Genomic DNA, 55389 nt, shown 5'->3' on the forward strand with positions numbered 1-55389 from the left:
GGCCGTCCTGGCCCTCCCGGACCAGAGCGAGTACCGCAACCACGTCGGCGGACCGCACGCCGGAGCCATGTTCACGCTGGGCGAGTCGGCCAGCGGCGCGATCGTCCTCGCCGCCTTCGGCGACCAGCTCTCCCGGGCGGTGCCGCTGCCGGTCACCGCGGAGATCGCCTTCAAGAAGATCGCGCTCGGCCCGGTGACCGCCACCGCGACGCTCGGCCGTCCCGCCGCGGAGGTCGTCGCCGAACTGGACGCCGGCAGCCGGCCCGAGTTCCCGGTGAGCGTCGCCATCCGGCGAGAGGACGGCGCCGTCACCGGTGAGATGACCGTCATATGGACCCTGCGCCCCAACGGCTGACCTCCGCCGACCGGGTAGGCTTCCCGGTGCGCCTCGAACGAGGAGCACCGGGAACAGGCATCCGAAGCGGAGGGTGGGGCGTTGCACGTCCAGGAATGGCTCGACACGGTGCCCGCGGCGGCCGTCTACGCCGTCGTCGCGCTGGTCATCGGTCTGGAGAGTCTGGGCATCCCGCTGCCCGGCGAGATCATCCTGGTGTCGGCGGCCCTGCTGTCGTCACAGCACGGCGGGATCGACCCGCTCGTCCTCGGCGTGTGCGCCAGCGCGGGTGCGGTGATCGGCGACTCCATCGGGTACGCCATCGGCCGCAAGGGAGGCCGGCCCCTGCTCGCCTGGCTGGGCGGGAAGTTCCCCAAGCACTTCAGCGAGGGGCACGTCGCCACCGCCGAGCGGTCCTTCCAGAAGTGGGGCATGTGGGCCGTGTTCTTCGGCCGCTTCGTCGCCCTGCTCCGCATCTTCGCCGGCCCGCTGGCCGGCGTGCTGCGGATGCCGTACTGGAAGTTCCTGATCGCCAACGTCCTCGGCGGCATCCTCTGGGCGGGCGGCACCACCGCCGTCATCTACTACGTCGGCGTCGTCGCCGAGTCCTGGCTCAAGCGCTTCTCCTGGCTGGGCCTGGTCCTGGCCGTCGCCATCGGCATCGCATCGATGCTGATCGTCAAGCGCAAGGCGGGCAAGGTCCAGCCGGAGCCCGAGCCCGCGACCGCCGGGGAGTGAAGCGCCCCGCAGCGCAGTCGGCCCGCGGGCGGTGTCCTACAGAACGTCCCCCACGGCGTCCCGGTGCTGCCCGGCCAGCGACGCGTACATCGTGCCGTTCAGCGTGATCCCCTGACGCTCCTCCTCCGTCAGCTCCCGCTTCACCTTCGCCGGCACCCCGGCGACCAGCGACCCCGGCGGCACCCGCATGCCCTGGGGGACCAGCGCCTGCGCGGCGACCAGTGAACCGGCGCCGATCACCGCGCCGTTGAGGACCGTGGCACCCATGCCGATCAGGCAGTCGTCCTCGACGGTGGCGCCGTGCACCACGGCGTTGTGCCCGACGGAGACGCGCTCGCCGACGGTGACGGGGAAGCCGGGGTCGGCGTGGAGCGTGCAGTTGTCCTGGACGTTGCTGTCCGCGCCCACGGAGATCCGCTCGACGTCGCCGCGCAGCACGGCGCCGTACCAGACGCTCGCCCCGGCGTGCAGCGTCACGTCCCCGACGACCGAGGACGTCGGTGCCACGAAGGCCCCGGCGTCCACCCGAGGGGCCTTGCCGCCGATGCCCGTGATCAGCGCCTTCTGCGTCATCTTCGCCTCCTGCTCGGTGTTGTACGGCACCGTACGCCACCCGGTGGGGTGAAGATCACAGCGCTCCCGCGTCCTGGGCGCACCACGCGCGGACTACCGTGAGCGGGTGCCGAAGCGCAAGAACACGTTCTCGTCCTGGCGGAGCCGCCTCGCGCAGCGGGCCGTCCACGCGGGCTGGGCCTGGGTGCAGCGCACCGGCTCCGTCACCGCGGCGCACCCCGGACGCTTCCGCTTCGGCGCGCTGGGCACGGGCACCCGGCTCGCCTTCCCGCTCGGCACGGTCTTCGGCGAGCCCTGGATCCACGTCGGCGCCCACTGCATCATCGGCGAGCAGGTCACGCTGACCGCCGGGCTCATGCCCGACCTCGACCTCGGCCCGGAGCCGATCCTGCGCATCGGCGACGGGGTCGTCCTCGGCCGCGGCAGCCACGTCATCGCGGACACCACCGTCACCATCGGCAGCGACTGCTACTTCGGCCCGTACGTCTACGTCACCTCCACCAACCACTCCTACGACGACCCGCACCAGCCCATCGGCAAGCAGTGGCCGCGGATGCACCCGGTGGAGATCGGCCCCGGCTGCTGGGTCGGCACCGGCGCGGTGATCCTGCCGGGCGCGCGGATCGGGCGGAACGTGGTCGTGGCCGCCGGCGCCGTGGTCCGGGGCACGGTGCCCGACCACGCCGTGGTGGCGGGCGCCCCCGCCCGCGTCGTACGGCGCTGGACCCCCGCCGAGGGCTGGCAGCCCCCGCTCAGGACCCCGCCTCCGGTGCCGATCCCCGACGGGGTCACGCCGGGGCAACTGCGGGAGCTGTCCCGGCTGGACGACGAGGCGGTGGCCCGGCTGGCCGAGACCGGCGACCCGCAGGACGCGGCGGGCAGGCTCGCCGAACCGGCCGCGGAGAGCTGAGCGGGCGCCTCGCAGTACAGTTCGGTGGACCTTCGGGTGCGGCGGACCACGGTTCACTCCTGCGCACCCTGTCCTGCACAGCGATGCACAAGTCCCTGGACGGAACGTGGCGGACCTCGACCTGCTGACCCAGTCCCTCGCGCGCAACGTCAAGCGCCGGCGCACCGAGCGCGGCTTCACGCTGGAGGCGCTGGCGGTGCGGGCCGGAGTCAGCCGCGGCATGCTCATCCAGATCGAACAGGCCCGCACCAACCCGAGCCTCGGCACCGTCGTGAAGATCGGCGACGCGCTCGGCGTCAGCATCGCCACCCTGCTCGACTGGGAGCAGGGCCCCACGGTCCGCGTCGTCCCCGCCGAGCAGGCCGTACGCCTGTGGCACACCGACGCGGGCAGCTTCAGCAGGCTCCTCGCCGGGGCGGAGGCACCCGGCCCGCTGGAGATGTGGGAGTGGCGGCTGATGCCGGGCGAGAGCAGCCCCTCCGACCCGCACCCCACCGGCACGGTCGAGCTGGTGCACGTCACCTCCGGGGAACTCACGCTCACCGTCGACGGGGTGGTCCACCGCGTCCCGGCGGGCGCGAGCGCCTCCTTCGAGTCGGACACCCCGCACACGTACGGCAACGAGGGCGACGGGCCGATGGAGATGATCATGGCGGTCTCGGTGCCGCCCGCCCGCTGAGACGGCCGTTCGCCGCGCCGCCCGCCCGCTGAGACGGCCGTTCGCCGCGCCGCCCGCCGTTGCTAGCGTGCGGCCATGCACGCACCCATCGGCACCTTCGACAGCGCCACGCCCGCCCCGCAATGCCTCGGCGAACTGACCCGCCCGGTCGCCGACGCCGTACGCCACTGGAACGGCACCGTGCCCGCCGACCAGATCCTCTACGTCGACACCGAACCCGAATGGGCCGACACCGCCACCTTCGTCGAGCACTACGGCCGCGAGCTGCTCGAACAGTCCGCCAACTGCGTGGTGGTCACCGGCAAGCGGGGCGGCGGCACGACCCTGGCGGCCTGTGTCGTGCTCTCCACCACCCGGGTCGACGTCAACGGCGTCGTCCGCCGGCACCTCGGGGCGCGCAAGGCATCCTTCGCCCCGATGGACACCGCCACCGGCGAGACCGGCATGGAGTACGGCGGCATCACGCCGGTCGGCCTGCCCGGCGACTGGCCCGTGCTGGTGGACTCGGCCGTCGTCGACCTGCCGTACGTCCTGGTCGGCAGCGGACGCCGGCGCGGCAAGCTGCTGGTGCCGGGCAAGGCCTTCGCGGAGCTGCCGGGAGCGGAGGTCCTGGAGGGGCTCGGCGCGCGGCTGGTCCAGGACTGAGCGGGGCCGTTCCTCCGGGACTGAGCGGGGTCGTCCCTCCGGGACCGAGCGGGGGTCGTTCCGTCCGGTCCGGGCAGGTGCGCGGTGAGTCCGGCCGGGATCAGCCCAGCCGCGGGATCTCGATCGCGGGGCAGCGGTCCATCACCATCTCCAGGCCCGCGGCCCTGGTCCGCCCGTACGCCGCCTCGTCGATCACGCCGAGCTGGAACCAGACCGCCTTGGCGCCCTTGGCGACCGCCTCGTCGGCGACCGGGCCGGCCAGGTCGCTGTTGACGAAGACGTCGACGACGTCCACGTCGAACGGGATGTCGGCGAGCGAGGCGTACCCCTGCTCGCCGTGCACCGTCTCCGCCTTGGGATGGACGGGCACGACGCGCTTGCCGAAGCGCTTGAGCACCTCGGCGACGCCGTACGCCGCGCGCTGCCGGTTGTTGGACAGGCCCACCACGGCCCAGGTGTCGCCCGACTCGGTGAGGATCTTGCGGACGGTTGCCTCGTCGCCGTACACCGGCGGCCTCCCTCGTGCTCACGGGCGGCCCGCGGGTCGGGCCGCCCGGTCGGGACAACGGACGGCGAGGTGCCGGGATTCCCCGTGCGGCGCGAGCGGCACGGCGCGCCTCCCAGTGCGCCGTCGCGCCGCGCCGCCTACGCTCGCCTCGTGCTGCGCATCATCGACGCCCGGACCGCAGAAGCCGCCCCCGCCGTGCCCGCCCGGCGGGCACCGACCCGTGTCGAGGCGCACGCGCCGGGGCGGGACGCCACCGCCCTGCGCGTCCTGCTCGTCGCGGACCTCCTGGTGCGTGCCCTGGAACTCGACGGCACTCCGGTGTGGGCCGTGCTGACGGGGGCCGAGAACGGGGCGCGGCTGCGCAAGGACGCCGCCGCCCTCGGCATCCGGCCCTTCGAGGACGGCGACGCCGCCGGCCGCGGGCCGGGCACCGGGCAGGGCGTCCGCGTCGTGGGGGAGGGTGAGGGCGGCGGCCTCCCGGACGTGGCGACGGTCGCCGTCGCTCCCGTGGACCCGGCCGAACCCTCTCTCGCCGACCCCGACGCCCTGCGCCTCGCCCTGCTGGAACGGCACCACCACGCGCGCGTGGAGCTCGGCGCGGCCGCACTGGACGAGGCCCGGGACACCCTCGCCCGGTGGCGCCGGGCGGTCGCCGACTGGGCCCGGCACCCCTCGCGTCCGGTCCCGAACGACGTGCGCGACCGGCTGCGGGCCGCCTGGGAGGACGACCTGGACGCCCCCGGGGTGCTGCGGGTCCTGCGCGCGGTGGAGAGCGACCCCGGCCTCGCGGACGGAGCCCGGTTCGAGATCTGCGCCTACGCCGACCGGTTCCTCGGCCTCCACCTCACCCGGGACGTCGGCACCGCGTACTGACCGCGTTGCCGGCCACCAGGACCGGCCCCAAGGATGCGGCACGGCGAGCGCATAGGCTGGCCGGATGCAGGACGAGTACCGAACGGTCGCCCGCGCGGGGGTGCACGAAACCGAGATCAACCGCTCGCGCTTCCTGTGCGCCCTCGCCCCGGCCGCCACCGAACAGGACGCCCAGGCGTTCATCGCGGGCGTGCGCAAGGAGCACGCGGACGCCACCCACAACTGCTGGGCGTACGTCATCGGCGCCGACGCCGCCGTCCAGAAGGCGAGCGACGACGGCGAGCCGGGCGGCACCGCGGGCGTCCCGATGCTCCAGATGCTGCTGCGCCGCGACATGCGGTACGTCGTCGCCGTCGTCACCCGCTACTACGGCGGTGTCAAGCTGGGCGCCGGCGGACTCATCCGCGCGTACGGCGGCGCGGTCGGCGAAGCCCTGGACGACCTCGGCACCCTCACCCGCCGCCGGTTCCGGCTGGCCACGGTGACCGTCGACCACCAGCGGGCCGGCAAGCTCCAGAACGACCTGCGCACCGCCGGCCGCGCGGTGCGCGACGTGCACTACGGCGAGGCCGTCACGATCGAGGTCGGCCTGCCGGAGGCCGACGTCGACACCTTCCGCTCCTGGCTCGCCGACGCCACGGCCGGATCGGCCGGGTTCGAACTGGGGGGAGAGGCGTACGGGGACGCCTAGTGCCGTGACCGTGAAGGTTCGCCGGGTCGGCCAGATTGCGGCACAGGTGGCACAGCGGACAGCGGACAGCGGGAATCGGCACGCGGCCGTAGTCGTGGATGGCTCTCGGCCAGTGACGAGTCTGAACGCAGGGGGAGTTGACGACGCACATATGGTGGAGGGGAAACGCATCAACGCCCGCTCCGGGCTGTGAGCCGGGCGGGCCGAACGGGGGGAAGAAAGGTGCGTGCCCGATGACGATCGGGCTCCTCTCCACGATTGCTGCTGTTTTCTACGGGGGCACGGTCTCGGTCCTCGCTCTGACGGCGACCTTTGCCCGGCGCGGCACACTGCGGCGTGAAGCGCGCAGCACCCTTGCCGTCCTGGTGCCGGGGAGGGCGGTGGAGCCGCAACAGGTGGACCGGACGGCAGCAGGTCCAAGCAGCTGAGCGGTTGCGTCACCGGGACACGGTTCCCGCCGGCCGAGGCCGGCGGCATCGTCGCCCGCCGGCAGCGCACCGAACTGGTACTGCCCCGGCGCACGATCTGTTTCACGGTCACGGAACGAGACAGAGCGGGACAACAGGGGTGTAGCGGTTCACAACGGCAGCACGGGCGGGGCGAAACGGGAGTTACCGACCGGGCTGTCGGACCCTCCCGTTAGTCTCGGGGACCATGCGACTCCTGCACACTTCCGACTGGCACCTCGGCCGGGCGTTCCACCGGGTCACCATGCTCGGCGCCCAGGCCGGGTTCGTCGGCCACCTCGTCGACACCGTGCGCGAGCACGCCGTCGACGCCGTGGTCGTGTCCGGAGACGTGTACGACCGGGCGGTGCCGCCGCTCGCCGCCGTAGAGCTGTTCGACGACGCCCTGCACCGCCTCGCCGACCTCGGCGTGCCGACGGTGATGATCTCCGGCAACCACGACTCGGCCCGCCGTCTCGGGGTCGGTGCCGGGCTCATCGACCGGGCCGGCATCCACCTGCGCACCGACCCGGCGGGCTGCGGCACCCCGGTGGTGCTGGCCGACGCCCACGGGGACGTCGCCTTCTACGGACTGCCGTATCTCGAACCGGCCCTCGTGAAGACCGAGTTCGGCGTGGAGAAGGCGGGGCACGAGGCCGTCCTCGCCGCCGCCATGGACCGGGTGCGCGCCGACCTCGCCACCCGCGCGCGGGGCACCCGTTCCGTCGTCCTCGCGCACGCCTTCGTCACCGGCGGCGAGCCGAGCGACAGCGAGCGGGACATCACCGTCGGCGGGGTCGCCGCCGTGCCCTGCGGCGTCTTCGACGGCGTCGACTACGTGGCGCTCGGCCATCTGCACGGATGCCAGACCCTCACCGAGCGCGTCCGGTACTCCGGCTCGCCGCTGCCGTACTCCTTCTCCGAGCACCGGCACCGCAAGAGCATGTGGCTCGTCGATCTGGACGCGGAGGGATCGGTGACCGCCGAGCGGATCGACTGCCCCGTGCCGCGCGCGCTGGCCCGGCTGCGCGGAACGCTGGCGGACCTGCTCGCCGACCCGGAGCTGACCCCGCACGAGGAGGCGTGGGTCGAGGCGACCCTCACCGACCCGGTCCGGCCGGACGAGCCCATGGCCCGCCTCGCGGAGCGGTTCCCGCACACGCTGAGCCTCCTCTTCGACCCCGAGCGCGCCCCCGACGAGCCCGGCGTGTCCTACGCCCGGCGGCTCGCCGACCGCAGCGACCAGCAGATCGCGGAGGACTTCGTGGCCCACGTGCGCGGCGCCGGGCCCGACGGCCACGAACGGGGCGTGCTCCGGGAGGCGTTCGAGGCCGTGCGTGCGGACGACACCGTGCGGGAGGTGGCCCGGTGAGGCTGCACCGGCTGGACATCACCGCCTTCGGGCCCTTCGGCGGCTCCCAGAGCGTCGACTTCGACGACCTCTCGGCCGCCGGGCTCTTCCTGCTGCACGGCCCCACCGGCGCCGGCAAGACCTCCGTCCTCGACGCCGTCTGCTACGCGCTGTACGGCTCGGTCCCCGGCGCCCGGCAGAGCGGCGGCCAGGGCATGACGCTGCGCAGTGACCACGCCGCCACCGGTACCCGCACCGAGGTGCGCCTCGAACTGACCGTCGCGGAGCGCAGGCTGGAGATCACCCGGCAGCCGCCCTGGGAGCGTCCCAAGAAGAAGGGCGTCGGCACGACCGTCGACAAGGCGCAGACCTGGCTGCGCGAGTACGACGCCAAGGCCGGTACCTGGAAGGACCTCAGCCGCTCCCACCAGGAGGTCGGCGAGGAGATCACGCAGCTCCTCGGGATGAGCCGCGAGCAGTTCTGCCAGGTCGTGCTGTTGCCCCAGGGCGAGTTCGCCCGCTTCCTGCGCGCCGACGCGGAGGCACGCGGCAAGCTGCTCGGCCGGCTCTTCGACACCCGGCGGTTCGCCGAGGTCGAGAAGCACCTCGCCGAACGGCGCCGCGGCACCGAGGCCCGGGTGCGCGAAGGGGACGCCGCGCTGCTGGCCGACGCCCACCGGATGCAGCAGGCCGCGGGCAGCGCCATGGACCTGCCGGAGCTGGCGCCGGGCGAGCCGGGCCTGGCCGACGCGGTGCTGGAAGCCGCCGCCCTCGCCCGCGCCACCGCCCGGGAACGGCTGGCGGTCGCCGACTGCCGCCTCACGGCCACCGAGTCCGCCCGGGACGCCGCCGAGCGCGACCTGGCCGACGCCCGCGAACTCGACCGGCTGCAACGCCGGTTCGCCGAGGCGCGGGAGCGGGCCGCACGGCTGGCGGAGCGGGCCGACGACCACCGCGCCGTGCGTGAGCGCATGGAGCGGGGCCGCAAGGCCGAAGCGGTGGCCCCGGCCCTGGAGTTGCGGGACGCCGCCGAGACGGAACACCGGCGTGCGGCGGCCGCGGAAGCCCGCGCGCGTGTCCCGCTGCCCCGGGCGCTCGCCGACGCGGGCCCCGCGGGACTCGCCGCCGCCGCCCGCCGGGCCGCCGAGGAACTGGGCGGCCTCGCCTCGGCCCGGCGTGCCGAGAGACGCCTCGCCGAGCTGGTCCGGGAACGGGAGGGCCTCGACCGGCAGGAACACGCCGACGAGGAGGTCCGGCAGGAGGCGGAGGCCTGGCTGGCCGACTGGGAGACCACCCGCGCCGGGCTCCAGGCCCGCGTCGACTCGGCGCAGGAGGCCGCGACCCGCGCCGAACAGCTCGCCGTGCAGCGCGATCCGGCGCAGCGGCGGCTCGTCGCCGCCCGGCGGCGGGACCGGCTCACCGACGACACGGAAGCGGCGCGGCGGCAGTCCCTCGCCCTCGCCGAAGCGGCCGTCGAGGCCCGCGGCGCATGGCTCGACCTCAAGGAACAGCGGCTGCACGGCATCGCCGCCGAACTCGCCGCGAACCTCACCGACGGCGCACCCTGCGCGGTGTGCGGCGCCACCGAACACCCCGCCCCCGCGCGCAAGAGCGCCGGACACGTCGACCGCGCGGCGGAGGAGCGCGCCCTCGCCGCCTACCAGGCGGCCGACGAGCGGCGCGCGGACGCCGAACGGCGCCTGGGCACCGTACGCGAGGCCCTCGCCGCCGCCACGGCGGAAGCCGGTGACGCGCCCACGGCGCGGCTGGCCGAGGAGGCCGAGGAGATCGAACGGGACTACACCCGCGCCCGAACGGACGCCTCCGGGCTGCACCCCGCGCAGGAGGCGCTGCGGCGGGCCGAGCACGAGCGCGAGGAGCGCGTCGCCGCCCAGCAGCAGGCCGCCGTCCGGTCCGCGTCCCGGGTCGAGGCACGCGAGCGGCTGGAGCGCGAACAGACGTCTCTGCAGGCGGAGTTGACGCGGGCACGCGGTGCCGCCGAGAGCGTGGAGACACGGGCGGCGCAGCTCGAGCGACAGGCCACGCTGCTCACGGAGGCCGCCGACACCTCCCGCGCCGCCGCGGACACCGCCCAGCGGCTCAAGGACGCCGACGCGCGGCTCGCCGACGCCGCCTTCCGGGCCGGCTTCGACACCCCGGCGGAGGCTGCCGCCGCCCTCCTCGACGACACCGCCCACCGAGAGCTCCAACGGCGGCTCGACGCCTGGCAGTCGGAGGACGCCGCCGTCCGGGCCGTCCTCGCCGAGGCCGACACGGCCGACGCGGCCCGGCAACCGCCCGCCGACCTCGCCGCGGCGGAGCGTGCCGCCGCCGACGCGGGCCGGCGCCTGCGCGAGGCCGCCTCGGCCCGTGACGCCGCCGCCCGGTGCTGCGCCGAGCTGGACCGGCTCTCCGCGCAGGCCGCCACCGCCGTGCGCCGGCTCGCCCCGCTGCGCGAGGAACACACCCGGGTCGCCCGCCTCGCCTCCCTGGCGGCGGGCACCTCCGCGGACAACGAACGCCGGATGCGCCTGGAGTCGTACGTCCTGGCCGCCCGCCTGGAGCAGGTCGCCGCCGCCGCCACCGCCCGGCTGCTGCGCATGTCCTCCGGCCGCTACACCCTCGTCCACTCCGACGACCGCACCGGGCGCGGCCGCAGCGGGCTCGGTCTGCACGTCGTCGACGCCTGGACCGGCCGTGAACGCGACACGGCCACGCTGTCCGGCGGCGAGACCTTCTTCGCCTCGCTCGCCCTCGCGCTCGGCCTCGCCGACGTGGTCACCGACGAGGCGGGCGGCGTCCGCCTGGACACCCTCTTCATCGACGAGGGCTTCGGCAGCCTCGACGACCAGACCCTCGACGAGGTCCTCGACGTCCTGGACGCACTGCGCGAGCGGGACCGCAGCGTCGGCATCGTCAGCCACGTGGCGGACCTGCGCCGCCGCGTCCACGCCCAACTGGAGGTCGTGAAGGGGCGGTCGGGTTCGCTCTTGCGGCAGCGGGGCGCCGGCTGAGCGTGCCCGTGCGGGCCCCGGCGGCCCCGGTCCGTTCCGGCGCGGACGCGGCCGACCGCGGTTGCCCGGCGGCGTGTAGGTTCTCCCGCATGGTGCGATACGCGGAGCCGGGCCGGGTGGAGTGGGTCGAGTCGGGCGGAGGGCCGCTCGTCGCGGTCCCGGAGACGGTCCTGCCGTTCTGGACCGGCGCCGACGGCGAGGAGACGGACTCCGACTACGACCGGGCCTGCGAGGTCGACGGCCACGTCGGGCTGCTTCCCGTCGGAGACTCCACCGCCCTGGTGCTCGGCGACGAACCCGCCGCCACCGCCTACCTGCCCGACCACGGCACCTTCGTGCGCTGGTGCGCCGCGGACTCCGAGGACGAGGTGCTGGCCGGTGTCCCCGCCGCCCTCGGTGCCGCCGAGTGGGAGCCCGAGGTGTCCTGGCGCGTGCCCGGCCCCGTGCTGCTGTTCGACGCCGCCTGGCCCGGCACCGCGTCCGACCGCGCCGGCCGGGCGCGGGTCGGGCTCCGGTCCGGCCGGTACGCGGTGCGCGCGGCGACGGTGCGCCCCGGGCCGGAGACCTGGCTGAGCCTCGTTCACCTGCGACGGCTCGCCGACCGGTGAGCCGCGCACGCGAAATCGACGTGCGCGGCGGGCCTCGATCCGCCCATCATGGGTGCCCATGCCACGACTTCCCCACCCCGCCCCCGAAGACCTGCGCCGTGACCCGCTGCCCCTGCGCGGCCGGACCGCCCTCGTCACCGGAGCCAGCCGGCGCCGCGGCATCGGCCATGCCGTGGCCCGGCGGCTCGCCGCGTACGGGGCGAGCGTCTACCTGCACCACCACGTGCCGCACGACGCCGCCATGCCCTGGGGCGCGGACCGCCCCGAGGAGGTGGCCGACTCCGTGCGCGCGGCCCTCGGCGACCCCGACGCCGCCGTGCACGCGGGCCCCGGCGACCTCACCCGCCCCGACGCACCCCGCGAACTCCTCGACACCGCCGCCGACGCGCTCGGCGGACGGCTGGACATCATCGTCGCCAACCACGCGCTCAGCGGCTCCGACGGCACCCTCGACACCGTCGACGCCGCCATGCTCGACGCGCACTGGCAGGCCGACACCCGCTCGGTCCTGCTGCTGATCCAGGCCTACGCCCGCCGCCGCGCCGCACTGCCGCCGCGCACGCCCGGCGGACGCGTCGTGATGATGACCTCCGGACAGGACATCGCGGGCGGCATGCCCGGCGAGATCGCCTACGCGTTGCAGAAGGGCGCGCTCGCCTCCGTCACGCGTTCCCTGTCGACGGCCCTCGCCGAGCACGCGGTCACCGTGAACGCGGTCAACCCCGGTCCCGTGGACACCGGTTACCTGACCGGGGAGGACCACGACGCCGTCGCCGCGCGCTTCCCCGCCGGGCGGTGGGGCGTGCCCGACGACCCCGCCCGCCTCATCGCGTGGCTGGCCACGGACGAGGCGGAGTGGGTCACGGGTCAGGTGATCGACTCGGAGGGCGGATTCCGGCGGTGACCGGAGGGGCCGGGGGGAACGGGCGTCACAGCCGCGACAGTTCGTCCACCAGGTCGTCCAGGCCCAGCGAGCCCTGGGAGAGGGCCGCCATGTGCCACGCCTTCAGGTCGAAGGAGTCGCCGTGCCGCTCGCGGGCCTTCTCCCGGCCGAGGAGCCACGCCCGCTCGCCGAGCTTGTAGCCGATCGCCTGGCCCGGGATCGTCAGGTACCGGGTCAGCTCGCTCTCCACGAAGTCCGCCGGACGGCTGCTGTGCGCGCCGAAGAACTCCTGCGCCAGCTTCGGCGTCCAGCGCTCACCCGGGTGGAACGGCGAGTCCGCGGGGATCTCCAGTTCCAGGTGCATGCCGATGTCCACGATGACCCGGGCCGCCCGCATCATCTGCGCGTCCAGGTAGCCCAGGCGCTGCTCGGCGTCCGTGAGGAAGCCCAGCTCGTCCATCAGCCGCTCCGCGTACAGCGCCCAGCCCTCGGCGTTGGCGCTGACCATGCCCACGGACGCCTGGTAGCGGGAGAGGTCGTCGGCCACGTGCGTCCACTGGGCGAGCTGCAGGTGGTGGCCCGGGACGCCCTCGTGGTACCAGGTGGACACCAGGTCGTACACGGGGAAACGGGTCTGGCCCATCGTCGGCAGCCAAGTGCGGCCGGGACGGGAGAAGTCCTCCGACGGGGACGTGTAGTACGGCGCCGCCGCGCTGCCGGGCGGCGCGATGCGCGACTCCACCCGCCGTACCCGCTCGGCGAGTTCGAAGTGGGTGCCGTCCAACTGCTCGATCGCCTGGTCCATCAGGCCCTGCAGCCAGTCGCGGACCTCGTCCACGCCCTCGATGTGCCTGCCGTGCTCGTCCAGGTGCGCCAGCGCCACCCACGGGGTCCGCGCACCCGGCAGGATCTTCTCCGCCTCCGTCTTCATCTCGGCCAGCAGGCGGTGGTACTCGGCCCAGCCGTACGCGTACGCCTCGTCCAGGTCCAGGTCGGTGCCGTTGTAGTAGCGCGACCAGCGGGCGTAGCGCTCGCGGCCCACCGTGTCCGGGGCACCCTCGATCGCGGGCGCGTACACGTCGCGCATCCAGTCCCGCAGCTCGACCACGGCCGCGGTCGCACCCCGCGCCGCCTCGTCCAGCTCCGCGCGCAGCGCCTCGGGACCGTCGGCGGCGAAGTCCTCGAACCAGCCGCGCCCCTCACCGGTGTCCGCCCACTCGCCGAGCTGCTCGACGAAGGTGGCGGTCGGCCGCGGCGCCGCGTACAGCTCGCGCTCCAGACCCAGCGACAGGGACTCGCGGTACCCCGCGAACGCCGCCGGAACCGCGCGCAGCCGCTCGGCGATCCGGGCCCAGTCCTCGTCGGTCTGCGTCGGGGTGAGGGTGAACACCTCGCGCACCGAGTGGGCGGCGGTGCCCATGTTGCCGACCGAGCGCAGGCCCTCGTCGGCCTCGTGCACCGCCAGTTCGGCCGTCAGGCGTTCGCGCAGCAGCCGGGCGCAGCGCCGCTCCACGTCGCTGTCCCCGCCGGGCCGGCGCTCCGCCTCGGCCAGCCGGGCGAGGGTGGTGCGGGCCAGCTCCGCGAGGGCCTCCTGCCCGGCGGGCGAGAAGTCGGGCAGACGGCTGGAACTCTCCGCGACGCCGAGATAGGTACCGGTGACGGGGTCGAGGGCGATGAGCTCGTCGACGTAGGCGTCGGCGACCTCGCGGGGCAGCGGGCTGTTCGTCTCTGACATGCGGTCATCCTCATACGGATACCGGTGCCGCGTCAGCCCGTCGGGCCCGCCCCGGCGGCGCGGGCGGCCGGATTTCGCTCAGGGCGTGTCCGTGGGCGCCGCCGGGGCCGGTGCGGGCGCGGCCGGCGGCAGCAGCGGGCCGCACTCCCACTGCTGGAAGATCAGCCGGGTCTCGACGCGGGCCACCTCCCGCCGGGACGTGAACTCGTCCAGGACCAGCCGCTGCAGGTCCGTCATGTCCGCGACCGCGACATGCACGAGGTAGTCGTCCGGGCCGGTGAGGTGGAAGACGGTGCGCGATTCGGGCAGCGCCCGGATCCGGTCCACGAACGGACCGACCAGCTCCCGCCGGTGCGGGCGCACCTGCACCGAGAGCAGGGCCTGGAGACCGCGCCCCAGCTTCGCCGGGTCCAGTTCGAGGCGGTGCCCGAGGATCACCCCGGCCCGCCGCAGCCGGGCCACCCGGTCCAGACACGTCGACGGGGCGACGCCGACCCGGCCGGCGAGATCGCGGTAGGTGGTCCGGGCGTCGTTCTGCAGCAGCCGCAGCAGGTGGAGGTCCACCGGATCCAGTACGACGGAATCGGCCATGGCCCGAACGTAGCACGGGGTTCAGCCCCTTCGGCCCGGCCGGTGTTCACCCTTCCGCCATGGACTCAGCGCGCACGCACACGTCACCACCCGACGACGTACGCACCACCGCACCCACGGGCAGGGCACTGGCCACCGAGGCCGTGCACGCCGGGCGCGACGACCTCGCCGCCCAGGGACTGCACGCCCCGCCCATCGACCTGTCCACGACCTACCCGTCGTACGACAGCCGCGGCGAGGCCGCCCGCATCGACGCGTTCGCCGCCACCGGCGCCGAGCCGGACGGGCCGCCGGTCTACGGCCGCCTGGGCAACCCGACCGTCGCCCGCTTCGAGACGGCGCTGGCCCGGCTGGAGGGGACCGGGGCCGCCGTCGCCTTCGCCAGCGGCATGGCGGCGCTGAGCGCGGTCCTGCTGGTCCGCGGCTCGATGGGGCTGCGGCACGTCGTGGCCGTACGGCCGCTGTACGGCTGCAGCGACCACCTGCTCACCGCCGGGCTGCTCGGGTCCGAGGTCACGTGGACCGACCCGGCGGGCGTCGCGGACGCGCTGCGCCCGGACACCGGCCTGGTCCTGGTGGAGTCGCCGGCCAACCCGACACTGGCCGAGGTCGACCTGCGGGCCGTGGCCCATGCCTGCGGGTCGGTGCCGCTGCTCGTGGACAACACCTTCGCCACGCCCGTGCTCCAGCGACCCGCCGAACACGGTGCCCGGCTGGTGCTGCACAGCGCCACCAAGTACCTCGGCGGGCACGGGGACGTGCTGGCCGGAGTGGTCGCCTGCGACGAGGAGTTCGCGGGGAGGCTGCGGCAGATCCGCTTCGCCACGGGCGGGGTGCTGCACCCGCTGGCCGGCTACCTGCTCCTGCGCGGGCTGTCCACCCTGCCCGTGCGGGTCCGGGCGGCGTCCGCCAACGCGGCCGAACTGGCCGCACGGCTGGCCGCCGATCCGCGGGTGGCCCGCGTCCACTATCCGCGCATCGGCGGCGCGATGGTCTCCTTCGAGGTCCACGGCGACCCGCACGAGGTCGTCGGCGGCGTCCGGCTGATCACCCCGGCCGTCAGCCTCGGCAGCGTCGACACCCTCATCCAGCACCCGGCGTCCATCAGCCACCGCATCGTGGACGCGGACGACCGGCGGGGCGCCGGGGTCGGCGACCGGCTGCTGCGGCTGTCGGTCGGCCTGGAGGACGTCGACGACCTGTGGGCCGACCTGGACCGGGCGCTGGGGGAGCGGCAGACCGGTGCGGTCACCCCGCGGGAGGCGCTGGCACCGGCCGAGTGACCCCGCCGCCGTGCCCGCGGCCCGTCACTCCCGGCCGGCCCGCTCCCCGTGCGGCAGTCGCGCCATGGACCGGGCCGCGGGGTCCAGGCGGGCCGTGACGACCAGGGTCCCCTCCTCGATCTGGTAGTCGAGGGGGAGGCCCAGGCCGCGCATCGCGGCGACCATGCCGGTGTTGGACGCCTGCGTGACCGCGTACACGCTCTCGCAGCCGGTCTCCGCCGCCATCGCGACGAGCCGCGCGAGGAGTTCCCCGCCGATGCCGCGGCGCTGCCACGCGTCCTCGACGAGCAGCGCGACCTCCGTCTCGTCCCCGTCCCACAGCAGGTGTCCGAGCCCTACGATCCGCCCCGAGGCGGTCTGCACGGCCAGGGTGCGGCCGAAGCGCGGGCCGAGCAGGTGGTTGAGGTACCGGTCGGCGTCCTTGACCGGGCCGTGGTAGCGCATCCCCAGGGTCCGCGCCGAGCACCGCTCGTGCATCGCCTTCGCGGCCGGGACGTCACGGGTGTCGGCCCGGCGCACGGTGATGTCGCTGCCCTCGGACAGCGTCAGCACGTCGCGGCCGCGCGGGATCCGCGGACCGAGCCGGGCGTCCAGCTCGACCAGTGCCCGGGCCCGCGCGAACTCGGCCGGAGTGAAGGGCAGATGGGGTCGTTCCACGCTGATCACCCCGCCCCCGGGGGCGCGCAGCCGCAGCACGGTGTCCTCGAGCACGCCCTCCGGCGGCACGGTCCCGCCGGCTTCGGTCCCCGGGGCGGCGGGCAGCGACCGGATGGTGCACCGGCCCAGCAACTGCCGCAGCACCAAAGGCAGTTCGGCCGCGTCCAGGGCCGTACGGGCGGCCAGGCCCAGCACCCGGGTCGGCGCGTCCACCAGGTCGTGCGCGTCCGCCCGCTCGGTCCAGGTCCGCGTACCGCCCGCCGTCGCCACCACCTCGGCCAGCCCGGCCCCGCTCAGCGCACCCGGCGCGCGGAGCAGGAACTCGTCCACGGTGCCCTCGGCCAGCGGGTGCGTCTGCAGGCTCAGGATGTCGACGCGCCGCTCGGCGAGGGCCGCGCACAGCACGGCCAGCGACCCCGGTGCGTCCCGGACCGTCGTCCGCAGCCGCCACAACGCGCTGTCGCCGCCCTCGTGTCCGGCCCGCCCGGGCCCGGCCGGCCGCACGGCGGACGGCGGCCGGGCGCCGGTATCGTCCCGCGGCGGCGCGTGCCCGTGGCGTCGTGACCGGCGGGCCCTCAGGCCCGCCGTGGCGATCAGCGCCGCCACCGAGGCCAGCACCATGGCGGGTACGGCGTTGCCGTGTCCGGCGAGGCTCGCCACGGCGTCCGTCACGTCAGACATGTCTCGACTCATGCACCCACTGTGCGCGAGCGGTGTTGCGTGATCGCGAACGCACTGTGACCGATGGGTAAAGAGCGATACCGGGGCATTCGGGAGGAGTCGGCCCGGGCCGGGGGGAGTGGGCGCGAGCCGACACGCCGCCGGAGCGCTGCCGGGGCCCCGGTCCCGCGCCGCGCACCGGGGGATGACGCCGGCGCGCGGCATGCCGACAGGCTACGGGACTACTGGCCGACCCGGCCCGGCCGCAGCACCTTCGTGAACAGCACCGTGCCGTCCTGCTCGCGCAGCCGCACCGTCATGTCGGCGCTGTCGCCGTCGATGTCGACCTCGCCGAAGAACTGGTAACCGCCCGCGGGCGACACGTTCGAGGCGGTCGGCGCCTTCACGAAGACCCGTTCCGGGCCGAAGGTGGCGTCCAGCTCGCTGGCAGGGAAGGCGCCCGCGTTGAGCGGCCCGGACACGAACTCCCAGAACGGCTCGAAGTCGTTGAACGCGGCCCGCGAGGGCTGGTAGTGCTGGGCCGAGGTGTGGTGCACGTCGGCCGTCAGCCACACCGTGCCCGTGATCCGCCGGTGCTTGACGAAGCGCAGCAGCTCCGCGATCTGCAGTTCGCGCCCCAGCGGCGCACCGGGATCGCCCTGCGCCACGGCCTCGATGTTCGGCTCGCCCTCGGTGGCGTCCGGCACGACCAGACCGATGGGCATGTCCGCCGCGATCACCTTCCACACCGCACGCGAACGGGCCAGCTCCCGCTTGAGCCACTCCAACTGCTCGCGGCCCAGGATGCCCTGCGGGTCCACGCGCTGGCCGCCGGGGGAGTTGGCGTTGCGGTAGGTCCGCATGTCCAGCACGAACACGTCGAGCAGCGGGCCCTGGCGCAGCACCCGGTGCACCCGTCCCTCGCGCGCGCCGGGACGCAGCGTGGAGACCGGGACGTACTCGCTGAACGCGCGCCGGGCCCGGGCGGCCAGGACGTCCACGCTCTTCTCGGTGTACCGGTCGTCCGTCTCCGCGATCACCTGGCCCGGGTACCAGTTGTTGCGGACCTCGTGGTCGTCCCACTGGACGACGGACGGGACCCGGGCGTTGAAGCGGCGCAGGTTCTCGTCGAGCAGGTTGTAACGGAAGTTGCCCCGGAACTCGGCGAGGGTCTCGGCGACCTTGGACTTCTCCTCGGTCGTGATGTTCCGCCAGGTGCCGCCGTCGGGCAGCGCGGCCGTCTCCGGGATGGGGCCGTCGGCGTAGATGTTGTCGCCGCTGCACAGGAAGAAGTCGGGGTCCAGGGCGCCCATGGCGTCGTAGATGCGGTAGCCGCCGAGGTCGGGGTTGATGCCCCAGCCCTGGCCCGCGAGGTCGCCGGACCACACGAAGCGCACGCCGTCGCGCCGGCGCACCGGCGCGGTGCGGAAGGTGCCGGTGACCGGCTCCCCGGTACGGCGCGGGTCGTCGGGGTCGGCCAGGAGCACGCGGTAGTGGATCTGCTCGCCCGGCGGCAGGCCGCGCAGCCGCGTGGTGCCGGTGAAGTCGGTGCCGCGGCCGAGCAGCGGACCGTGCCACCGGTGCGGCCGGCGGAACGACTCGGTCGCGGACGTCTCGACGATCATCCGGGCCGGCCGGTCGGACCGCACCCACACCAGACCGGAGTGGGAGGTCACGTCTCCCGTCTGCACGCCCCAGCCCGCCCCCGGCCGCCCCGAACGGGCGAACGCGGGCGCCGCACCCAGGGCGGTGGGCAGGGTCAGGGCCGCCGACGCGGCGAGCGAACCGCGCAGCACGCTGCGACGGCCGGGCAACGGACGGTGGGACATGGACGCGCCTCCAGGAACGGGGTCCGGCCGGTGCTCCGGCCGGGTGCGCAGCCAGACCTACTGGCACGGTGCGGCGTCCACGGAAACGGCGGGTGAACAGACCAGGCCCCCCACCACCCGGACACCCCGCCGTTCGCGCGCCCGGCGCGGGGCCGCTCACCCGGCCGCCGCCATCCTCGCTACACCCGCCCGGATCCGTCCTGGCGTCAGGTGCGCGTAGCCCAGTACCAGCCGCACCTCCCCGCCCGCCGCCGGCCCGGCCACCGTCCCCTCGTGCCCGTACGCCGCCAGGGGGCGCACCGCCACGCCCGCCTGCGTCACCCGCGTCACGAAGCGCTCCTCGGGCCCGTACCGTTCGGGAAGCGTGGCGATGGCGTGCAGGCCGGCGGCGATGCCGGTGACCCGCGCGCCGGGGAAGTGCCCGGCCAGCGCCGAGACCAGGGCGTCGCGGCGCTCGCGGTAGGCGCGCTGGCAGACCCGGAGCTGCCGGTCGTAGTCGCCGCGCTCGACGAAGCGGGCGAAGAGCGCCTGGTCCAGGGCCGGGTGTCCCAGGTCGGTGGTGCGCTTGCGCTCGACGACGTCGTCCGCCAGCCAGTCCGGCACCAGCAGCCAGCCCAGCCGCAGCCCCGGGGCGAGGGACTTGCTGACCGAGCCCGTATAGGCGACGCGTTCGGGATCGAGCCCCTGGAGCGCGCCGACGGGAGCGCGGTCGTACCGGAAGTCGCCGTCGTAGTCGTCCTCCAGGACGAGCCCGTCCACGGACCGTGCCCAGGCGAGCAGTTCGGCACGGCGCCGCGCCGAGTAGGCGATCCCGGTGGGGAACTGGTGGGCCGGTGTCGTCACCGCCACGCGCACCCCCGAGGCGTGCAGCGGAGCCAGGGCGAGCCCCTCCCGGTCCAGGGGCAGCGGCACGGTGCCGATGCCCGCCGAGGCGTACAGCGCGCTGTGCTGGGGGCTGCCCGGGTCCTCGACGCCCGCGGTGCGCGTCCCGCGCGCGTGGAGCACGCCGGCCAGCAGCGCGGTCGCCTGCGCCACCCCGGAGACCACCACGATCCGCTCGGGGTCCGCCACCACGCCCCGGCGCCGCGCGAGCAGCTCGGCCAGGGCCGTACGCAGCCGGGGCAGCCCCCGCGGGTCGGGATAGCCCAGCCCCTCGTGCGGCAGGTCCGCCAGCACGCTCCGCTGCGCCGCGGCCCACGCCGAGCGGGGGAAGAGGGACAGGTCGGGTGTCCCCGGCACGAAGTCCGCGTGGACGCCCGAGGAGCGCGGGGCGAGGTCCCGCGCGCGCGGACGTGCGGCCCGGACCGCGTCACCCACCCAGGTGCCCGCGCCCCGCCCGCTGCGCAGGTACCCCTCGGCCGTCAACTGTTCGTACGCCTCCGTGACCAGCCCCCGCGACACGCCGAGGTCGGCCGCCAGGTCCCGGCTCGACGGCAGGCGGGTGCCCGCCGCGAGCCGGCCCGAGCGGACCGCGTCCCGCAGTGCCTCCCGCAGCGCGCGCCCACGCGCCCGTGCCGGTGCCGATGCGGCGGGCAGCAGCAACTCCCACGCTGACGTCATGAAAACGGCCCCCCGAGGTTCACACATCCCAATCGCCCCCATTTTACGAGGGGTTGGACGCGCTGACGCGTAAACCGGAGTGACAGACCACAGCGAGGGGGCAGGCTGATGTCGGGCCCCGGAATCGTACGCGCAATTCAGGAGCGCCCGTGGACGCCAAGAACCGTTTCGAGACGAAGGTCACCTTCGCTCTCTCCCGACTCGAATGGCTGGGCTTTCTCGCCGTATCACTCGTGCTCGCGGTCCAGCACCGTACGGAAATCCGCTGGGGCGTTTTCGTGCTGTTGTTCACCGTGATCGACGCCGTCGGATACATTCCCGGCGCGATCGCCTTCCGCCGCCGCCGGGGCCGCCCGGTTCCGCGTGGCTACTACGTGGCCTACAACACGATGCACAGCCTGGTCACCGCCGGTGTCCTGGCCGGGGCGTGGGCACTGTTCGTCCGGCCGGAATGGGCGCTGCTGGCCCTTCCGATCCACCTCATGGGCGACCGGGCACTCTTCGGGAACTCCCTGAAACCCTTCGGTGTCGCCTTCGAACCGGAAACAAGTCCGGCGTTCCGTTCGTTCGAGCAGGAATACGAACCGGAGCGGGACGCCCGGGGTTTCCATGCGCCGGGCAAGAGCGGTTCGGCGGCGCATTCCGTGGAGGGTACCGATGCCGTCCGTGCTTGACACGCTCGCCGCGCACAGCGACAACCCCAGTTCCTTTCTCGCCCTCAACAGCGGGAACTCCTACTTCCAGGACGACCGGTTCGACGGGGCCTGCGCCTACCGCACCTCCGGCCGCTACGTCCTGCAATTCGGCGGCCCCTTCACGGCCCCCGAGCACCGCGCGCCGCTGCTGGAGGCCTTCGCCGCCCACACCGGACGCCGCCTGGTCGCCGTCCAGTTGCAACGCGCGGACGCCGAGCTGTACGCGGCGCACGGGTTCACGGTCAACCAGATCGGCGCCTCGTACGCCGTCGACCTGAGCCGCTTCACGCTGCGCGGCTCGCGGTTCGTGCGCCTGCGGAACAAGATCTCGCGCGCCCGGCGGGCCGGCCTGGAGATCGACGAGGTACGGGAGGGCGACGACTGCGCCGAACTCGACCGCATCGACCAGCGCTGGCTGCGGGACAAGGGGCGGCACGTCAAGGAGCTGCGGTTCCTGGTCGGCCAGCGGACCGGCAGCCTGCAGCGGCACCGGCGCCTGTTCGTCGGCCGGATCGGCGGCGAGGTGGTCGGCTACGTCAACTACTCGCCCGTCTACGGCAGCCGGCCCGGCATGCTGCACGACCTCAGCCGCCGCCACCCGGACGCGCCGCCCGGCGTGATGGAGGCGCTCAACGCCACCGTCATGGAACGGCTCACCGCCGACGGAGCGGGCTGGCTGCACTTCGGGTTCACCCCCTTCACCGGCCTCGACCCCAGCCACGAACTGCCGGGCGCCAGCAGCATGTTCAGCCGGTTCACCCGCCTGCTGGCCGAGCACGGGGACGCGGTCTACCCCGCGGCCTCCCAGCTCGAGTACAAGCAGAAGTGGGCCCCGCACGCCGTGCTCCCGGAGTACATCGCCTTCCGCGGCCGGCCCCGCCCCGGCGCCGTCTGGCAACTGCTGCGCGCCACCAACGCCGTGTGAGCACCGCCGCACCCGACCGGACCGCCCCGGGACGGCCCGTCCGCACCGCAGCCATGCCCCCCATCCATCCAGGAGGACCGCGCGCCCATGAGATTCCTCGAACGTGAACGCACCACCCTGGCCAAGCTGCTGCCCGACCTGGACCCCGCCCTGCGCGAGATCCCCCTCATGGAACTGGAACGGCCCGGCAGCCCGGGCATCCGCCTCTTCCGGGACAGCGGCGGCCCCGGCCTCCTGGTGCCCGAGTCCCACCAGGGACGCGGCGCCACCGCGCTGGACGCGCTGCGGGTGCAGCGTGCCATCGGCAGCCGCTCGCCGTCCCTGGCCGTGGCCACCACCATGCACCACTTCTCCATGGCCACCCTGGTCGGTCTCGGCGGCCTCGGCGACGGCCTTGAGTGGATGCTGATCGAGGGCGTGGCGTCGAGCAACCGCGTCATCGCCTCCGGCTTCGCCGAGGGCCGCCCCGGCGCGGGCATCCTGGACCCGTCGATGAGCGCCGTCGTGACCGCCGACGGCATCCGGATCAACGGCGTCAAGCGGCCGTGCAGCCTGGCGCACTCGATGGACGTGCTCACCGCGGGCGTGGTCGTCCCGCGCGAGGACGGGCAGGGCGACGAACTCGCCGTCGCCCTCGTGCCCGCCGACAGCGAGGGCCTGAGCGTCAGCGGTTTCTGGTCCAGCACCTTCCTCGCGGGTGCCGAGAGCGAACAGGTCACGCTCACCGACGTCCTCGTCCCGCCGGAACTGGTCCTGCGCACCGCGACCGCCTCCGGCGACCGCCTCGACGAGCTCCAGACCGCCGGCCTGGTCTGGTTCCAGGTGCTGATGACCGGCAGCTACCTCGGTGCCGCCTCCGCCCTGGTGGAGCGCGTGCTGCTGAACGAGCGGATCCCCGAGCACGAGCGGGTGCGTCTCTTCGTCGAGACCGAGACCGCCATGGCCACGGCCGAGAGCGTCGCCCGCCGGGTGGACGCCGGGGAACTGGACGAGTCGGCCCTCGCCCAGTCGCTGTGCGTGCGCTACGGCGTCCAGGACGCCCTCGCCCGCATCGTCCCCCGCGCGGTCGAACTGCTCGGCGGGCTGAACTTCATGACCTCCGACGAGGTGGGCCACCTGGCCGCCTGCGCCAACGGGCTGTCCCTGCACCCGCCCTCGCGCTCCCGCATGACGGGCCCGCTGTCGGCGTACCTGGCCGACGGCCCGCTCGCCATCGCCTGACCGTGCCGGGCACCGCGGCCGGTCCGGACCTCGCGCTCCGGCCGCGCCGCCCCGCCCGGCGGCGAGCCGGCGCCGCGAGCCGTCGCGGACCCCGCGGCCGCCGCCGTTCCACCCGAGCCCGGTCCGTTCGGTCATGCGACCGATTCCCGTCCCGTTCCCGTTCCGTTCCCGTCCCACCCAGCCCGTGCCGGCCGACTCCCACCGTCCCCACGTTCCACGGCAGCCGAAACCCGTCGAGGGGAGCCCACCATGCCACGCAACGCCCCATGCCCCACCGTCCTGCCCGTACCGCCCCGCGCCGTCCGGCGCGAACGTCCCACCCTGCTGCTGACCGGTGGTTCCGGAGTGCTCGGGCGCGCCCTGATCGATGAACTGGCACCCGACTACGACCTGCTCTGCCTGCGCCGCACCAGGCCCCTGCACGATCCGCGGGTCCGCGAGATCGAGGGCGACCTGCTCGCCCCGCGCCTCGGCCTCGGCGCCGCCGCCTGGTACGAACTGGCCCTGCGCGTCGACGTGGTGCTGCACTCCGCTGCCCAGACCAACTGGCGCACCCCGCCCGAGGAGATCGTGCGGACCAACACCGTCGGCGCGGAGACGATGCTCGACCTCGCCGCCCGCGCCGACGCCCCGTTCTACCTGGTCAGCACCGCGTTCGTCGCCAACACCCCGAGCGAGGAGGACCGGGAGCGCTTCCCGGGCGCCGCCGCCTACCTCGACTCCAAGAGCCGGGCCGAACAGCTGACGCGCGAGGCGGGGCTGCCCGGCGCCGTCGTGCGGCCCTCCGTCGTCATGGGCCACTCCGCCACCGGGCGCATCGCCGGACAGCAGGGCCTGACCAAGACCATCGGCGCGATGGTCCTCGGGCAGGTGCCGGTGCTCCCCGGCGCCCCCGAGGCCCGTGTCGACATGATCCCGCAGGACTACGTCACCCGGGCCGTCGGCGCCCTGATCCGCGGCGGCGTCGGCAGCGGCGAGTACTGGCTCACCGCGGGCAGTCAGGCCCCCGCCCTGAGCGAAATCGCCGACACCTGCGCGGAGTTCGCCGTCCGCCACGGCCTGCCCCGGCCACTGAGGCCCCGGCTCATCCCCGTCGAGGCCGTCCACCGGCTGCTGCTGCCCATGCTGGAGGGCACCTCACTGCCCGCCTCGGTACGGCAGCGGTTCCGGCACTACGCCGAACTGCTCCTGGTCTTCCAGCGCGAGCTGCCGTTCGACACCTCCCTGGGCTCTCCCCACTGCGGCACCCGCGTCACCCACGCCGACATCCAGGCCGCGCTCGTGCGCAACCTGGAGAGCTGGGCGGCGGAGCGGTCCGACCTGCCCGCACGGCACCGTGAGCCCGCGTCCGCGGCGGCCGGCAAGGAGGTGGCGTGATGACCGTGTCGCCCCCGCCGACCGAAGCCGCCGAAGCAGCCGAGCCGTCCGGAGCGGGCCAGCCGTCCGGAGCAGCCGAGCCGTCCGGAGCGGGCCAGCCGTCCGGAGCAGCCGAGCCGTCCGGAGCGGGCCAGCCCTCCGGAGCAGCCGAGCCGTCCGGAGCAGCCGAGGGGTCCGGAGCCACCGAGTCCTGCGGAGCAGCCGAGAGCGCCGGACCCACGGCCCCCGTCGACGTCGACGTCGTCGACCTCTACCTCAAGCACATCGGCTCCGGCCGCGCCGTCATGGGCCGGGTCATGGGCGGCATGGCCGAGGTCCGCTCCGAGGGCGCCTGGATCCACGCCGACGACGGCCGCCGCTTCCTGGACTTCGGCGGCTACGGCGTCTTCATCCTCGGCCACCGCCACCCGGCCGTCGTCGAGGCCGTGCACCGGCAGATCGACACCCACCCGCTGGCCAGCCGCGTCTTCCTCGAACCCGTGGCCGCCCGCGCCGCCCAGGCGCTCGCCGCCCACACCCCGCCCGGCGTCGACTACGTCCACTTCGTCAACTCCGGCGCCGAGGCCACCGAGGCCGCCCTGAAGCTGGCCCGCGCCCACGGACGCACCTCGGTGATCACCACCCGGCGGGGCTTCCACGGCAAGACGCTCGGCGCGCTGAGCGTCACCGCCAACGCCACCTACCAGACGCCCTTCCAGCCGCTGCTCCCCGACGTCACCCAGGTCGACTACGACGACCCGGCCGACCTCGAACAGGCGCTGGCCCCGCGACGCGACCGCGCCTGCGTCATCGTCGAACCCGTCCAGGGCGAAGGCGGCGTCCGCATCCCCCGCCCCGGCTACCTCCGCCAGGTCCGCGCCCTGTGCAGCACCTACGGCGCCCTGCTGGTCGTCGACGAGATCCAGACCGGCATGGGGCGCCTGGGCACCTGGTGGGGCGTCGACGCCGAAGGGGTGCGCCCGGACGTCCTGCTGGCCGGCAAGGGACTCAGCGGCGGCGTCGTACCCATCGCCGCCATGGCCGCCACCGCGGAGGCATACGGGCCGTTCAGCCGCGACCCCTACCTGCACACCTCCACCTTCGGCGCCTCGCCGATCGCCTGCGCCGCCGCGCTGGCCACCGTACGGGCGATGGAGGCGGAGAACACCGTGGCCCGGGCCGCGGCACTCGGCCTGCGCCTGCGCGCGGCGGTACGGGAGGTGTGCGCGCCGTACCGGGGCGGCCTGGTCCGCGAGGTGCGCGGTCAGGGGCTGCTGATCGGCATCGAGTTCGCCGAGGAACAGGCGGTCGGGGAACTGCTGCTGGAGCTGATCGCCCGCGGCGTCCTCGTCAACCACTCCCTCAACTCCACCCGGGTGCTGCGGCTGACCCCGCCGGCCGTCGTCGACGACGAGGAGCTGGACCTGTTCCTCACCACCCTGGCCGAGGCCCTGCACAGCACGGCCGGCCGCATGTCCGGCTGACCGGCCGCCCCTCACGTCCCTCCGGAAAGGAACCGAACGCCCCATGCGCCACGTGGTCCTGCACGCCCTCGCCGAGGGCCTGGCACCCGCCGACGTCTACCGCCGCATCAGCGACTTCGGCCGCTACCCCGAGTACAGCGACGTCTTCCGCGAGGTGCGCGTCGAACCGCCGCTGCCCGACGGCTCCACCGTCTCCGACTGGACCGTCGAGTTCCGGGGCGGCCTGATGCGCTGGCGGGAGCGCGACACCTACTCGCCCGAGACCCACTCCCTCGCCTTCGAGCAGCTCAGCGGCGACTTCCAGACCTTCGAGGGCGAGTGGCGGTGCGAGCCGCGGGGCGAGGGCACCCTCGTCGTCTTCACCGCCGCCTTCGACCTGGGCATCCCCTCCCTGGCCGAGATCCTCGACCCGGTGGCGGAGTCCACGGTGCGCACCAACATCGCCCGCGTGCTGCGGGGCCTGGCGGACGCGGAGGTGATCGATGAACACGCGGCTGCGGCTCGTGGCTGACCGGTCGGCGACGACCGCCCGACCGCCGCACGAAGAGCCACTGCACGAGGAACCCGGGCCGGGCGCCGCCCGCTGCCTGGGCCTGTACGCCAAGCTGGCGGCCGGGGTCACCGTCGTGACCGCCCGGGGCGAGGACGGCCCGCTCGGCATGACCGTCTCCGCCGTCACCTCGCTCTCCGCCCGGCCGCCGCTGCTGCTGGCCTGTCTGCGGGACGGCTCCCGCACCCTCGCCGCCGTCCGGTCCCGCCGGACCTTCGCCGTGCACCTGCTGCGCGAGGAGCAGGAGGAGCTGGCCGGACGGTTCGCGTCGCCCACGACGTCCGCCGCCGAGCGGTTCGCGGGGACGGACACCCGGCAGGTGCTGGGCGTTCCCGTGCTGGCCGGGGCGCTCGCCTGGTCGGTGTGCCTCACCGAGGACGTCCGCCGCTACGGCGACCACCACCTCGTCGTCGGCCGCGTGGCCGCCGTGCACGTGGGGCCGGGCCGTCCGCTGCTGTGGCACGACCGCAGGTTCGGCACGCTGACCGAACCGGTGCCGGGCGCCGCCGGATGACCGGGCAGCCGGCCGGAACGCCGTGCTGGGAGCGGGCGGAACTCCCGCCCCAGCCCCAACTGCACGGCGTGGTCACCGCGGACGTGGTGGTCGTCGGGGCCGGTCTGGCCGGGCTGTCCTGCGCCTACCACCTCGCCGAACGCGCCCCCGGGCTCGACATCGCGGTGGTCGACGCCCAGCACCCGGCCGCCGGGGCCAGCGGCCGGGGCACCGGCCTGCTGGGTCCCCGCGCCGGACCCGCCCTCGACCGCGCGGTGCGCCGCTTCGGCGCCGCGACGGCAGGCCGGATGCACCGGGCCAGCCGGCAGGCGGTACGGGACGTGCTGGACCTGTGCTCGCGGCTCGCCGTACCCTGCGGGCTGCGGCCCGGTGAGCAGCTCATGGCCACCCGCTCGCCCGCGGGCCTGGCGGCTCTCGCGCGCCAGGCCCGGGCCTGCCGCGAACTGGGCCTGGACGTCCCCGTCCTGACCCCGGCCGGCATCCGCGAACGCGTCGGGGTCTCCTACCGGGCCGCGCTCCTGCACCGCCCGGCCGCCACCCTCGACCCGGCCGCCCTGACCTGTGCGCTGGCCCGCGCCTGCGCCGACAAGGGCGTGCGGTTCTACGGCCGCAGTCCGCTGCTGGCGCTGCGCCCCGGCGACCTGGTCGGCCCCGAACTGGTCCTCCCGCACGGCCGTCTGTACGCCGGGCAGGCGGTGCTGGCCGTCAACTCCGCGGCCCAGGCCCTGGAACTGCCGGTCGGCACGGTCCTCCCGCTGGAGGTGTACGCCGTCGCCACCGCGCCGCTGAGTCCCGCCGCGTACGAGCTGCTGGGCGGACGCGCCGGACCCGCCGTGGTCGACGCCGTGCCGCTCGCGCCGTACTTCCGCCTGCTTCCGGACGGGGGTCTGGTCGCCGGCGGCGGCACCGCCTCGGTCCCGGCCGGACTCGCCGCGCCCCGCCTCCAGGCCCGGCGCGAGCGCGCCTGGGCCCGGCTGGAGCACTGGCTGCGCGGCCTGCACCCCGACCTGGCCCGGACGAGGGTCACCCACCGCTGGTCCGGCCGGATCGCCATGACCGGCGACGACCTGCCGGTGGTCGGGCCGGTGCCGGGGTACTCCGACGTCTGGTACATCGGCGGCTGCGGCGGCCACGGCCTCGCCCTCTCCGTGGCGCACGGCGCGTACGTGGCGGGGGCCCTGCTCGGCGAGCCGGACCCCGGCGAACCGCTGCCCTGGCACCGCTCGCGCGCCCCCCGTCTGCCCCTGTACGGCCCCGTGCGCCCCCTGCTCCGCGCCGGTGTGGACGCACACGGATGGGCCGTGCGGCGTGTCTGCTGACGGCTGCCGCGCGTTGGTATCCCGTTCCAGTTCCTGAGATCGACCCGGAGGTTCTCATGCTGCGACTCGGCCTCGGCAAGGACGGCCGGCTGCCGCCGTCGGTGACCATGGGCACCGTCGACGTCGCCTTTCACCTGGCCGCGCGGGGCGGGCCGCTCCCCGTCGTGTTCGCGTTCGCCTTCGACGGAGGACCGCCGACCCTGGACTCCGTACGGGCGCGGGTCGCCGAACGCGCCCACGGCATCCCGGCGTTGCACTACCGCATCGCCCGGGAGAGCCGCAGGTTCCGGCGGGTGGACCGGATCGCGGTGGACCGGCACGTGCACGAGGCGTGGCTGCCCGAGGACACCGACGGTTCGGCGACCGGACGGCTGATGCTCTCCCGCCCCGTGGGCGCCGACGGCCGGCCGCCCTGGGAGGTGTGGCTGGTGCACGGCCCGGCGGGCCGCCACACCCTCTGCTACCGCACCGACCACGCCTTCCAGGACGGGGTGGGCGCCGCCTACACCGCCCGCGCCCTGCTCGGCGACGACCCCACGGGCGGACCGGCCCCCCGGCCGCGCCGCCTGCCCACCGCGGCGGGCATCGCGGCCACACTGGGGGACGTGGCGGGCGCCTTCGGCGCGTCGACGGCCAAACCGGCCTTCGACGGCGTGTGCACCGGACGCGTCGACGTGTGCCACGCCGACACCCCGCTCGCCCGGCTCCGCGCCCTCGGCCGCGCCCACGGAGCCACCGTGACCGACGTCTACCTCGCCGCCCTGTCCCACGCCGTCCGCACCTGGCACCTGAAGGAGACGGGCGCGGTCCACCCGCCGCTGCCCGTGGCGATCCCGATGTCCGTCCGTGCCCCCGGCGAGGAGCAGGCACCCGGCAACCGCATGATCACCGCCCGGATCCTGCTGCCCTGCGACGAGGAGTCGCCGCAGCGGGCGCTGGCCCGGGTCAAGGAGGCGATGAACGGGCTGCGGGCCGCGCGGCGGCGCGATTCCATGCGTGTGCTGCTGGCGGCCACTCCGCGGTCGGCCGGCGCCAGGATCGGCGTCCGCCTGGTCCACGGCAGGCGCGTCGCGGGACCGGTGAGCAGCGTGGACTTCGGTCCGGCGCTGGTCCACCAGGGGCTCACGGCCCGGCGTGCGGCCGTCTACACGAGCGTCGCGTCCGGCATCCGCAGCGTGGTCACGCTGACCAGCCAGCACGACACCGCCTGCCTGACCGTGGTGCACGACGAGGCGCTCCGCACCGCCGACGAACTCCCCGACCTGTGGCTCGCGGCGCTCCTGGAACTGGAACGCGGGTGACGCCGCGCCGCACGGAACGAAGCCCCGGGCACCCGCCCGGGGCTTCGTTCCGTCGCCCGGGGGTCAGCCGGTGCGGCGCAGCGTGCCGGTCGTGAGGAAGGCGCACTTGGCGGCGGCCTCGCCGACCAGCGGCAGGTACGGGGCCAGCCGTTCCCTCGCGTACGGCAGCGTGAGCAGATCGGCGACCCGGGCGTCCCAGCCGTGCTCCGCCCACCACTGCTCGGGCTCGGCGAGCTGCCAGTTCCAGGCCGCCCCGATCGTCGCGAGGGCGTTCAGGAAGGGGGCCACGAGGGGCGATTCCACCGTCCGGGCGTTCACGCACTCGGCGCCGAAGGTGCTGCCGTCGGCGGACAGTCCGGTCATCGTGGCGACGACGTCCGCCACCTGGTCGGGGCGGAGGAAGTACAGCGGGGCCTCGCAGAGCCAGGCGGTGGGCCGGCCGGGATCGAAGCCCGCCGCGACCAGTTCCTCGCCCCAGGAGCCGGTGATGCCGGCCCCGACGGTGGTACGGCGTCCGCAGGTGACCGGGCTGCCGTCCAGCACGCGGTCCTTGAAGGCCAGGACGGAGGGCACCTCGACCTCGAAGAGGTGCACACCGGTGGGCCAGTCGAGCCGGAAGGCGCGGGTGTCCAGGCCGGCCCCGAGGACGACGACCTGCCGGCAGCCCGCACGGGCCGCGGTGAGGAGGTAGTCGTCGAAGAAGCGGGAACGCACCACCTGCCAGTCGGGCAGCAGCCGCTGCATCGGTCCGTCGCCGGGCGGGCCCCCCTCGAACCCGGCCGTGTGCAGGAAGTCGGCGGCCCACGGGTCGAGGACGTACGGCGCGGGGCGCAGGGCCTCCGCGGCGTGCGCGGCCGCCGTCCAGAGCGCCGCGTGGGCGAGGCCCTCCGGGGCTCGGGCGGCAGGCACGGACGGCGGCCGCGGTCCGGCGGGCGACGGCGGTCCGGTGGGCGACGGCGGTCGGGTGGATTCCGGCATGGGACCTCCTGGAAACGGGCGGAGCGTGACGGAAAACGGTGGGGAGCGGGGGAGCCGGGGGAGCGGGGAGCCGGGGGATCGGGGGCGTGACGGAAGGGTGAGGCGCGACACCGGGCGCGACGGCCGGGCGCGACGACGGAGTGGGACGACCGAGCGGGACGACCGAGCGCGGGAGGGCGGGTCACCGGGAGCGGCGGCGGCCCAGCAGGAAGGCCGCGGCACCCAGCGCGAGCATCCCCTTGGAGGGCCGGACGGGCCGCTGGCCGCCCATCGCGGCGGGGGTGCGCGGCTCGTGGATGTTCAGTGCGAACTGGCGGTTGGCCACGTCGGACAGGACGCCCCGGACCTGGTCGGGACTGGTGACGGCGGCCAGCAGCAGCTCCATGGAGTTCCGGGCGAACTGGTTGCGGCCGAGGAACTCGCGGCCCAGGGCGAACAGGATCTTCGGCACCTCCCCCTGGAACACCTCCGGCAGGGTGATCTCGGGGGCCAGGCAGCGCACCGAGCCGTCCAGGTTGGCGAACGACTTGCCGAGCAGCGACACCGCCGGCGGCGAACCGATGCCCCGCTTGGTCGCCTTGGCCAGCACGGTGGTGAGCGAGACGCCGAAGTTCATGTCCTCCAGGGCGAGATGGGAGACCTTCGGCACGAAGGCCGCCATGTCGGCCGCGAACGCCGGCATGTTGGCCCACGGCGTCAGCCGGCCCATCTCCGCCCAGTGCTGGGCCAGTCCCGCGCCGTCGTTCTGCGCCAACGTCATGAACAGCGGCAGCAGTTGCAGGCTGGTGCGCCGGTCCAGCCGGCCGACCATGCCCCAGTCGATCAGCGTCGCCGGGCCCCCGGGGACGGCGAAGACGTTGCCCGCGTGCGGGTCGGCGTGGAAGAAGCGGTGGACGAAGTACCCGTGGTACATGAAGCGCAGCAGGTCCTTGCCGATCTCCACGCGTTCCCCGTCCGTGAAGTGGGCGCGGTCGACGTGCCGCACCGACTTCCCGTCCGCGAGCGACTGGACGAGCACGCGGGGACTGGCGTGCAGGACCCGGGGCACCTCCAGGGACCGGAAGGGCCGGACGTGGTCGCGGGCCTCGTCCATGTTGCGGGCCTCACCGGTGAAGTCCAGCTCCGGTTCCATGGCGTCGAAGACCGAGCCGAGCATCGCCTCGATGTCGATGACCTCGTTGAACCGTGGAGCGACCCGGGCGACGATCCGCGACGCCCGGCGCATCAGGGCCATGTCCGCGAGCACGCCCTCGCGGATACCGGGCCGCTGGATCTTCACCACGGCGGCGCGTCCGCCGGGCAGGGTCACCCGGTAGACCTGGGCGAGGGACGCCGCCCCGAGTGGGGCGGAGGTCTCGACGTCGTCGAAGCGCAGCTTCCAGTCCGGCCCCAGGTCCCGGGCCAGCACCGGTTCGAACTCCGAGAACGGCTGGACGTCGACCTCGTCGTGCAGGTTCTGGAGTTCGTCCCGGATGGACTCCGGGACCATGTCGGGGCGGGTGGACAGGATCTGACCGAGCTTCACGTAGAACGGGCCGAGGCTCTCCAGCGCGTGCCGCACCGCCTTGGCACGGCGCTGGTCGGACCCGGCGGAGGCATCGGCGTCCTCCGCCGGGGACCGCGTGTCCCGCTTCGTACGCCCCCGCAGCCGGGCGGGCAGCCCCACCTCGTCGGCCACGAGGCTGCCCAGGACCTTGACCACGAGACGCAGCCGATCGCCGACGACAGACGCCATCGTGTGTGATCCTCCTCAGGTGTGGTGCGCGTACGCGGGGTCGGCCGGCGTACCGCGGGGGCCGGCCGGCGGGACGGTGCCGCGACCGGTCAGCTCGAGGTCGAGGACTGGCCGCCGCGGGGCCGGTCGCCGCCCTGCTGCTGCCCCATCAGACCCTGCAGGGCGGCCATGCCCTGCTGTCCGGCCTGGGCCGGCATGTTGGTCAGGTTCTGCAGGCCCTGGAGCGCGTCCAGGAGCTTGGGCAGCACCTGGAGCAGCTGGGTGAGCTGGGTCGGCAGCGCCATCAGGTCACCGGCTCCGCTCGCCGCGTGGCCGAGACCTCCGGCCAGTTGACCGAGGCCGCCGAGCGCCCCGGCCGCGCCGCCGGCCGCGGCCAGCGGGTTGGCGGCTCCGCCGAGTGCGGCCAGTGGATTGCCGGCACCGCCCAGTGCGGCCAGCGGGTTGGCGGCCGGGCCGAGTGCGGCGAGCGGGTTGCCGGCGCCCCCGAGTCCCCCGAGGGCGGCCAGCGGGTTGGCGGCACCCGCGAGCGCGGTCGCCGGGTTGACGGCTCCGGCCAGGGCGCCGAGGGTGTTCGGGGGCAGGCCGGCCAGCGTGTTGACGGCGCTGCGGGAGCCGCTCGACGTATCCGAGTCGTCCCGGTTCAGGAGGTCGTCGAAGGCTTCCTTCCAACTGTCGGTCATATCCCCGACCAGGTCCTTGAAGATGTCCTGGATGTTCTTGCTGTTGCCCATGAGTGGGTTCCCTTTCCGTTTCTCTGCGATGGGATAGGCATGGCTGCCGACTTTTATCCCGAGCAGCCTTCCAAGGATTTTGCGCACACGTTCTTCAGTCGGGCGCGTCCCCTGGTGAAAGCGGCTTCGGCCGCCTTGACGGAAATGTTGTGCTGGCGAGCGAATTCCGCAGTGGAAATTCCCTTTGCGCGGGCGAGTATGACCTCCTGTTCCCGTCCCCGCAGGTGTTGCACCTGGCTCAGCAGCCAACGGCCGAAGTCCTGGTCGCAGACGTCGTCCTCGGTCGTGCCGAAGGTGTCCGCGAACGCCGCGCGCTGCAGAAGTCTGCTGCGACGTTCCATGTCACGGTAGAAGTCGATGCAGAGGCGGAGCGCCACGGACGTCAGAAAGGAACCGAGCCGGTTCCGGTCCAACGCGGCGTGAGCGGCTGCGCGGGCCATGGTTTCCTGAACGCAGTCCTCGGCGTCCTGGAAACTCGGCAGTCGTCGTCGAACCAATCGCATGAGGCGGTCCTGATGCTGGAAGATGTCTTCCCAGGAGCATTCAGCGGGCGATTGGCAGGTGGAATGTCGCACCATGGTGGATTGCAGCCCGTTGTCTCTCGGATTGGGCAGGGAGAACCGCGGCCGACTTTCTATTTGTCGGCCATGTGGTTTTCCTACCCGAGCCTCTCGAGCGGCAAACCGGAATGAGCGCTTCCGCGAGGGGGCGGAAATGTTTTTTCGCGCTCATTTCCGAGGAGCGGGCCGGCGTGCCCAGTCGCGGTTCCAGTTGAGCCACATGTCCCGCACGGTCTGATGGACCAGTGAGCTGCCGGTGCGCAGTTCGCCGGTGTACGCCTGGACGGCCTCCTTGCCCACCATCCGCGCACCGCCGGTGAAGTAGGAGCCCCGCACGTGCTGCGGGGAGCGGTACTTGCCCCACAGCAGGATCTTCATCAGCGGCCAGAGGGTGAACACGCCGGACGGGCAGCGGTTGTCGGGGTCCAGGGTCCCCCAGACCGCCGGGACGAGACCGCTCTCGCCCAGCACCTCGTAGATGCGCGCGATCGTCTGCTCCTTCGTCAACTCGCCCGCGCGGTAGGCGAGAACGGCGTCGCGGGACTGGTCGAACATCCGCTCCACCCAGGGGTTGTCCATGCCCTGCAGACCTCGGTACGGCGGCATCTCCAGGGCGTCGAAGCAGGCCGGGTCGTGCGTCTTCTCGTACGTCACGGCGGCCTGGTTCTGCGCGTTCGTGCCGTAGAGCGTGGTGAGGGTCCACACCCGGTTCCACGCGTTCCACAGGTCGAAGTCGTCGAACGCGATGTAGCTGCAGGACACCAGGTCGTCGTAGAACCGGAACATGCGCTTGGTCCAGTGGTCCAGGTACGCGAACCGGGCGGTGTCGAAGTCGTCCTGGCGCACGGCGTCGATGAGCCGGTGGCCCAGGGCGTTGAGCGCCATCACGGTGACGGCGAGGCCGCTGGAGAAGAGCGGGTCGATGAAGTCACTGGCGTGCGGCAGCAGGCACCACCGGTCGCCGACCACCTTCTGCGAGGCGAACTGGGTGCGGTCGGTGGACACGTACGGCCGGACGGCCCGCGCCCGCTCGAACTGCCGCGCCACGCTGGGGAACCGGTGCACGTGCTCCCAGAACTCCTCCTCGGCGGACACGTCGTCCGGACGCGGATAGCGGTCGAGATCGAGGTTGAGGCCGACGCTGCACAACTCGCTCGTGCTGGTCGTCTGGTTGTCGAACGGGATGACCCACAGCCAGCCGCCCTGGAAGATGTGGTGGAGCGTGCCCTGGCTGAACGGGCTCGGCATGCCGTGCTGTTCGCGCGGCGGCGACACCGCGTCGAAGGGACGCACGTCCACCATGTGCGTGAAGATGGTCCGCGAGCGGGTCCGGTACGGCGGTTCCTGCCGCAGCCCGAGCCGCTCGGGGAGCATGGCCCGCATCCCGCCGGCGTCGACCACGTACGACGCCCGGAAGCTGCCGCGGTCCCGGGTGACGAGGGTCGCGCCGTCCTCCTCGAACTTCACGTCGTCGACCATGGTGTGGGTGTACGCGGTGACGCCGTAGGACACGGCGACGTGGAACATGTACGCGTCCACGTCCTGCCGGAAGTAGTGCGAGTCGGGACCGAGCGGCGGGCCCCAGGTGGGGTACTGCGTGCACTCCTCGGGCCGGGTCGGCTCGTCGTCCCGGTGGTAGACGAAGCTGAAGTTGCGCTTGACCCCGCAGTTCGACGACACGTGGCGGCGCAGCGCCGCGTTGGTCGCCAGGTGTTCGAGTTCCGGCACGTCGTAGCGGCGGGCCAGGACCCGCAGGCCGAAGGTGGTCTCGGGAACGGTGGACTCTCCGATGGCGAATCGGGGATGGCCGCTGCCCTCCAGCAGCAGCACCCGCACGCCGTGGCGGGCGAGGACGGTCCCCAGCATGGTCCCGCCGATGCCGCCTCCGACGATGGCGACATCGAAAGCGCGCTGGTCTTCTTGCATGGTGACGGTTCCTTTCGCAGGCGGGAAGGAGGAGTTGCCGGACCGGCCGGTCACCTGGGGGCGACGGGGGAACCCGGCAGCACCCGGCGCAGCCCGCAGGCCACCACCCGGGCGGAGAAGGACACGGCGAACCAGGGAGTGGGCGCCAGGTCGGCCAACCGCTCCCGGTCGCCCGGGATGTGGCGCTCGCCGCGCCCGGTGACGTCCAGCCACGCACCGAAGTGCAGCAGCCGCGCCTCGGGTCCGGCGTCGCGTGCGGGAAACGGCCGCATGTGCTCGCGCACCGCACGCGTCAGAGCGGCGCGCCGCCCCGGGCCCACCTCGTGCCCGACCAGGAACGCGTCGAGCAACTGGGCGGAGCGGCCCGGGAATCCGCCCCGGCCGAGCGGCGAGCGCCCCACCAGTCCGGTGTCGTGGAAGGCCGCGGCGGCCAGCAGGCCCACCCGGTCGTAGGCGGTCCCGTGGCTGCGCGCGCAGGCGTCGGCCAGCAGGAAGGACCGCAGGGAGTGCACGGCGACGCGCGGTGGCAGCAGCCGGCGCATCTCCGTCAGCGCGGCGAGCGCGAGCGGATGCCCGAGCAGTTCGGCCAGGGCCGGCCGGCCGAGCAGCGGCTGCCATGCCGCGGGCAGCCGCTCCGGCGGGACGAAGCGCGAACCCGCCCCGTCCGCACCGGGATCCGGAACCTCCGGACCATCGGGACCTGCGGCCATGACCCAACCCCCTTGCCCTGTGACCCCATTGGCAGTGTCCGTCTCACCTGTCTTTACGCTCGGGCCGTACCCCGACCCCCGTTTCACAACATCCCGTCGGTGCCCGCGCGTTGACGCAGGAACGGCGGCGCGCGGTGAAAGGAACACGCCCCCGGCCACCTGTTCCGCACCCTCTCTCCGAGTGATTCGAAAATGTGAACCCTACTTACTTCATGGAGTGAATTCTTTCCCCCGCCCGAGGGATCGTTGCGGAATTCGATGGACGTGAGACTGGGAAACCGGTCCCACCCCGACCGCATTCCCCAAAGCAAGGGAGCGCACCGTGAGCTTCATCAACCCCCGTCTTCCCGGCCTCAATTCGGACGACGTCGTCACCGACATCACCGAGTCTCCGCACCGCGTGGGCGCGGTCGTCCAGGCCGGCGGAGCACAGGTCATCGCCACCGTCGACGTCCAGGCGGGAGAGGACGACTGGAACGCCCCACCGAGCGAGGAACATCCGCGTCCGGTGGTGCTCGTGCACGGCACCTTCGGCAATCGCGGCTACACCTGGAACACCGCGACCCCCCTGCTGCGCGAGCACGGGCACCGGGTCTTCCGGCTCGACTACGGCCAGCACGGCAATCCGGTGATCTTCGGCCTCGGCGACATCAAGCACTCCGCGCGGCAACTCGCCGAATTCGTCGACGAAGTGCTCCGCCGCACCGGGGCCCAGCAGGTCGACCTCGTCGGCTTCTCGCAGGGCGGCATGATGCCGCGTTACTTCCTCAACGCGCTGGGCGGCGGGCCCAAGGTGCACAATTTCGTCGGCATCTCACCCAGCAATCACGGCGTCACCGCCCAGGGCCTGATGAACCTGGCCCGCCAGATCCCGGGTGCGGTGGAACTCCTCGAACAGGGCGCCGTCGGGGAGGTCGTGCCGGCCTGGCCGCAACTGCAGCACGACCACCCCTTCCAGCGCGAGCTGGCCGATCTCGGCGAGACGACGGAGGGGGTCCGCCACACCGTCATCGCCACGAAGTACGACGACGTGGTCACCCCGTACACCTCGTGCGCCCTGGAACAGACGGAGGGACGCTACGTCAAGAACATCGTCCTGCAGGACATCGATCCGGACGACCACACCCCGCACGTGAGCATGCCCTACAACGCGACCGTGCTGAAGGAGGTCCTCGCCGCGCTCGCGTCCTGAGCACGGCTGCCGTCCAGGACGACGCGGGCCACCAGCGCCGGGTCGTCGTTCATGGGGACGTGGCCGCAGCCGCGCAGCCGTACCAGCCGCGCGCGCGGGATGGTCCGCTTGGCGCGTATCCCCTGCCGGGGCAGGAGCAGCCGGTCACGGTCGCCCCAGGCCACGGTGACGGGGACGCCCGGCACGTCATCGGTGAACAGCACGCTCCGGCCGGCCCGCAGCGTCTCGGCGAACCCCTCGGCACGCGCGAGCGCCAGGGTCTCGGCGACCACGGCCTCGGGGGAGCGCCGTGCGGGGCGGGCGTAGATCGTGCTGGTCAGGGCGGTGCGGCCGAGGGCCGTGCGGGACAGCCGTTCGACGAGGGGGAGCGGCAGACCGCGCGCCGTGCGGCGCATGCCGGTCAGGACACCGAAGGCGTAGCGCCGCTCGGGCCGCGTCCAGAAGCCGGCCGGGGACAGCGCGGTCACCGACCGCACCAGGTTCCTGCGGCCGAGCTCCAGTGCCAGCAGGCCGCCCAGCGAGTTGCCCGCCACGTGCGGGCGGTCCAGGCCCAGGGCCGCGCAGAAGGCGCCGAGCACCGCGTTCGTCGTCGGCAGGTCGTGCGGCAGGCCGGGCGGCAGTGCCGACGACTCCCCGAAGCCCGGCAGGTCCACGGCGATCACCTCGCGCTCGGTGGCGAGGATGTCCACCACCGGGTCCCAGGCCTGCCGGTGATGGCCGATGCCGTGCAGCAGGAGCAGCGGCTCGCCGGTGCCCGAGCGGGCGTAGGCGAGGGTGATGTCCTGCGGGCCGTGCCCGGTGGGGGCCGTGAAGGAGAGTGTCACGGACGGCATGGGACTCCTTGTCGGAACGCGTGGCGGGCGGACGTCGGGTAGACAGCTTGTCAGTAAGAGCTACCGACGGGTAGCCCCAGTGCCGGACCGGGGTGATTCCGCCTGGACACCGCCGGACGCGTCCGCTGGGATGGAACGGTGACCACCGACACCGCGACCGACGTCTTCGAAGAGCACCGGCCCGTCCTCCTGGGCGTCGCCTACCGCATGCTGGGCCGCCTGGCGGACGCGGAGGACGTGGTCCAGGAGGCCTGGCTGCGCTGGTCCGGCGCCGACCGGGCCGCCGTGCGCGAACCCCGGGGCTACCTGGTGCGCGTCACCACCCGCCTCGCCATCGACCGGCTGCGCCAGATCAAGTCGCGCGGCGAGACCTACGTCGGGCCGTGGCTGCCCGAGCCGTACGCCACCGACTTCGGGGACGCCGTGGCGGACACCGCCGAGCGGGCCGTGCTCGCCGACTCGGTCTCGCTGGCCGTCCTCGTCGTCCTGGAGTCGCTGTCCCCGCTGGAGCGGGCGGTGTTCGTGCTCAGGGAGGCGTTCGGCTACCCCTACGCGGAGATCGCCACCATGCTGGAGCGCGGCGAGGCCGCGGTGCGCCAGCTCGCCGGACGCGCCCGCAAGCACGTCGAGGAGCGGCGGCCCCGCTACGACGTCGACCCGGCGCAGCGCCGCGCCCTCACCGAACGCTTCCTCGCCGCCGCGGCCGAGGGCGACCTGGCCGGCCTGCTGGCCACCCTCGCTCCCGACGTCCGGCTGGTGGGGGACAGCGGGGGCCGGTCCAAGGCGCCGCTGCGCGTGCTGGAGCGCTCCGACAAGGTGGGCCGCTTCCTGCTCGGCGTCGCCCGGCAGGGCGTCCCCGACGCCTCCTTCCACTTCGTGGAGCTCAACGGCGGCCCCGCCGTGCTGGTCCGCTCCGGCGGCAAGCCGGACTCCGTGGTCCAGGTGGACGTCGCCGACGGGCGCATCCAGGCGGTGTACATCATTCGCAACCCGGACAAACTGGTGTCCCTGGCCGACACCCCCTAGCCCCGCCGCCTCTCCGCGCTCTCCGCGCTCTCCGGTCCCGGTCCCCGTTCCCCGACGGGGGCCGGGGCCGTCCCGTTCGCCGGATTGGTCTTGACCAAGGGGGTGGGGCGTTTTATCGTCGCAGAGAACTGCAACAACCTTTAATAAACAAGGGCGTCAAAACGCCGCCGTACCACGGCGATTGCGAGGACAGGGTGGGGACCACGCAGTTGGAACGGGTGCCGGAGCCCAAGTACTGGCACCTCAGGACCGTGCTCAGCGAGGCCCTGGACTCGGAGTTCGAGGTGGGTGAGGTGCTGCCCAACGAACGCGACCTCGCGGCCCGCTTCGGCGTCGCCCGCGCGACCCTCCGCCAGGCCCTGGAACAGTTGGAGCTGGAGGGCAGGCTCCAGCGCAGGCGCGGCGTCGGTACGACCGTGGCCCCGCCGCGCGTCGGCGTGGCCGTCGACACCCCGGAGCACGCCTGGCCCGGCACGGCCGACGACGCCTGGCAGCCGGCCGACTGCGTCCTCGCGGCACCGCCCGCCGCCGTGGCCGACGCCCTGGAGACGGGCCGCGACGAGCCCGTCCACACCGTCCGCCGCTCCCGCGTGAGCCACGGCCAGCCGGTCGCCGCGGAACTGCTGTACGTCCCCTCGTCCTCGGTGCCCGGTCTCCCCGCCATCGACGCGCCCTCGGGCGCCGCACGCGCGCGTGCCGTGCTGCGGGAACTGCAGCGCGGGACGCTGGAGGGGCGGGAGAGCGCCGTCGAGCTGGGCTCGGCCGGCACGGACGACGCGAAGGAACTGGACCGCCTCCCCGGCGCGCCCGTCCTCGTGGTCACCACCCGCTACCTCGCCGAGGGCCGTACCGCCGCCCTCTCCGTCGCCACCTACCGCGCGGACACCTGCCGGCTGACCTTCGGCGACTCGGGCGACGTGCAGATCCACCACGGCCCCGAAACCCGGGCCTCCTGACCCCTGGGTCCGCCACCGGGGCCCGCCGGCCCGCTGCCCCACCCCCGGCCGTCCGGGCCCATCACCCGGCGGCGCTCCCGTCGTGCCCGCAGGCCGACGGTTCCCGGTCAGCGGCGGGCCGTCGCGCCCTCGACCGCGAAGAGCTGCTCCTCCACGTGGTCGAGGGCCAGCCGCAGCGCGCCCGTGGCCACGGCGGCCTCGCCGAGCAACGACAGGGCCACCCGCGGCGGACGCAGGCAGTAGCGGGCCAGTTCCTGGCGCAACGGCTCCAGCACGCCGTCCAGCCCGGCCGCCCAGCCGCCGATGACGACCATCTCGGGATCGAGGGCGAGCGACAGGGCCGCCACGTCGTGCACCAGCCGCTGGATGAACCGCTCGACCGCCGCGCGGGCCCGCTCGTCCCCGTCCCGGGCCTCGGCAAAGACCTTGGCGACGGCCTGCTCGTCCAGCGGGTGCAGCGGCTGGTCCGTGGTCGACAGCAGCGTCTCCGGCGTCACGTCCCGGCCCAGCAGGTGCAGCGCCCCGATCTCCCCGGCCGCCCCGCCGTAGCCCCGGTGCAGCCGTCCGCCGATCAGCGCCCCCGCCCCGGGACTGAGCCCGGCCAGCACGAACACCATGTCCTCGCACTCGGTGGCGGAGCCCTTCCAGTGCTCGGCGACCGCCGCCGCGTTCGCGTCGTTCTCGACCAGCACCGGGCACTTGAAGGAACGCCGCAGCCGTTCGCCCAGCCCGAGGCCCGTCCATCCCGGCAGCGCCGTCCCCAACCGCACCGTGCCGTCCGCCTCGACGATGCCCGGCGTGGCCGCGCCGACCGCACGCAGGGAACCGCGGGCCACACCGGCCCGGCGCAGCAGCTCGGCGACGGCCGTGCGCAGCCGCTCCAGCCGCTCGTCGGCCGACGCGTTCTCGTCCACGTCCTTGGCCTGGGCGCCGATCACCCGGCCGTCCAGGCCGGACAGGAGCGCGGCGACGCGGTGCGGGCCGATCTCCAGGCCCAGCAGGTGCCCGGCCTCCGCCCGGAACCGGAACCGCCGCGCGGGACGGCCCTGTCGCCGGGCGGTCCCCTCGCCGGCGGCCGCCTCGACGACCAGACCGGCCTCGATCAGCCCCTCCACGACGCCCTCGACGGTCGGCCGGGACAGCCCCGTCACCCGGGTGATCTCCGTCAGCGTCGCGGAGTCCGTCGCACGCAACGCGTGCAGCACCACAGCGGAGTTGATCCTCCGCAACAGCGACGGATCCCCGCCGGTCAGGCCTGCCACGGTCCGTCCTCCCAGCTAGTGCGCGTGTTGGCCGGATGGTACTCGGCCCGCCGGCCTCCGGCGAGCGCCGGTCCGCCCCTTCCGGGACCACGGCCGCTGCTCAACCGGGTGCCACGAACCCCGACTCGTACGCCGTGATCACCGCCTGGGTGCGGTCCCGCGCCCCGAGCTTCGCCAGTACGGCGCTCACGTGCGACTTCACCGTCTCCGTCCCGACCACCAGCCGTGCGGCGATCTCCGCGTTCGACAGCCCCCGCGCCATCAGCCGCAGCACCTCGCCCTCCCGCTCGGTGAGCCGGGCCCGGTCCAGCACCGCGCGGGCCGCACGGTTGCCGCCGCCGTCGCCGTACTCGGCGGCCAGCCGGCGCACCGAGGACGGGAACAGCAGGGACTCGCCCTCGGCGATCAGGCGTACCGCGTGCACGATCTCGGCCGGACGGGCGCGCTTGAGCAGGAACCCGTCGGCACCCGCGCGCAGCGCCTCGTACACGTACTCGTCGTTCTCGAAGGTCGTCACCACGAGGATCTTCGGCGGTTCGGGCACCGTCCGCAGCAGCGCGCGCGTGGCCTCGATGCCGTCCAGCAGCGGCATCCGGACGTCCATGGCCACCACGTCCGGCCGCACCTTTCGCACCAGCGGAATCACCGCCGCCCCGTCGGCAGCCTCACCGGCCACCTCGATGTCCGGCTGGGCCTCCAGCACGGCCCGCAGACCGGCGCGCACCAGGGGTTCGTCGTCGACGAGGAGCACTCTGACCGGCATCCGGCCAGCCTAGATCAGCCCGGCGGCAGCTCGACGCGCACCGTCCAGTCACCGGCGTCGTCCGGGCCCGTGTGCGCCCGGCCGCCCAGGAGCGCGGCCCGTTCGCGTATGCCCCGCAGGCCGCCGTCGCGTCCCGGCGCGGATCTCGCGTCCGGCAGCGGATTGCGCACGTCCAGCGTGAGCGCCCCGTCCACCACCTCGACGCGGACCCGTGCGGGCACGGCACCCGCGTGCCGCAGCACGTTGGTCAGCGCCTCCTGGAGGATGCGGTAGCCCTCGCGGGAGACATGGCCGGGCAGCGTCTCGAGCGGGCCCGCGACCTCGGCGTCGACCTTGGCCCCCGAGGCCCGGGCGGACTCCAGCAGGCGGTCGGCGTCCGCGAGCGTCGGTCTGCTGCTCGCCGGCCGCTCCGACTCGCGCAGCACGCCGAGCACCCGTTCCAGATCCTCCAGGGCCGCCCGGCCGGTCTCCTCGATGGCGGTCAGGGCCCGGTCGGTGAACTCCGCGCTGTTCGCCGCGCGGGCGGCCCCCGCCTGGACGACGGCGACGGTCAGCGCGTGGCCGATGGAGTCGTGCAGCTCGCGTGCGATGCGGGTGCGTTCCAGGAGTTGCTCGGTGCGTTCCTCCAGGGCGGAGAGCCGTTCGGCGGCGGACGGTCCGAGCAACGCGCGGGCCGCCGCCGTGGCCACGGCGCCGAGGCCGACCACGGCGCCGTACAGGGCGAGGAGGGGGAGCGGGGCGAGGAGGGCGTACGCCCAGTGCGGCGCCGCGTTCCGCAGGAACGGTAGGTCCACCCGGTGGCCCAGGGCGTGCCGGACCAGCTCGACGGCGAGAACCGGCAGCCAGACACAGACGCCCGTGGTCAGGGCGCCCAGCAGCATGCGCACCTGCAGCCACACCACCGTGCGCAGCCGGTCGCGCCAGTGCGCGGAGGGCGCCACCGAGAAGGAGGAGTCGTCGATGCCGGGCGTCAGGAGCAGACGGGCCTGCACGCCCTCGCCGGTACGCACCGCCGGGACGAGCCCGACCGGGACCAGCACCGCCGCGGGCACCCACATGGAGCGCTCGTCGATGAACATCCACACACTGACCACGAGCATCGGCACCCACAGATGCAGCAGTCGTGTGTACGTCGTCCCCCGGCACAGCGGGCGCAGCAAGCGGACCATCCACTCATCCTGTCAGCCGCCACCGGCACCCGACCTCCCCCGCACGGGGGAGGGGATCTCCACCGACGGGGGAGGCCCCGCCCCCGCACCGACCGGCACGCTGCTGCCATGACCAGCATCGACGTCCACCACCTCACCAAGGAGTACGGCACCCGACGAGCCGTCGACGACCTCACCTTCACCGTGCGCCCCGGCCGCGTCACCGGCTTCCTCGGCCCCAACGGAGCCGGCAAGTCGACCACCATGCGGCTCGTCCTCGGCCTGGACCGGCCCACCTCCGGGACCGCGACCGTCGGCGGACGCGCCTACACCACCCTGCGCGAGCCGCTGCGGCACGTCGGCGCCCTGCTCGACGCGGACGCCGCCCACGGCTCGCGTACCGGCCGCGGCCATCTGCGCGTCCTGGCGGCCAGCAACCGTGTCGCCGCCCGCCGGGTCGACGAGGTGATGGAGCAGACGGGTATCGCGTCCGTGGCCCACCGCAGGGTGAAGACGTACTCCCTGGGCATGCGCCAGCGGCTGGGCATCGCCGCCGCGCTCCTGGGCGACCCCCAAGTGGTGCTCCTGGACGAGCCGTCCAACGGGCTGGACCCCGAGGGCATCGTCTGGATCCGCGAACTCCTGCGCGGGCTCGCGGACGAGGGGCGCACCGTCCTCGTCTCCAGCCACCTCATGAACGAGACCGCGTCCTTCGCCGACCACCTGGTCGTCCTCGGCCGGGGCCGCCTGCTCGCCGACACGCCGATGCGGGAGTTCATCGACGCCCGCGTACGGCCACGGGTCCGCATCCGGACGCCGGACGCGACCGCTCTGAAGGCCGCGCTCGCCCGGCACGGCCACGACGCCGTGGACCACGACGACGGGTACTGGACCGTGCACCACGCGCGCGTGGACGACATCGGCCGGATCGTGTCCGGCGCGGGGGTGCCCGTCCTCGAACTGGCCGCGGACGAAGGCACGCTGGAACAGGCCTACCTCGACCTGACCGCCACCGAGACCGAGTTCACCGCACAGCCCCAGGAGGCCTGACCATGGATCTCGCGCCCGTCCTCCGCGCGGAGGCGCTCAAGGTGCTCACCCTGCGTTCGCTGTGCGGCGCGCTGCTGGCCCTGTTCGCCGCCACCACCGCGTTCTCCGCGCTGGCCGGAGTGTCCGACACCTCCGACCCGGAATTCGACCCGCTGTTCACGGCCCTGTCCGGGGTCATGCCGGGCCAGATCGCGGCCATCGCCTTCGGTGCCGTCGTCGTCTCCAGCGAGTACCAGGGCAACGGAATCCGGCTCACCCTGGCCGCGGTCCCCCAGCGCGGCCGGTGGTTCGCGGCGAAGCTGGCCGTCGTCGCCGTACCGGCGCTCGGGGTGGGTCTGGTCACCGCGCTCGCCGCCCTGTTCGCCGCTCGTGCGGGCCTCGGCGCGGCGGCGGGCGGACTCACCGCCGGGGAGCAGATCCGCGGTGTCGTGGGCTGCGGGATCTACCTCATGCTCATGGCCCTGTTCGCGGCCGGGCTCACCGCCCTGTTCCGCAGCGGAGTGGCCACCCTGTCCACCCTGGTCCCGTTCATCCTCGTCGTCTCCTTCGTGATCGGGGACGCGGCGGGCACCGTCGCCGACTTCCTGCCGGACAGGGCGGGGCAGACCGTCCTCCACCAGACGTACGAGGGCGCCCTGGGACCCTGGACGGGGCTCGCGGTGACCGCGCTGTGGACGGCGGCCGCCCTCCTGGCCGGGTTCTGGCGCCTGCGCAGCCGGGACGCCTGAGCACGGGCGGCCGGCGGGGCCCGGCTGACGCCCCGCCAATTGTCAGTGGCTGCGGGTTTACTGGACGCATGGACATCGCGCGGCACCTCGCCCTCATCGACGAGCTGTGCTTCCGGCCCTTCCCGGCGGAGCACGGCCCGCCGGACGGGGACCCGGCGGGCCCCGGGTGCTTCACGGCGGTGCTGGAGAGCAGCCAGGGCCTCGCCGGCCGCGACCCGGCGGAGCGGGCGGTGACGGTGGAGCAGTACGAGAAGGAGCGGGACGCGCTCGGGGAACGGCTCGCCGCGCGCTGGGGCGAGACGGCCCCCTGGAACCTGCAGACGGTCCTGCTGCGCACCGAGCGGGAGGAGATACCCGAGCCGTGGGCCGGCCTGAGCGCCCGCGCCCGCGTGGCCTGCCTCTGGGAGGCGCGGGGCACCGGCCGCTGGGTCGCGGTGGCCGTCGCCGACCGCGACGAGGCGGACGAGGTACGGCTGCTGGCCGTGGTCACGCGGGAGGCACCGCCGTGACCGCCCCGCCTACGCCCCCGGCCGTTCCTCCGCGGCGACCCGCAGCCGGGCGAACTCCTCGGCCATCGTCTGCGCCGTCCAGTGCGCGTTGAGTCCGCTCGGGTTGGGCAGCACCCACACCCGCGTCCCGCCCAACGTCCGCTCCTGGGGGCCGACGCGAGCCTTCCGCTCGTCGAAGGCGGTCCGGTAGGCGGTGACGCCGACCACGGCCAGCCAGCGGGGCTTCAGCCGTGCCACCTTCGCGACCAGCAGCCGCCCGCCCTCCCGGTACTCCTCGGCGCTCAGCTCGTCCGCCCGCGCGCTGGCCCGCGCCACGACGTTGGTGATGCCGAGCCCGTACGACGGCAGCTCGTGCTGTTCCGACGGCTTCAGCAGCCGGGGCGTGAACCCGGACAGGTGCAGGACCGGCCAGAAGCGGTTGCCGGGACGGGCGAAGTGGTGCCCCGTCGCCGCCGACAGCAGACCCGGGTTGATGCCGCAGAACAGCACGCGCAGGCCGTCCGCGACGACGTCCGGCAGCAGACGGTCGCGGGCGGCCTCCAGCTCGGCGCGGGTGAAGCGGGTCAGAGGATGGCTCCGGGGGTGTAGCCCGCGGCCTCCGGGTGCCGCTTGACGATCTCCTCGATCCGGCCGACGACGGTACCGGCCTGGTCGGCGGCGGCGCCGGTGAAGGAGAGCTTGTCGGCCATCAGCGCGTCCAGCGCCGCACCGTCCAGCGGGATGCGCGCGTCGGCGGCCAGCTTGTCCAGGAGTTCGTTGCGCTCGGCACCCCGCTCGCGCATCGCCAGCGCGGAGGCGACGGCGTGCTCCTTGATCGCCTCGTGGGCGACCTCGCGGCCCACACCGGCCCGCACCGCGCCCATCAGCACCTTGGTGGTGGCCAGGAACGGCAGGTAGCGGTCGAGTTCCCGGGCCACGACGGCCGGGAAGGCACCGAACTCGTCGAGCACGGTCAGGAACGTCTCCAGGAGCCCGTCCAGCGCGAAGAACGCGTCGGGGAGCGCCACCCGGCGCACCACCGAGCAGGACACGTCGCCCTCGTTCCACTGGTCGCCCGCCAGCTCGCCGGTCATCGAGGCGTAGCCGCGCAGGATCACCATCAGGCCGTTGACGCGCTCGCAGGAGCGGGTGTTCATCTTGTGCGGCATCGCGGACGAGCCGACCTGGCCGGGCTTGAAGCCCTCGGTGACCAGCTCGTGCCCGGCCATCAGCCGGATCGTCTTGGCCAGCGAGGAGGGCGCCGCCGCGAGCTGCACCAGCGCGGTGACGACCTCGTAGTCCAGGGAGCGCGGGTAGACCTGGCCGACCGAGGTGAACGCCTGCGAGAAGCCGAGGTGCCCGGCGATCCGCTGCTCCAGCTCGGCGAGCTTGCCCGCGTCGCCGCCGAGCAGGTCCAGCATGTCCTGTGCGGTGCCGACGGGGCCCTTGATGCCCCGCAGCGGGTAGCGGCCGAGCAGCTCCTCCAGGCGGCCGTACGCCACGAGCAGCTCGTCGGCGGCGGTGGCGAACCGCTTGCCCAGCGTCGTGGCCTGCGCGGCGACGTTGTGGGAGCGGCCGGCCATGACCAGCTCGCCGTACTCGCCGGCCAGCCTGCCGAGGCGGGCCAGGACGGCCACCGAACGGTCCCGGACCAGTTCGAGGGAGAGCCGGATCTGGAGCTGCTCGACGTTCTCCGTGAGGTCGCGGGAGGTCATGCCCTTGTGCACGTGCTCGTGCCCGGCGAGGTCGTTGAACTCCTCGATCCGCGCCTTCACGTCGTGTCGCGTGACCTTCTCGCGCTCGGCGATCGAGGCCAGGTCGACCTGGTCGAGGACGCGCTCGTAGTCGGCGAGCGCGGCGTCGGGCACCTCGATGCCCAGATCCTTCTGGGCCCGCAGCACGGCGAGCCAGAGCCGGCGCTCCAGCTTCACCTTCTGCTCGGGCGACCAGAGCGTGGCGAGCTCGGCGGAGGCGTAGCGTCCGGCGAGGACGTTCGGGATGCGGGGCTTGGCGGGAGCGGAAGTCACGTGGACGGATTCTACTGGCGATTCGTGCAGGTCGGCGTCGCGGGGTGGTTCGTCGGAAGCTACGAAGGGGCCCCGGTGCCGGGGCTCACCGCGCGGGGTCCCCGTAGGGGAGCAGCTCCGGGCGCTTGGGCGGCAGGCCGTCCCCGGACGAGCGGCCGGTCAGCCTGCGGCCGATCCACGGCAGCAGGTGCTGCCGGGCGAACCGGACGTCCGCGGTCCTGCGCGCCACCCAGCCCGGCGGCGGCGTCGCGGGGACCGGGGCGTGCCAGTCGGGGTCCTCGGGTTCGTGACCGAGCGACTGCCACACCGCCTCCGCGACCCTGCGGTGGCCCTCGGCCGTCAGGTGCAGCCGGTCCGCGTCCCACATGCGGGGGTCGGCCAGCGACCGGGCCGCGTACAGGTCGACGACGACCGCGCCGTGCTGCTGCGCGAGGTCGTCGACGACGGCGAACAGCGCCTCCATGCGCGGACGGAACCGTTCGAGGACCGGGCCCTGCCGGCCCGGGCTGCGCATCAGCACCAGCTGCTTGCAGTTCGGGGCGAGCCGCTCCACGGCCTGGGTCAGCAGGTCCCGCACCCGGGCCATGTCGCACTGGGGCCGCAGCGTGTCGTTGAGCCCGCCGACCAGGGTGATCACGTCGGCTCCCATGGCGGCGGCCACGTCCACCTGCTCGTCGACGATCTGTCCGATCAGCTTCCCGCGCACCGCGAGGTTGGCGTACCTGAAGCCGGGGGAGCGGGCCGCCATCCGGGCGGCGAGGAGGTCGGCCCAGCCCCGGTAGGAGCCGTCGGGCAGCAGGTCCGACATGCCCTCGGTGAAGGAGTCGCCGACGGCGACGAGGCTGGTGTAGGCGGGGTTCGTCTGCATGGCGACGGACATGGTATCGCCTGCACATACCCGCCGGTCGGTCGCCCTCGGGAAGGGCGTACCGCCAGTACGTCCCCCCGCGGTGACTCGCTGCCCGCGGGGAACGGGCGTTACCTGGAAGACAGGGGGCGCGGCGGCGCCCGTCGCCGCCCGGCGCACCGGCAGTCAAGAAACCGGATCAAGAGATCAATGGATCAAGCAGACAAGGAAGACCCGTGCAGATCACACGCAGCTCGATCAACACCGTCAAGGGACCGGCCGACTGGTTCACCGGCGACGTCTACATCGACGCCGTCGCCGCTGCCCCCGCGCCGTCCAGGGTCACTGCCAACCTCGTCCACTTCATGCCCGGCGCGCGCACCCACTGGCACCGGCACCCGCTGAGCCAGACCGTCTTCGTGACCGAGGGGATCGGCCTGTGCCAGCGTCGCGGTGGTCCCGTCGAGGTCATCCGCCCCGGCGACCGCGTCCTGTTCGAGGCCGACGAGGAGCACTGGCACGGCGCGGCGCCCGACCGCCTCATGGTGCACCTGGCCGTCAACGAGGCGGACGCCGACCACGACGTCGTGCACTGGCTGACCCCCGTCACCGACGAGGAGTACGCCGCCGCCCCGGCCACCGGCTGACCGCGCCGCCGCCCCGGCCACCGGCTGACCGCGGCACCGCCCCGCCGACGGGCCGGGGGCACCGCTCACGTCCGCTGCCCGAACAGCTCCCTCAGCACGTCCTCCATGGTCACCAGCCCCGCGAGCCGCCCGTCCGAGCCGAGCACCGCCGCCAGGTGGGTGCGGCTGCGGCGCATGGCGGTGAGCACGTCGTCGAGCGGGGTGCGCTCGCGCACCCGGGCGATGGGCCGCATGTCCCGCAGCCGGAAGGGCAGGTCCCGCGGCGAGGCGTCCAGGGCGTCCTTCACGTGCAGGTAGCCGACGATCCGCCGTCCGTCGTCCACCACCGGGAAACGGGAGAATCCCGACTGCACCGAGAGCCGCTCCAACTGCTCCGGGGTGATGCCCACGCGCGCGTGGACGACGCGCTCCAGCGGCAGCACCACGTCCCGCACCGGCCGGCGGCCCAGCTCCAGGGCGTCGCGGAGCCGCTCCCGGGCCCGGTCGTCGATCAGCCCGGCCTCGCCGGCGTCCTTGACGATCTCCGCCAGCTCCGCGTCCGTGAAGGTCGCCGCCACCTCGTTCTTCGCCTCCACCCTGAGCAGCTTGAGCAGCCCGTTCGCGAAGGCGTTGACGGTGAAGATCACCGGCCGCAGGGCCCGGGACAGCGCCACCAGGGGCGGCCCGAGGAGCAGCGCGCTGCGCACCGGCTCGGCCAGCGCGATGTTCTTGGGCACCATCTCGCCGAGCAGCATGTGCAGATACGTCGCCAGCGCCAGCGCGATCACGAAGGACACGGCGTGCCCCGCGCCCGACGGCACACCCACCGCGTGGAACACCGGCTCCAGCAGGTGCGCGATCGCCGGTTCCGCGACCACGCCGAGGACCAGCGTGCACAGGGTGATGCCGAGCTGCGCCGCGGCCAGCAGCGCCGAGACGTGCTCCAGACCCCACAGCACGCGCCTGGCCCGGGCGTCGCCCTCCTCGGCGTACGGTTCCACCTGGCTGCGGCGCACGGAGATCAGCGCGAACTCGGCGCCCACGAAGAACGCGTTGACGACCAGCGTCGCCAGACCGATCAGCAGCTGTACGGCGGTCACCGGCCGGCCTCCCCTTCGTCCTCCCCGCCGGGGCCGGGCCCGGCCGCGTCGTCGAGGGGCGCGTGCATCAGCACCCGGGAGGCCCTGTGCCCCGTCGCCTCCACGACGTCCAGCCGCCAGCCGGCGACGTCGAGGCGGTCACCGACGGCGGGGATGCGCCCGAGACCGGCCGCGATCAGCCCCGCGACCGTCTCGTACGGTCCCTCGGGCACCCGCAGCCCCAGCCGTTCGAGCCGGTCCACGCGCGCCGAGCCGTCGGCCCGGTACAGCGCGCGCCCCGCCTCGTCCGTACCGGCCGCGTCGAGGTCCGGCGTCTCGTGCGGATCGTGCTCGTCGCGCACCTGGCCGACGACCTCCTCGACGATGTCCTCCAGCGTGGCCACGCCCGCCGTCCCGCCGTACTCGTCGATCACCACGGCCATCGTGCGCCGGCCGGAGAGCCGGTCCAGGAGCCGGTCCACGGTCAGGGACTCGGGCACGAGCAGCGGCTCGCGCATCAGGTCGGCCACCGGCATCCCCGGCCGCCGCTCGGCGGGCACCGCCAGGACGTCCTTGACGTGCGCCGTGCCGACCACCGCGTCCAGGGTCTCCCGGTAGACGGGGAACCGGGACAGGCCCGTCGCCCGGGTCGCGTTCGCCACGTCCTCGCAGGTCGCCCGGGCCTCCAGGGCCACGACCTGGACCCGGGGAGTCATCACCTGCTGCGCCGTCAGGTCGGCCAGGTTCAGCGTGCGCACGAACAACTCGGCCGTGTCGGCCTCCAGGGCGCCCTCCTTGGCCGAGTGCCGGGCGAGCGCCGCCAGCTCCTGCGGCCCCCGCGCGGACGCCAGTTCCTCCGCGGGTTCCACGCCGAAGCGGCGCACGACACGGTTGGCGGTGTTGTTCAGATGGGTGATGAAGGGCCGGAAGGCGGCACTGAACCAGCGTTGCGGGCCGCCCACCCGCTTGGCCACGGCCAGCGGCGAGGAGATCGCCCAGTTCTTCGGCACCAGCTCGCCGACGATCATCAGGAAGACCGTCGACAGCGCCGTGCCCACCACCAGGGCCAGTGAGGAGGCCGCCGAACGGGACACGCCCAGGTCCTCCAGCGGCCCGGAGATCAGCGCCGCGACCGACGGCTTGGCGAGCATGCCGACGACCAGATTGGTGACGGTGATGCCGAGCTGGGCGCCGGAGAGCTGGAAGGTCAGGTTCCGTACGCCCTTGAGGGCGCTCGCCGCGCCCCGCTCGCCACGCGCCGCCGCCCGCTCCAGTTCGCCCCGTTCGACGGTGGTCAGCGAGAACTCGGCCGCGACGAAGGCGCCGCACAGGAGCGAGAGCAGGATCGCCACCAGCAGCAGGAGCAGTTCGGTCATCGGCTCACCTCGGACCCATGATCGGCCAGGAACCGCAGGTTCGCCCGATGTTCAAGCCTTCAACCTTTCGCCTCGCGGGCGCTCAGCCGGTCAGGTGCTTCACCCAGCGCCGCCACTGCTCCTGCGGCTCGTACCCGGCCGCCCGCCAGGCATGCTGGGCCCGCTCGTTGCGCACCAGCACCATCGCGTCCCCGCGGCGCCCGCCGAGCCGGACGAAGCGGTCGTCGGCCGCCGCGAGCAGGGCCGTCCCGATGCCCCGGCGCCGGTGGTCCGGGTGCACCGCGAGCCGGTACAGGTGACAGCGCCAGCCGTCGAAGCCCGCGATCACCGTGCCCACCAGCTCGCCGCCCCGCTCGGCCAGGAGCAGCGCCTCGGGGTCGCGCGCCACCAGGCGCTCCACGCCGTCCCGGTCGTCGCTGATGCTCGTCCCCTCGGCGGCCGTCTTCCAGAAGGCCAGCACGGGATCCAGGTCCTCGGGCCCGGCGGGCCGTATGCGCACATCGGTCATGCCGCGATCCCACCACGCGTGCCGAGGCCCGCGAGGGTGATTCCGGCATGCGGACGGTACGCCGTGCGCCGGGCCCGCGGCACCGGACCAGTGGCCCGTCAGTCCTCGCGCAGGGCCCGCAGCACCGGGGCGAAGGCCTCCATGGACGGCTCCAGCACCGTGAGGTAGGTGAACCCGTACCGCTCCCGCTGCGCCCGCACCTGCGCGGTGATCTGCTCCAGCGTCCCGGCCAGGAAGATGGGCAGCTCCAGCGCCTGGCCGGGGGTGAGGTGGGGCAGGTGCTCCAGGTACGGGCGGACGGCGGCCGCACGGTCCTCGGTGACGGCGACCATCTGGACGAGCAGGTTCAGCTCCGCCGGTTCCCCCCGGCCCGCCGCCAGCTCCCGGTACCGGGCGACGCGCTCGTCGAGCTCCTCGGCGGTCAGGGGCAGCAGCTGTCCCGTCGCGCTTCCCCGCACGGTCCGCCCGCCGGTGAACGCGGCGATGTCGGCGTGCCGGGCGGTCAGCTCCAGCATCCGGTCGCCGTTCGCGCCGATCAGCAGCGGCACCCCGGGCCGCTGCACGGGGCGGGGCAGCCACTCCTCGTCGCCCAGCAGCCGCTCCAGCTCCTCGACGGTGCGCCGCAGGTGGTCCACCCGTTCCCCGGGCGAGCCGAAGGCCAGACCCGCGGTGTCGTGCTCCGCGCGGACGTAGCCCGTGCCGAGCCCGAGTTCCAGGCGCCCGCCCGTCAGGGCGTCCGTGGTCGCCACCTCCCGCGCCAGCAGAGCCGGGTTCCAGAACCCCGCGTTGAGCACGAACGTGCCGAGCCGGGGACGCTCGGTGACCCGGGCCGCGGCGACCAGCGCCGGGAACGGCGCGGGCATGCCGAGGTGGTCCGGCACCAGGATCACGTCGTACCCGAGTTCCTCGGCCCGGCGGCACTTGGCGTCCCACTCGTCCGCCGGGGCGGCGCTCATCAGGTTGACGCCGAAACGGAACGGACGCGGCATGAACTCTCCCCACACATCGGTGACTTCGGGCCACGGTGAGTCAATCACCTCCGCACCCGGGGCAGGAAGACCCGGCCACGGCTGTCAGGAGGAGCGCCAGGCGGTGCCCAGCACGCAGTAGGAACTCGGCAGCGCCGGCCCCTCCGGCGGCATCATCGTCCGCCGGTAGGGCCCGAGCACGAACCCCGCCTCCCGCAGCGCCGCGACCGGCTCGCGCGACAGGTGGCAGCCGCCGGACAGGGCGGGCCACAGCGTCCGGTCCAGCGCGCCCTGGGTGAAGGTCATCACCCGCCCGCCGCCCCGGCCGTGCTCGAAGAACCGCACCTGTCCGCCGGGGCGCAGCACCCGCCGCAGCTCGGCCAGGGCCCGCGGCACGTCCCGGACGCTGCACAGCACCAGCGAGACCACGGCCGCGTCGAACGCCTCGCTCTTGACCGGCAGCGCCTCCGCGGTGCCCGGCACCACGTCCACCGGCACCCGGGCGCGCTGCGCCGCGTCCACCGCCAACCGGCGCAGCACGCGCTCCGGCTCGACGGCGACGACCTCGGAGACGGTGCCCGGGTAGTGCGCGAAGTTCAGCCCGTTGCCCGCGCCGACCTCGATCACCCGCCCGGACAGCCCGGCGAGCAGCCGTTCGCGCACGCGGGCCATGCCCATCCGGGTCTCGGCACCCGTGCTGAGCCGGGCGTAGCAACGGGCGAACAGCGGATGGTGCACGGCGTCCCGCGGCACCCCGCGGGACCGGACGGATCGCAGTGGCATGGGACCTCCCTCACGAGACGGCGCCGCACCGCGATTCTCCCCCGCACCGGCCCGTCGCACCCACCGCGCGGGCAACCCGCCCGGGCGCACCCCGGCGGCGCGCGCCCCGTCCCCGCGCCGCCGGTCACAAACGCGCCGCCCGTCAGGGACCGTGCCGGTCGCCGAAGGCCCCCGCGTTCCACGTGCCGTCCAGGGGCGGCGCCAGCCAGCCCGGCGCCGCCGCCCGGAAGCCGGCCGGGGCGAGGGATCCCGCGCCCTCCGGGACCGCGCCGAGGAGGGGGGCGCCGGCCACGTCCGGGAGGTCCGCGAGGTTGCAGCGGGCGGCCAGGTCCGCCACCGCGGGCCACCTGCCGATCACCAGCCCGGGCAGCTCCAGGCCCCGGGAGCGCAGCTCGCGAGCCGTCAGCTCCGTGGTGTTCAGCGTGCCCAGCCCCGCCGGGACCACCAGCAGCACCGGCGCGCCCAGCAGACCGGCCACGTCCGCCAGCGTCCCGCCGGCGGCGTCGAAGCGGACGAGCAGCCCGCCCGCGCCCTCGACCAGGACGAGGTCGTGCTCGGTGGCCAGCTTGGCCGCGGCCTCCGCCACCTCCGGCGGGCGCACGGGCGCCCGTCCGGCCCGGCGCGCCGCCGTGCCCGGCGCCAACGGCTCGGGGAACCGGGCCACTTCCGCGACCGTCACGTCACCCGCGAGCCGCGCCGCCTCCTGGGCGTCCCCGGCCTCGTCCGGGCCCACGCCGGTCTGCGCGGCCTTCAGCACCGCCACCGACCGGCCGCCCGCCAGGGCCGTCGCGGCGACGGCGGCGGTCACGACGGTCTTGCCGACCTCCGTGCCCGTGCCCGTGATCACCAGTACCGGCATGTCATCCCTCCCGTGCCGCCGCGCACACCGCGCGGGCGATCCGTGCCACGTCCGCGTCGCCCGTGACGTACGGCGGCATGGTGTAGACCAGGTCGCGGAACGGCCGCAGCCACACGCCCTCGCGCACGGCCGCCCGTGTCGCCGCCCGCATGTCGACGTCGTGGTCGAGCTGCACCACCCCGATCGCGCCGAGCACCCGTACGTCCCGCACGCCCGGCAGCCCGGCGGCGGGCGCGAGTCCCTCGCTCAGGCCCGCCCCGATCCGCTTGACCTCCGCGAGCCAGTCCTGGCCGAGCA

At 74.2% G+C, this 55389-nt stretch carries 56 protein-coding genes (2 of these 56 cut by a window edge); 29 read left to right on the forward strand and 27 right to left on the reverse strand.

All coding sequences use genetic code 11. From position 1 onward, the window contains the following. Window positions 1-355 carry the 3' portion of a DUF4442 domain-containing protein gene (locus tag Sdi02f_RS25325; protein WP_003977512.1) on the forward strand. It extends 83 nt beyond the left edge of the window, so 355 of the gene's 438 nt are visible here — the last part of the coding sequence; its start codon lies off the left edge, out of view; the stop codon is at window positions 353-355. 81 nt (window positions 356-436) lie between these two features. Further along, window positions 437-1072, forward strand: coding sequence for a DedA family protein (locus tag Sdi02f_RS25330; protein WP_108934074.1), 636 nt, complete (start codon window positions 437-439; stop codon window positions 1070-1072). 36 nt (window positions 1073-1108) lie between these two features. Here the strand turns inward: Sdi02f_RS25330 and Sdi02f_RS25335 are convergent, their stop codons facing one another. Continuing rightward, window positions 1109-1645 carry a gamma carbonic anhydrase family protein gene (locus Sdi02f_RS25335; protein WP_053664434.1) on the reverse strand — a complete coding sequence of 179 codons (537 nt, stop codon included), beginning with the start codon at window positions 1643-1645 and terminating at the stop codon, window positions 1109-1111. A gap of 106 nt (window positions 1646-1751) precedes the next feature. On the opposite strand from Sdi02f_RS25335, the gene Sdi02f_RS25340 reads away from it, so the two are divergent. The 3 genes from Sdi02f_RS25340 (at window position 1752) to Sdi02f_RS25350 (ending at window position 3879) form a co-directional block, all read left to right on the forward strand. Further along, complete coding sequence (locus Sdi02f_RS25340; RefSeq protein WP_030401906.1) at window positions 1752-2555, forward strand: acyltransferase; 804 nt, start codon at window positions 1752-1754, stop codon at window positions 2553-2555. Between the two features lie 106 nt (window positions 2556-2661). Next, window positions 2662-3234 (forward strand): helix-turn-helix domain-containing protein, encoded by a 573-nt coding sequence (locus tag Sdi02f_RS25345; protein WP_030401905.1) that lies wholly within the window; start codon window positions 2662-2664, stop codon window positions 3232-3234. A gap of 75 nt (window positions 3235-3309) precedes the next feature. Continuing rightward, a complete protein-coding gene (locus tag Sdi02f_RS25350; RefSeq protein ID WP_030401904.1) occupies window positions 3310-3879 on the forward strand; it encodes a YbaK/EbsC family protein in 570 nt (189 codons plus the stop codon). Between the two features lie 100 nt (window positions 3880-3979). Here the strand turns inward: Sdi02f_RS25350 and Sdi02f_RS25355 are convergent, their stop codons facing one another. After that, window positions 3980-4387 carry a CoA-binding protein gene (locus Sdi02f_RS25355; RefSeq protein ID WP_030401903.1) on the reverse strand — a complete coding sequence of 136 codons (408 nt, stop codon included), beginning with the start codon at window positions 4385-4387 and terminating at the stop codon, window positions 3980-3982. A 150-nt stretch (window positions 4388-4537) separates the two neighbouring features. Between Sdi02f_RS25355 and Sdi02f_RS25360 the strand changes: the two genes are divergently transcribed. The 7 genes from Sdi02f_RS25360 (at window position 4538) to Sdi02f_RS25390 (ending at window position 12274) form a co-directional block, all read left to right on the forward strand. Then, on the forward strand, window positions 4538-5260 hold the full coding sequence (locus tag Sdi02f_RS25360) for a hypothetical protein (protein ID WP_053638329.1): 723 nt from the start codon (window positions 4538-4540) through the stop codon (window positions 5258-5260). Between the two features lie 64 nt (window positions 5261-5324). Beyond that, window positions 5325-5951: a YigZ family protein gene (locus Sdi02f_RS25365; protein WP_030401901.1), complete on the forward strand. Its 627-nt coding sequence runs from the start codon at window positions 5325-5327 to the stop codon at window positions 5949-5951. A 233-nt stretch (window positions 5952-6184) separates the two neighbouring features. Next, entirely contained in the window at window positions 6185-6379 is a 195-nt protein-coding gene (locus Sdi02f_RS25370) for a hypothetical protein (RefSeq protein WP_031081930.1), read from the forward strand. A 226-nt stretch (window positions 6380-6605) separates the two neighbouring features. After that, window positions 6606-7769: an exonuclease SbcCD subunit D gene (locus tag Sdi02f_RS25375; RefSeq protein WP_108934076.1), complete on the forward strand. Its 1164-nt coding sequence runs from the start codon at window positions 6606-6608 to the stop codon at window positions 7767-7769. After that, window positions 7766-10762 (forward strand): AAA family ATPase, encoded by a 2997-nt coding sequence (locus tag Sdi02f_RS25380; RefSeq protein WP_108934077.1) that lies wholly within the window; start codon window positions 7766-7768, stop codon window positions 10760-10762. The genes Sdi02f_RS25375 and Sdi02f_RS25380 overlap by 4 nt, the downstream gene beginning before the upstream one ends. 89 nt (window positions 10763-10851) lie before the next feature. Beyond that, window positions 10852-11370 (forward strand): immunity 21 family protein, encoded by a 519-nt coding sequence (locus tag Sdi02f_RS25385; protein ID WP_108934078.1) that lies wholly within the window; start codon window positions 10852-10854, stop codon window positions 11368-11370. 58 nt (window positions 11371-11428) lie between these two features. Then, window positions 11429-12274 carry an SDR family oxidoreductase gene (locus Sdi02f_RS25390; protein WP_108934079.1) on the forward strand — a complete coding sequence of 282 codons (846 nt, stop codon included), beginning with the start codon at window positions 11429-11431 and terminating at the stop codon, window positions 12272-12274. A gap of 25 nt (window positions 12275-12299) precedes the next feature. On the opposite strand, the gene Sdi02f_RS25395 is transcribed toward Sdi02f_RS25390, so the two are convergent. Both Sdi02f_RS25395 and Sdi02f_RS25400 read right to left on the reverse strand, forming a co-directional pair. Continuing rightward, window positions 12300-13988: a DUF885 domain-containing protein gene (locus tag Sdi02f_RS25395; protein WP_030401895.1), complete on the reverse strand. Its 1689-nt coding sequence runs from the start codon at window positions 13986-13988 to the stop codon at window positions 12300-12302. A 78-nt stretch (window positions 13989-14066) separates the two neighbouring features. Beyond that, window positions 14067-14579 carry an Lrp/AsnC family transcriptional regulator gene (locus tag Sdi02f_RS25400; RefSeq protein WP_030401894.1) on the reverse strand — a complete coding sequence of 171 codons (513 nt, stop codon included), beginning with the start codon at window positions 14577-14579 and terminating at the stop codon, window positions 14067-14069. Between the two features lie 59 nt (window positions 14580-14638). On the opposite strand from Sdi02f_RS25400, the gene Sdi02f_RS25405 reads away from it, so the two are divergent. Continuing rightward, entirely contained in the window at window positions 14639-15862 is a 1224-nt protein-coding gene (locus Sdi02f_RS25405) for a trans-sulfuration enzyme family protein (protein ID WP_030401893.1), read from the forward strand. Between the two features lie 24 nt (window positions 15863-15886). Here Sdi02f_RS25405 and Sdi02f_RS25410 read toward each other — a convergent pair whose 3' ends face one another. From Sdi02f_RS25410 to pdxR, 3 genes are all read right to left on the reverse strand, one after another. Further along, window positions 15887-17200 (reverse strand): GNAT family N-acetyltransferase, encoded by a 1314-nt coding sequence (locus tag Sdi02f_RS25410; protein ID WP_108934080.1) that lies wholly within the window; start codon window positions 17198-17200, stop codon window positions 15887-15889. A gap of 221 nt (window positions 17201-17421) precedes the next feature. Further along, complete coding sequence (locus Sdi02f_RS25415) at window positions 17422-19008, reverse strand: alkaline phosphatase D family protein (RefSeq protein WP_108934081.1); 1587 nt, start codon at window positions 19006-19008, stop codon at window positions 17422-17424. A gap of 156 nt (window positions 19009-19164) precedes the next feature. Further along, window positions 19165-20568, reverse strand: coding sequence for a MocR-like pyridoxine biosynthesis transcription factor PdxR (gene pdxR, locus Sdi02f_RS25420; RefSeq protein WP_174843396.1), 1404 nt, complete (start codon window positions 20566-20568; stop codon window positions 19165-19167). A gap of 149 nt (window positions 20569-20717) precedes the next feature. Between pdxR and Sdi02f_RS25425 the strand changes: the two genes are divergently transcribed. The 9 genes from Sdi02f_RS25425 (at window position 20718) to Sdi02f_RS25465 (ending at window position 29933) form a co-directional block, all read left to right on the forward strand. Continuing rightward, window positions 20718-21242, forward strand: a complete 525-nt coding sequence (locus Sdi02f_RS25425) for a hypothetical protein (RefSeq protein ID WP_108934083.1) — start codon at window positions 20718-20720, stop codon at window positions 21240-21242. Further along, entirely contained in the window at window positions 21226-22188 is a 963-nt protein-coding gene (locus tag Sdi02f_RS25430; RefSeq protein WP_108934084.1) for a bifunctional lysylphosphatidylglycerol flippase/synthetase MprF, read from the forward strand. The genes Sdi02f_RS25425 and Sdi02f_RS25430 overlap by 17 nt, the downstream gene beginning before the upstream one ends. Window positions 22189-22275: 87 nt before the next feature. After that, entirely contained in the window at window positions 22276-23409 is a 1134-nt protein-coding gene (locus tag Sdi02f_RS25435) for an acyl-CoA dehydrogenase family protein (protein WP_030401887.1), read from the forward strand. Window positions 23410-23658: 249 nt separating this feature from the next. Next, complete coding sequence (locus tag Sdi02f_RS25440; protein WP_030401886.1) at window positions 23659-24786, forward strand: SDR family oxidoreductase; 1128 nt, start codon at window positions 23659-23661, stop codon at window positions 24784-24786. Then, on the forward strand, window positions 24786-26249 hold the full coding sequence (locus Sdi02f_RS25445; RefSeq protein WP_245962238.1) for an aspartate aminotransferase family protein: 1464 nt from the start codon (window positions 24786-24788) through the stop codon (window positions 26247-26249). Before Sdi02f_RS25440 ends, Sdi02f_RS25445 begins: the two co-directional genes overlap by 1 nt. A gap of 43 nt (window positions 26250-26292) precedes the next feature. Continuing rightward, complete coding sequence (locus Sdi02f_RS25450) at window positions 26293-26760, forward strand: aromatase/cyclase (RefSeq protein ID WP_030401884.1); 468 nt, start codon at window positions 26293-26295, stop codon at window positions 26758-26760. After that, window positions 26732-27313: a flavin reductase family protein gene (locus Sdi02f_RS25455; protein WP_108934085.1), complete on the forward strand. Its 582-nt coding sequence runs from the start codon at window positions 26732-26734 to the stop codon at window positions 27311-27313. The genes Sdi02f_RS25450 and Sdi02f_RS25455 overlap by 29 nt, the downstream gene beginning before the upstream one ends. Next, window positions 27310-28632, forward strand: a complete 1323-nt coding sequence (locus Sdi02f_RS25460) for an NAD(P)/FAD-dependent oxidoreductase (RefSeq protein WP_030401882.1) — start codon at window positions 27310-27312, stop codon at window positions 28630-28632. The genes Sdi02f_RS25455 and Sdi02f_RS25460 overlap by 4 nt, the downstream gene beginning before the upstream one ends. A 56-nt stretch (window positions 28633-28688) precedes the next feature. After that, window positions 28689-29933 (forward strand): wax ester/triacylglycerol synthase domain-containing protein, encoded by a 1245-nt coding sequence (locus Sdi02f_RS25465; protein WP_031081911.1) that lies wholly within the window; start codon window positions 28689-28691, stop codon window positions 29931-29933. 63 nt (window positions 29934-29996) lie between these two features. Here the strand turns inward: Sdi02f_RS25465 and Sdi02f_RS25470 are convergent, their stop codons facing one another. From Sdi02f_RS25470 to Sdi02f_RS25495, 6 genes are all read right to left on the reverse strand, one after another. After that, window positions 29997-30911, reverse strand: coding sequence for an SAM-dependent methyltransferase (locus Sdi02f_RS25470; RefSeq protein WP_108934086.1), 915 nt, complete (start codon window positions 30909-30911; stop codon window positions 29997-29999). Between the two features lie 181 nt (window positions 30912-31092). After that, window positions 31093-32646 (reverse strand): ABC1 kinase family protein, encoded by a 1554-nt coding sequence (locus tag Sdi02f_RS25475; protein ID WP_031081907.1) that lies wholly within the window; start codon window positions 32644-32646, stop codon window positions 31093-31095. Window positions 32647-32735: 89 nt separating this feature from the next. Beyond that, the gene (locus Sdi02f_RS25480) at window positions 32736-33377 is read right to left on the reverse strand and encodes a hypothetical protein (RefSeq protein ID WP_108934087.1); all 642 of its coding nucleotides are present in this window, start codon (window positions 33375-33377) and stop codon (window positions 32736-32738) included. Window positions 33378-33430: 53 nt separating this feature from the next. Continuing rightward, window positions 33431-33955: an RNA polymerase sigma factor gene (locus Sdi02f_RS25485; RefSeq protein ID WP_267716251.1), complete on the reverse strand. Its 525-nt coding sequence runs from the start codon at window positions 33953-33955 to the stop codon at window positions 33431-33433. A 150-nt stretch (window positions 33956-34105) separates the two neighbouring features. Beyond that, window positions 34106-35863: an NAD(P)/FAD-dependent oxidoreductase gene (locus tag Sdi02f_RS25490; protein WP_108934088.1), complete on the reverse strand. Its 1758-nt coding sequence runs from the start codon at window positions 35861-35863 to the stop codon at window positions 34106-34108. 50 nt (window positions 35864-35913) lie between these two features. Further along, window positions 35914-36573 carry a hypothetical protein gene (locus Sdi02f_RS25495; protein ID WP_030401875.1) on the reverse strand — a complete coding sequence of 220 codons (660 nt, stop codon included), beginning with the start codon at window positions 36571-36573 and terminating at the stop codon, window positions 35914-35916. 322 nt (window positions 36574-36895) lie between these two features. On the opposite strand from Sdi02f_RS25495, the gene Sdi02f_RS25500 reads away from it, so the two are divergent. Continuing rightward, the gene (locus Sdi02f_RS25500; RefSeq protein ID WP_030401874.1) at window positions 36896-37765 is read left to right on the forward strand and encodes an alpha/beta fold hydrolase; all 870 of its coding nucleotides are present in this window, start codon (window positions 36896-36898) and stop codon (window positions 37763-37765) included. On the opposite strand, the gene Sdi02f_RS25505 is transcribed toward Sdi02f_RS25500, so the two are convergent. Next, the gene (locus Sdi02f_RS25505) at window positions 37717-38598 is read right to left on the reverse strand and encodes an alpha/beta fold hydrolase (RefSeq protein WP_030401873.1); all 882 of its coding nucleotides are present in this window, start codon (window positions 38596-38598) and stop codon (window positions 37717-37719) included. The genes Sdi02f_RS25500 and Sdi02f_RS25505 overlap by 49 nt on opposite strands. Before the next feature lie 138 nt (window positions 38599-38736). Here Sdi02f_RS25505 and Sdi02f_RS25510 point away from each other — a divergent pair, with 138 nt between their 5' ends. Next, window positions 38737-39624, forward strand: a complete 888-nt coding sequence (locus Sdi02f_RS25510; RefSeq protein ID WP_055468226.1) for an RNA polymerase sigma-70 factor — start codon at window positions 38737-38739, stop codon at window positions 39622-39624. A gap of 194 nt (window positions 39625-39818) precedes the next feature. Continuing rightward, on the forward strand, window positions 39819-40580 hold the full coding sequence (locus Sdi02f_RS25515; RefSeq protein WP_108934089.1) for a GntR family transcriptional regulator: 762 nt from the start codon (window positions 39819-39821) through the stop codon (window positions 40578-40580). 107 nt (window positions 40581-40687) lie between these two features. On the opposite strand, the gene Sdi02f_RS25520 is transcribed toward Sdi02f_RS25515, so the two are convergent. From Sdi02f_RS25520 to Sdi02f_RS25530, 3 genes are all read right to left on the reverse strand, one after another. Then, a complete protein-coding gene (locus tag Sdi02f_RS25520) occupies window positions 40688-41842 on the reverse strand; it encodes an ROK family transcriptional regulator (RefSeq protein WP_030401870.1) in 1155 nt (384 codons plus the stop codon). A 100-nt stretch (window positions 41843-41942) separates the two neighbouring features. Continuing rightward, window positions 41943-42605, reverse strand: a complete 663-nt coding sequence (locus Sdi02f_RS25525) for a response regulator transcription factor (protein WP_030401869.1) — start codon at window positions 42603-42605, stop codon at window positions 41943-41945. A 14-nt stretch (window positions 42606-42619) separates the two neighbouring features. Continuing rightward, window positions 42620-43774, reverse strand: a complete 1155-nt coding sequence (locus tag Sdi02f_RS25530) for a sensor histidine kinase (RefSeq protein ID WP_108934090.1) — start codon at window positions 43772-43774, stop codon at window positions 42620-42622. Window positions 43775-43882: 108 nt separating this feature from the next. Between Sdi02f_RS25530 and Sdi02f_RS25535 the strand changes: the two genes are divergently transcribed. The 3 genes from Sdi02f_RS25535 (at window position 43883) to Sdi02f_RS25545 (ending at window position 46040) form a co-directional block, all read left to right on the forward strand. Further along, complete coding sequence (locus Sdi02f_RS25535; RefSeq protein WP_030401867.1) at window positions 43883-44803, forward strand: ABC transporter ATP-binding protein; 921 nt, start codon at window positions 43883-43885, stop codon at window positions 44801-44803. Window positions 44804-44805: 2 nt separating this feature from the next. Then, window positions 44806-45531: an ABC transporter permease gene (locus Sdi02f_RS25540; protein ID WP_030401866.1), complete on the forward strand. Its 726-nt coding sequence runs from the start codon at window positions 44806-44808 to the stop codon at window positions 45529-45531. A 68-nt stretch (window positions 45532-45599) separates the two neighbouring features. Further along, complete coding sequence (locus Sdi02f_RS25545) at window positions 45600-46040, forward strand: hypothetical protein (protein ID WP_053638186.1); 441 nt, start codon at window positions 45600-45602, stop codon at window positions 46038-46040. Window positions 46041-46049: 9 nt separating this feature from the next. On the opposite strand, the gene mug is transcribed toward Sdi02f_RS25545, so the two are convergent. From mug to Sdi02f_RS25560, 3 genes are all read right to left on the reverse strand, one after another. Then, window positions 46050-46559, reverse strand: a complete 510-nt coding sequence (mug, locus tag Sdi02f_RS25550; protein WP_107049617.1) for a G/U mismatch-specific DNA glycosylase — start codon at window positions 46557-46559, stop codon at window positions 46050-46052. Window positions 46560-46603: 44 nt separating this feature from the next. Continuing rightward, window positions 46604-48046, reverse strand: coding sequence for an adenylosuccinate lyase (gene purB / locus Sdi02f_RS25555; protein ID WP_108934091.1), 1443 nt, complete (start codon window positions 48044-48046; stop codon window positions 46604-46606). 85 nt (window positions 48047-48131) lie between these two features. After that, window positions 48132-48914, reverse strand: coding sequence for an SGNH/GDSL hydrolase family protein (locus Sdi02f_RS25560; protein ID WP_030401862.1), 783 nt, complete (start codon window positions 48912-48914; stop codon window positions 48132-48134). A 215-nt stretch (window positions 48915-49129) separates the two neighbouring features. Here Sdi02f_RS25560 and Sdi02f_RS25565 point away from each other — a divergent pair, with 215 nt between their 5' ends. Beyond that, entirely contained in the window at window positions 49130-49540 is a 411-nt protein-coding gene (locus tag Sdi02f_RS25565) for a (R)-mandelonitrile lyase (protein ID WP_108934092.1), read from the forward strand. Between the two features lie 65 nt (window positions 49541-49605). Here Sdi02f_RS25565 and Sdi02f_RS25570 read toward each other — a convergent pair whose 3' ends face one another. From Sdi02f_RS25570 to Sdi02f_RS25600, 7 genes are all read right to left on the reverse strand, one after another. Next, window positions 49606-50619 (reverse strand): hemolysin family protein, encoded by a 1014-nt coding sequence (locus tag Sdi02f_RS25570; RefSeq protein WP_031081881.1) that lies wholly within the window; start codon window positions 50617-50619, stop codon window positions 49606-49608. Continuing rightward, complete coding sequence (locus Sdi02f_RS25575; protein ID WP_108934093.1) at window positions 50616-51974, reverse strand: hemolysin family protein; 1359 nt, start codon at window positions 51972-51974, stop codon at window positions 50616-50618. The genes Sdi02f_RS25570 and Sdi02f_RS25575 overlap by 4 nt, the downstream gene beginning before the upstream one ends. An 82-nt stretch (window positions 51975-52056) precedes the next feature. Then, window positions 52057-52482, reverse strand: coding sequence for a GNAT family N-acetyltransferase (locus Sdi02f_RS25580; RefSeq protein WP_030401858.1), 426 nt, complete (start codon window positions 52480-52482; stop codon window positions 52057-52059). A gap of 98 nt (window positions 52483-52580) precedes the next feature. After that, window positions 52581-53471: an LLM class F420-dependent oxidoreductase gene (locus Sdi02f_RS25585; protein ID WP_030401857.1), complete on the reverse strand. Its 891-nt coding sequence runs from the start codon at window positions 53469-53471 to the stop codon at window positions 52581-52583. Between the two features lie 84 nt (window positions 53472-53555). Beyond that, on the reverse strand, window positions 53556-54233 hold the full coding sequence (locus Sdi02f_RS25590; protein ID WP_030401856.1) for a class I SAM-dependent methyltransferase: 678 nt from the start codon (window positions 54231-54233) through the stop codon (window positions 53556-53558). A 142-nt stretch (window positions 54234-54375) separates the two neighbouring features. Continuing rightward, entirely contained in the window at window positions 54376-55092 is a 717-nt protein-coding gene (gene bioD / locus Sdi02f_RS25595) for a dethiobiotin synthase (protein WP_031081877.1), read from the reverse strand. Between the two features lies 1 nt (window position 55093). Further along, window positions 55094-55389, reverse strand: partial view of an adenosylmethionine--8-amino-7-oxononanoate transaminase gene (locus Sdi02f_RS25600; RefSeq protein ID WP_030401854.1) — the 3' end only. 991 nt of this gene lie beyond the right edge of the window; 296 of the gene's 1287 nt are visible here — the last part of the coding sequence; the start codon falls outside the window, past its right edge; it ends in the stop codon at window positions 55094-55096.

This window comes from Streptomyces ardesiacus (assembly GCF_003112575.1).
GTDB classification, from domain to species: domain Bacteria; phylum Actinomycetota; class Actinomycetes; order Streptomycetales; family Streptomycetaceae; genus Streptomyces; species Streptomyces ardesiacus.

Bases quoted from the DNA above. Each gene is read 5' to 3' on its own strand.
- Sdi02f_RS25440 (WP_030401886.1), top strand. From the start codon at position 23,659: ATGCCACGCAACGCCCCATGCCCCACCGTCCTGCCCGTACCGCCCCGC.
- Sdi02f_RS25455 (WP_108934085.1), top strand. From the start codon at position 26,732: ATGAACACGCGGCTGCGGCTCGTGGCTGACCGGTCGGCGACGACCGCC.
- Sdi02f_RS25505 (WP_030401873.1), bottom strand. From the start codon at position 38,598: ATGCCGTCCGTGACACTCTCCTTCACGGCCCCCACCGGGCACGGCCCG.
- Sdi02f_RS25530 (WP_108934090.1), bottom strand. From the start codon at position 43,774: ATGGTCCGCTTGCTGCGCCCGCTGTGCCGGGGGACGACGTACACACGA.
- Sdi02f_RS25395 (WP_030401895.1), bottom strand. From the start codon at position 13,988: ATGTCAGAGACGAACAGCCCGCTGCCCCGCGAGGTCGCCGACGCCTAC.
- Sdi02f_RS25485 (WP_267716251.1), bottom strand. From the start codon at position 33,955: ATGGTGCGACATTCCACCTGCCAATCGCCCGCTGAATGCTCCTGGGAA.
- bioD (WP_031081877.1), bottom strand. From the start codon at position 55,092: ATGCCGGTACTGGTGATCACGGGCACGGGCACGGAGGTCGGCAAGACC.
- Sdi02f_RS25350 (WP_030401904.1), top strand. From the start codon at position 3,310: ATGCACGCACCCATCGGCACCTTCGACAGCGCCACGCCCGCCCCGCAA.
- Sdi02f_RS25470 (WP_108934086.1), bottom strand. From the start codon at position 30,911: ATGCCGGAATCCACCCGACCGCCGTCGCCCACCGGACCGCCGTCGCCC.
- Sdi02f_RS25590 (WP_030401856.1), bottom strand. From the start codon at position 54,233: ATGCCACTGCGATCCGTCCGGTCCCGCGGGGTGCCGCGGGACGCCGTG.
- Sdi02f_RS25390 (WP_108934079.1), top strand. From the start codon at position 11,429: ATGCCACGACTTCCCCACCCCGCCCCCGAAGACCTGCGCCGTGACCCG.
- Sdi02f_RS25540 (WP_030401866.1), top strand. From the start codon at position 44,806: ATGGATCTCGCGCCCGTCCTCCGCGCGGAGGCGCTCAAGGTGCTCACC.
- Sdi02f_RS25405 (WP_030401893.1), top strand. From the start codon at position 14,639: ATGGACTCAGCGCGCACGCACACGTCACCACCCGACGACGTACGCACC.
- Sdi02f_RS25335 (WP_053664434.1), bottom strand. From the start codon at position 1,645: ATGACGCAGAAGGCGCTGATCACGGGCATCGGCGGCAAGGCCCCTCGG.
- Sdi02f_RS25415 (WP_108934081.1), bottom strand. From the start codon at position 19,008: ATGTCCCACCGTCCGTTGCCCGGCCGTCGCAGCGTGCTGCGCGGTTCG.
- Sdi02f_RS25465 (WP_031081911.1), top strand. From the start codon at position 28,689: ATGCTGCGACTCGGCCTCGGCAAGGACGGCCGGCTGCCGCCGTCGGTG.
- Sdi02f_RS25525 (WP_030401869.1), bottom strand. From the start codon at position 42,605: ATGCCGGTCAGAGTGCTCCTCGTCGACGACGAACCCCTGGTGCGCGCC.
- Sdi02f_RS25460 (WP_030401882.1), top strand. From the start codon at position 27,310: ATGACCGGGCAGCCGGCCGGAACGCCGTGCTGGGAGCGGGCGGAACTC.
- Sdi02f_RS25495 (WP_030401875.1), bottom strand. From the start codon at position 36,573: ATGGCCGCAGGTCCCGATGGTCCGGAGGTTCCGGATCCCGGTGCGGAC.
- pdxR (WP_174843396.1), bottom strand. From the start codon at position 20,568: ATGACGTCAGCGTGGGAGTTGCTGCTGCCCGCCGCATCGGCACCGGCA.
- Sdi02f_RS25365 (WP_030401901.1), top strand. From the start codon at position 5,325: ATGCAGGACGAGTACCGAACGGTCGCCCGCGCGGGGGTGCACGAAACC.
- Sdi02f_RS25560 (WP_030401862.1), bottom strand. From the start codon at position 48,914: ATGCAGACGAACCCCGCCTACACCAGCCTCGTCGCCGTCGGCGACTCC.
- Sdi02f_RS25370 (WP_031081930.1), top strand. From the start codon at position 6,185: ATGACGATCGGGCTCCTCTCCACGATTGCTGCTGTTTTCTACGGGGGC.
- Sdi02f_RS25490 (WP_108934088.1), bottom strand. From the start codon at position 35,863: ATGCAAGAAGACCAGCGCGCTTTCGATGTCGCCATCGTCGGAGGCGGC.
- Sdi02f_RS25585 (WP_030401857.1), bottom strand. From the start codon at position 53,471: ATGCCGCGTCCGTTCCGTTTCGGCGTCAACCTGATGAGCGCCGCCCCG.
- Sdi02f_RS25385 (WP_108934078.1), top strand. From the start codon at position 10,852: ATGGTGCGATACGCGGAGCCGGGCCGGGTGGAGTGGGTCGAGTCGGGC.
- Sdi02f_RS25375 (WP_108934076.1), top strand. From the start codon at position 6,606: ATGCGACTCCTGCACACTTCCGACTGGCACCTCGGCCGGGCGTTCCAC.
- Sdi02f_RS25410 (WP_108934080.1), bottom strand. From the start codon at position 17,200: ATGTCTGACGTGACGGACGCCGTGGCGAGCCTCGCCGGACACGGCAAC.
- Sdi02f_RS25535 (WP_030401867.1), top strand. From the start codon at position 43,883: ATGACCAGCATCGACGTCCACCACCTCACCAAGGAGTACGGCACCCGA.
- Sdi02f_RS25445 (WP_245962238.1), top strand. From the start codon at position 24,786: ATGACCGTGTCGCCCCCGCCGACCGAAGCCGCCGAAGCAGCCGAGCCG.
- Sdi02f_RS25575 (WP_108934093.1), bottom strand. From the start codon at position 51,974: ATGACCGAACTGCTCCTGCTGCTGGTGGCGATCCTGCTCTCGCTCCTG.
- Sdi02f_RS25400 (WP_030401894.1), bottom strand. From the start codon at position 14,579: ATGGCCGATTCCGTCGTACTGGATCCGGTGGACCTCCACCTGCTGCGG.
- Sdi02f_RS25435 (WP_030401887.1), top strand. From the start codon at position 22,276: ATGAGATTCCTCGAACGTGAACGCACCACCCTGGCCAAGCTGCTGCCC.
- Sdi02f_RS25450 (WP_030401884.1), top strand. From the start codon at position 26,293: ATGCGCCACGTGGTCCTGCACGCCCTCGCCGAGGGCCTGGCACCCGCC.
- Sdi02f_RS25430 (WP_108934084.1), top strand. From the start codon at position 21,226: ATGCCGTCCGTGCTTGACACGCTCGCCGCGCACAGCGACAACCCCAGT.
- Sdi02f_RS25545 (WP_053638186.1), top strand. From the start codon at position 45,600: ATGGACATCGCGCGGCACCTCGCCCTCATCGACGAGCTGTGCTTCCGG.
- Sdi02f_RS25580 (WP_030401858.1), bottom strand. From the start codon at position 52,482: ATGACCGATGTGCGCATACGGCCCGCCGGGCCCGAGGACCTGGATCCC.
- Sdi02f_RS25475 (WP_031081907.1), bottom strand. From the start codon at position 32,646: ATGGCGTCTGTCGTCGGCGATCGGCTGCGTCTCGTGGTCAAGGTCCTG.
- Sdi02f_RS25480 (WP_108934087.1), bottom strand. From the start codon at position 33,377: ATGGGCAACAGCAAGAACATCCAGGACATCTTCAAGGACCTGGTCGGG.